This window comes from Variovorax sp. Sphag1AA (assembly GCF_014192575.1).
Classification (GTDB): domain Bacteria; phylum Pseudomonadota; class Gammaproteobacteria; order Burkholderiales; family Burkholderiaceae_C; genus Variovorax.
Genome location: NZ_JACHYC010000013.1, coordinates 1 through 54793 on the forward strand (window position 1 = coordinate 1; position 54793 = coordinate 54793).

The following is a 54793-nucleotide window of genomic DNA, read 5'->3' on the forward strand; positions in this document are numbered from 1 at the left end:
GACATGGATGCGGACTACTACCTGGAGACCATCCGCACGGTGTTCCAGGAGTTCGACCTGGTCAACGGCACCTGGGAGGTGAAGAGTCCCGAGGGTGCTCAGGAGCTGGTGCGTCCGCAGGACATCCGCTCGACCGGGCTGCTCACCATCGAAGGCGAGCTTGACGACATCTCGGGGGCCGGCCAGACGCGCGCCGCGCACGACCTGTGCACCGGCATCGTCTCGGAGGAACAGCGTCATCTCGAGGTCAAGGGCGCTGGGCACTACGGCATCTTCAGCGGCCGCCGGTGGCGCGAGAAGGTGTATCCGCAGGTGACGGCATTCATCCTCGAGCACGACCAGCCGCAAACCCGCGCGCCGCAGTCGGTGCTGGCGCAGGAAGACGCGACGCCTGCGCCTTCGAGGACGAAGAAGCGTGCGACGTCGGCCGCCGCACGCAAGACCGCGTCCCGCCCCCGCACATCCGCGCGCAAGTCGTCGTGATGTCGTGAACCCGCTGGCCACGCACCTTCTCGAGGTGCTGCCGCAAACGCAATGCACCCGTTGCGGCTATCCGGACTGTGCGGGATATGCCAAGGCAATCGAAGCCGGTGAGGCCGGCATCAATCAATGCCCCCCTGGTGGGGCTGAAGGCGTCATTCGTCTCTCTCGATTGACCGGCAAGCCTGCCGGCCCGGTTGATCCACAGTTCGGCGTCGAAGGACCGCGCATGCTTGCGGTCATCGATGAAGCCTGGTGCATCGGATGCACGCTTTGCCTCGACGCCTGTCCGACGGATGCAATCGTCGGAATCAACAAACGCATGCACACGGTGATTGAACCGCACTGCACCGGTTGCGAGCTCTGCATCCCCGTGTGTCCCGTCGACTGCATCTCGCTCGAAACCGTCACACCCGGCAAGAGCGGCTGGCAGGCATGGTCCCAGACGCTCGCAGACCATGCTCGGCAGCGCTACGAGGCCCGCCAGCAACGCCTCGGCAAACGCGCCCCCGCAGAGGAAGCGGCGCCGCCCGCCGCCCCGGCAGACCGGAAACGCGCGATCATCGAGGCCGCGCTGGCGCGCGCACGCGCCGGCAAATCCAGCCCGGAGTCCGGAAAACTATGAGCATCGACACCCTCCTCCTCTTCGTCATTGCCTCGCTTGCGTTGGCGATCACGCCCGGCCCGACGATGTTGCTTGCGATGTCCAACGGCATTGCAGGAGGGATGCGCGCGGCGTCCTGGGGAATTGCGGGCGCATCGCTGGGCAGCACGATCGTGATCAGCACAGTCGCCCTCGGACTGGGCTCGATCCTGGCCGCGTCCGAGTACCTCTTCAATGCGATCCGTATCTTCGGCGTCGTCTACCTCGTATGGCTCGGCGTCAAGCTCTGGAGGGCTCAACCGACGGATGTCGCCTCCGAACTGACGGCTGCTGCTGCCAAACCGCTGCGCGGACGGCTCGCGCTGGCGCGCAGCCTGGCCGTCGCGTTGTCCAACCCGAAATCCCTGCTCTTCTTCGCGGCCTTCCTGCCCCAATTCGTGGACACGACCCGGCCTCAGGGCATGCAGTACCTGATTCTCGGCGCCGTCTTCGTATCCATCGACACCTGCGTGATGCTCGGCTACGCGATGGCCGGCACGCAGGCGGTGAGATGGCTGTCGCAGCGCAGCCTGCGCGCGCTCAACCGCGGTTGCGCGGCGGGGATGTGGCTGCTGGCCGCCACGCTGGCGGTCTGGCGCCGCCCTGGCGCTTGACCGCACTCCTCATCAGGCTGCGGCCAGCGCCGAGAAGGCCTTGACGACCTCAGGCGGCGCCTGAACCAGTTCAACCAGCACGCCCTCGCCGGCAATCGGAAACTCCTCATTGCCCTTCGGATGGAGGAAGCAGATGTCGAAGCCGGCCGCGCCCTTGCGAATGCCGCCCGGCGCAAAGCGCACGCCCTGTGCCGTGAGCCATTCGACCGCACGAGGCAGATCGTCGATCCACAAGCCCACGTGATTCAGCGGCGTCGTGTGGACGGCGGGCTTCTTCTCCGGGTCGAGCGGTTGCATCAGATCGACCTCGACCTTGAAAGGCCCGCTGCCCATCGCGCAGATGTCTTCATCGACGTTCTCGCGTTCGCTCTTGAACGTGCCGGTGACTTCGAGCCCCAGCATCTCGACCCAGAGCTTGCGCAAACGCAGCTTGTCGGGCCCGCCGATCGCGATCTGCTGGACGCCCAGCACCTTGAACGGCCGTTCCATCACGCGAACTCCAGAATCACCTGATCGACCGAGAGCGATTCGCCCTTGGCGGCCGCGATATTGCCGACCACACCGTCGTGCGCCGCGAACAGCACGTTTTCCATCTTCATGGCCTCGATCACCGCAAGCTTCTCGCCCGCCTGCACCCGCTGACCCGGCTGCACGGCCACCTCGACGAGCAACCCCGGCATCGGCGACATCAGGAACTTGCTGAGATCCGGCGGCGCCTTGTAGGGCATCAACTCGAGCAGGCGCGCGCCAAGCGGCGACAGCACCATCGCCTCGATCTGCGTCCCGTTGTGGGAGATGCGAAGCGCCAGCGGATTCTTGCCCGCGCCGCGCTCGACCTGCGCCGTGAAGACGCGCCCGTTGACCGAGCCCTCGACGCGGATGCTGCCGAGCGGCGCCTTGCTGTCGATCTTGTAGCTGTTCGAACCCACGGTGATAGCGCTCGAGCCCGTCTGACCGTGGAAGTCGGTGACCGACACCGGCTTGTGAATATGCTTCCCGCTCTCGTCCAGCACGACCACCACGAACTGCTCGCCGACCTTCACGCCGTGGCCTTCGAGTTGACCGCTGATGCCGGAAGCGCGAGCCCGGTAACGGCGATTCATGTACGCGGCAAGCGCGACCAGGAAATCCGGATCGTCATGCGGCACGTCTTCCGCATGGAAGCCCTTGCCGTAGTGCTCTGCGATGAAGCCGGTGTTGAAGTCCCCGCTCACGAATTTCGGATGCGCCAGCAGCGCCGCCTGGAACGGGATGTTGCTATTGATGCCGCGGATCACGAACCCGTTGAGCGCCTCGCGCATCATCGAGATCGCATGGGCGCGGTCACGCCCGTGCACGATCAGCTTGGCGATCATCGAGTCGTAGAACATCGGGATCTCACCGCCGTCGTACACGCCGGTGTCGACCCGCACGCCGTAGAGATGCTCGGTGTCAGCCGAGAACATCGTCTCCTTCGGCGGCTGGAAGCGCACCAGGCGCCCCGTCGAAGGCAGGAAGTTCCGGAACGGATCTTCAGCGTTGATCCGGCATTCGATCGCCCAGCCGTTGCGCTTCACGTCCTGCTGCGACAGCGGCAGCTTCTCGCCGGCCGCAACGCGGATCATCAGTTCCACCAGATCCAGACCGGTGATGGCCTCGGTCACCGGATGCTCCACCTGCAGCCGGGTGTTCATTTCGAGGAAGTAGAAGCTCTGGTCCTTGCCGACCACGAACTCCACCGTGCCTGCGCTCTGGTACTTCACCGCCTTGGCGAGCGCCACCGCCTGCTCACCCATCGCCTTGCGCGTCGCATCACTGATGAACGGCGAAGGCGCTTCTTCGATTACCTTCTGGTGCCGGCGCTGGATCGAGCATTCGCGCTCGTTCAGGTAGATCACATTGCCCTGCGAATCGCCAAGCACCTGGATCTCGATATGGCGCGGCTCTTCGACGAACTTCTCGATGAAGACGCGGTCGTCGCCGAAGCTGTTGCGCGCTTCATTGCGGCACGAGGTGAAGCCCTCGAACGCATCCTTGTCGTTGAACGCGACACGCAGGCCCTTGCCACCGCCACCAGCCGACGCCTTGATCATCACGGGGTAGCCGATGTCCTTGGCGATCTCGACGGCGCGCTCGGCCGAATCGATTGCGTCGTTCCAGCCGGGAATCGTGTTGACCTTGGCTTCGCCCGCGAGCTTCTTCGAGGCAATCTTGTCGCCCATGGCTGCGATCGAATAGTGCTTGGGGCCGATGAAGACGATGCCCTCTTCTTCCACCTTGCGCGCGAAGGCTTCGTTCTCGGACAGGAAGCCGTAGCCGGGATGCACCGCCTCGGCGCCGGTCTTCTTGCAGGCCGCGATGATGCGGTCGGCCTGCAGATAGCTCTCGCGGCTGGGCGATGCGCCGATGTGCACGGCTTCATCGGCGAGCTCGACGTGGCGCGCTTCCTTGTCGGCATCGGAATAGACGGCCACCGTGAGGATGCCCATCTTCTTTGCCGTCTTGATGACGCGGCAAGCAATCTCTCCGCGATTGGCGATCAAAATTTTCTTGAACATGTTTCTTCTCTCTCGCGCGCTCAGAGGGGGATGTTGCCGTGCTTGCGCCACGGGTTCTCAAGCTTCTTCTCGCGCAGCATGACGAGGCTGCGGCAGATGCGTTTGCGGGTTTCGCTCGGCAGGACCACGTCGTCGATGTAGCCACGCGCGCCAGCCACGAACGGGTTCGCGAAGCGCGCCTTGTATTCGGCTTCGCGCGCAGCGAGCTTCTCGGGGTCGTTCTTGTCTTCGCGGAAGATGATCTCCACCGCGCCCTTCGCGCCCATCACCGCGATCTCGGCGCGCGGCCAGGCGAGGTTGACGTCACCGCGCAGATGCTTCGAAGCCATCACGTCGTACGCACCGCCATAGGCCTTGCGCGTGATGACCGTGATCTTCGGCACCGTGCACTCGGCATACGCATAGAGCAGCTTCGCACCGTGCTTGATGATGCCGCCGTACTCCTGGCTGGTGCCGGGCATGAAGCCGGGCACGTCGACGAAGGTGACGACCGGGATGTTGAACGCATCGCAGAAGCGCACGAAGCGTGCTGCCTTGATCGACGACTTGATGTCCAGGCAACCGGCCAGCACCAGCGGCTGGTTGGCGACGATGCCCACGCTCTGGCCTTCCATGCGCGCGAAGCCGATCACGATGTTCTTCGCGTAGTCGGGCTGCAACTCGAAGAAGTCGCCGTCATCGACCACCTTGAGGATCAGCTCCTTCATGTCGTACGGCTTGTTCGGGTTGTCCGGCACCAGCGTGTCGAGCGACAGGTCGGCGCGGTCGGCCGGATCGCCGCTCGGGCGCACCGGGGGCTTCTCGCGGTTGTTGAGCGGCAGGTAGTTGTAGAGGCGGCGCAGCATCATCAGCGCCTCGACGTCGTTCTCGAACGCCATGTCGGCGACGCCGCTCTTGGTGGTGTGGGTCGACGCGCCGCCGAGTTCCTCGGCCGTCACGTCCTCGTGCGTCACCGTCTTCACGACTTCGGGACCGGTCACGAACATGTACGAGCTGTCCTTCACCATGAAGATGAAGTCGGTCATGGCGGGCGAATACACCGCACCGCCCGCGCACGGGCCCATGATCATGCTGATCTGCGGCACCACGCCAGAGGCCATCACGTTGCGCTGGAACACCTCGGCATAGCCACCGAGCGAGGCCACGCCTTCCTGGATGCGCGCGCCGCCCGAATCGTTGAGGCCGATCACCGGTGCACCGACCTTCATCGCCTGGTCCATCACCTTGCAGATCTTCTCGGCATGCGCCTCGCTCAGCGCACCGCCGAAGACGGTGAAGTCCTGGCTGAAGACGAACACCAGTCGGCCGTTGATCATCCCGTAGCCGGTGACCACACCGTCACCCGGGATCTTGTTGTCGGCCATGCCGAAGTCGCTGGAGCGGTGCTCGACGAACATGTCCCACTCTTCGAAGGTGTTGTCGTCGAGGAGCAGTTCGATGCGCTCGCGCGCCGTCAGCTTGCCCTTGGCATGTTGTGAGTCGATGCGTTTCTGTCCACCGCCGAGGCGCGCCTGATCGCGGCGCTTTTCGAGTTCTTCGAGGATTTCTTTCATGGCTTGCTGGTTGTCGGAGTTGATCTTGTTGGGTGTCGGGTTCTTGGCTTTCGGCATGGGCGGCAGGCTACGCCTGTCCGGCCTGTGACGCCAGAAGATTGCGCGCCGCCGTCGAAGCGGGAAGCGTGCCCGCCGCGACCTGGGCGATGGCTTGCGGCAGCAGTTCTCGCACGGCCGGATGCTGACGGAACGCCTGCTTGAGGCCGGCGTCGATACGCTCCCACATCCATGCGAGCGCCTGCTTTTCGCGGCGCGTGGCGAGACGGCCGTTGGTCGTTTGCAATGACTTGAATTCGAGGACGGCTTCCCAGAAGGCGTCGACGCCGGTGCCGTTCAGCGCGCTGAGCTGGATCACTTTCGGCTGCCACTGCGCCTCAGGCGTTGCCACCCCGTGCGCGGCATGAACAACATGTGCATGCGCCGGGTTGCCGTGATGCCCGAAAAGCCGCAGCGCCGAAGTGATCTGCGCCTGCGCGCGCGTGGCGGCGTCCTTGTCCAGATCCGCCTTGTTGATGACGACCAGGTCGGCAAGCTCCATCACGCCCTTCTTGATGGCCTGCAGGTCGTCACCGGCGTTCGGCAGTTGCAGCAGCACGAACATGTCCGTCATGCCCGAAACCGCGGTTTCGCTCTGGCCGACGCCGACCGTCTCGACGATCACGATGTCGTAGCCCGCGGCTTCGCACACCAGCATCGCCTCGCGCGTCTTCTCGGCGACGCCGCCGAGCGTGCCCGACGAAGGGCTGGGCCGGATGTAGGCACGCTCGTCAACCGAGAGCTTCTCCATGCGCGTCTTGTCGCCGAGGATGGAGCCGCCCGACACCGTCGACGAGGGATCGATGGTCAGCACGGCCACGCGGTGTCCTCGACCGATCAGGTACAGCCCGAGTGCTTCGATGAAGGTCGACTTGCCGACACCCGGCACGCCGGAGATGCCGAGCCTGAACGACTTGCCGGTGTGCGGCAACAAGGCGGTCAGAAGCTCGTCGGCCTGCGCACGATGGTCGGTGCGAGTCGATTCGAGCAGCGTGATCGTCTTCGCGATCGCACGGCGCTGCGCAGGACCTTCCGACGTCACCACGGATTCGACAGTGACGGGTGATCGAACCGGCATGCTCAGGCAGCGACCGCCGCGCGGATCTGCTCCAGCACGTCCTTGGCGCTGGCCGGGATCGGCGTACCAGGACCGTAGATGCCCTTCACGCCCGCGTCGTACAGGAACTCGTAGTCCTGGCGCGGAATAACGCCGCCCACGAACACGATGATGTCGTCGGCGCCCTGCTTCCTCAGCTCTTCGATGATGGCCGGCACCAGCGTCTTGTGGCCTGCCGCCAGCGTGCTGACGCCCACGGCATGCACGTCGTTCTCGATGGCCTGGCGCGCGCATTCCTCGGGCGTCTGGAAGAGTGGGCCCATGTCGACGTCGAAGCCGAGATCGGCGAAGGCAGTGGCAACGACCTTCGCACCGCGGTCATGGCCGTCCTGGCCGAGCTTGGAAATCATCACGCGCGGACGGCGGCCCTGCTCTTCGGCGAAAGCGGTGATCTCCTTCTGGAGCGCTTCCCAACCTTCCGCCGAGTCGTAAGCGGCGGCATAGACGCCGGTGACCTTCTGGGTATCGGCACGATGACGGCCATAGACCTTCTCGAGCGCATCGCTGATCTCGCCGACGGTGGCGCGCAGACGCACCGCCTTGATGCTCAGGTCAAGCAGGTTGCCCTGGCCGCTGTCCGCAGCGGCAGTAAGCGCTTCGAGCGCCGCTTGCACGGTTGCACCATCGCGCTTTGCGCGGATGGCATTGAGCCGAGCGACCTGGCTTTCGCGCACCTTGACGTTGTCGATCTCGAGGATGTCGTGCGTGTCCTCGTCCTTGAGCTTGTACTTGTTGACGCCCACGATCACGTCCTTGCCGGAATCGATGCGCGCCTGCTTGTCCGCGGCGGCGGCTTCGATCTTGAGCTTGGCCCACCCGCTGTCGACCGCGCGGGTCATGCCGCCCATCGCCTCGACCTCTTCGATGATCTTCCAAGCGGCATCGGCCATGTCCTGCGTGAGCTTCTCCATCATGTAGCTGCCGGCCCAGGGGTCGATCACGTTCGTGATGTGCGTCTCTTCCTGGATGATGAGCTGCGTGTTGCGCGCGATGCGGGCGCTGAATTCGGTGGGCAGCGCGATCGCCTCGTCGAGCGCGTTGGTGTGCAGGCTCTGCGTGCCGCCGAAGACCGCAGCCATCGCCTCGATCGTGGTGCGGACCACGTTGTTGTACGGGTCCTGCTCGGTGAGCGACCAGCCAGAGGTCTGACAATGCGTGCGCAACATCAGGCTCTTGGGGTTCTTGGGCTCGAACTCCTTCATGATCCGGCACCACAGAAGACGGCCCGCGCGCATCTTGGCGACTTCGAGATAGAAGTTCATGCCGATGGCCCAGAAGAAGCTGAGCCGGCCAGCGAAGTCGTCCACGTCCAGGCCTTTGGACAGCGCGGTCTTCACGTATTCCTTGCCGTCCGCGAGCGTGAAGGCCAGTTCGAGTGCCTGGTTGGCACCGGCTTCCTGCATGTGATAGCCGCTGATCGAGATCGAGTTGAACTTCGGCATGTTCTTCGACGTGTACTCGATGATGTCGCCGATGATCCGCATCGACGGCTCGGGCGGAAAGATGTAGGTGTTGCGGACCATGAACTCCTTGAGGATGTCGTTCTGGATGGTTCCGCTGAGCTTGTCTTGTGGCACGCCCTGCTCTTCCGCCGCGACCACGTAGCCTGCGAGCACCGGCAGCACCGCGCCATTCATCGTCATCGACACGCTGACCTTGTCGAGCGGGATCTGGTCGAAGAGGATCTTCATGTCTTCGACCGAATCGATCGCCACGCCGGCCTTGCCCACGTCGCCGGTCACGCGCGGATGGTCGCTGTCGTAGCCGCGATGGGTGGCGAGATCGAACGCCACGCTCACGCCCTGGCCGCCGGCTGCGAGCGCCTTGCGGTAGAACGCGTTCGATTCCTCGGCGGTGGAGAAGCCCGCGTACTGGCGGATGGTCCAGGGGCGCACCGCATACATCGTCGCCTGCGGGCCGCGCAGATAAGGCTCGAATCCGGGCAGCGTGTCGGTGTACTTCAGCCCCTGCAGATCGGCGGCCGTGTAGAGCGGCTTGACGGTGATGCCGTCCGGCGTGATCCAGTTCAATGCACTTACGTCGCCACCTGGCGCGGACTTGGCGGCGGCCTTGGCCCAGGCTTCAAGGGTGGCTGAAGAAAATTGCGGTTCGGGTTTGCTCATGGCGCCGTTTTCTGTGGTCGGTCGGGTCTCGGGGATGCGCGCGCTGAGGCGCTGCTCGGAATGTTCGGGAGTCTACTCCATCCGTAATTATTAATTCAAACCAATTTTTTGGGGTACAGTTCTAACCATGTCAGCCGCCACCCTTACCCCCCGTGCGCTCTACGAAGAAGTCGCCGAACTGCTTCGCCAGCGCATCTTCAAGCGCGAGCTCGAACCGGGAAGCTGGATCGACGAGCTCAAGCTGGCCGAGGAATACGGCATCAGCCGCACGCCCCTGCGCGAGGCGCTCAAGGTGCTCGCCGCCGAGGGCCTCGTGACGATGAAGGTGCGTCGTGGCGCCTATGTGACCGAGGTCTCCGAAAAGGATCTGGCCGACGTCTATCACCTGCTGAGCCTGCTGGAGAGCGATGCCGCCGGCGTTGTCGCAGCGCGCGCAACCGACGCCGAGCTCGCCGAGCTCGAAGCACTTCATGCCGAGCTCGAAGCCGCAGCAAGGCCGGGCAAGGTGGATCGGGAAAACTTCTTTGCGATCAACGAGCGTTTTCACATGCGCCTGCTCGCGATCGCCAACAACCGCTGGCGCGATCAGGTCGTGGCCGACCTGCGCAAGGTGATGAAGCTCAATCGCCACAACTCGCTGCTCAAGTCGGGGCGCATCGACGAGTCGCTGAAGGAGCATCGCGCGGTCATGGCCGCCATCAAGGAACGCGATTCAGCCGGCGCGATGGCCCGGATGCAGCAGCACTTCCTCAACGGGCTCGAAGCCGCGGCCTGACGGCGATCAACTGGCTTCGGGCGCAGCGATGCCCATCTCGGCGTTGATCTGCTGCACGGTTTCGAGAAGGCGCGGTGCGATGCGTCCCACCATCGTCTCCCTCGGAAGCAAGTAAGCCGGGCCGCCGCAACTCACCGCATACCGTTCGCCGCGCGGGCCACGCAGCGCGAAACCCAGCGCATGGATGTGCGGATGCCATTCGCCGTACGACGCGCAGTAGCCCAGCCGCGCATGCTCTTCGATGCCGGCCAGGATGCGCGGCTCCAGTTCAGCCCAGTTCTCCCCGCTCGCCAGCTTGATCTGCCCAAGCAACTCGTCGCGCTCCGCCGGCGGCAGCGCTGCGAGATACGCGCGCCCGGCGGCCGACGTCGCGATCGTCATACGCGATCCGACTTCGATGCGCGAGGTGATCAGTGCCGTGCGAGGTCGGATCGAATCGATGATGAGCATGTCCAGTTCATCCCGCACCCCGACATGAACACTGGCGCCCGCGAACTCGGCGAGCTCGTTGAGATGCGGCCGCGCCAATGAGCGCAGATCGAAGTGCCGCAGATAGCGCGTACTCATGTCCAGCAACGCGGGGCCGAGGGTGAATCGCTCCGTATCAGCCGATTGCCTCAGGTAGCCGTTGGCGACCAGTGTGGCGGCCAGACGGGAAACAGTGGCCTTCGGAATCCCGGTTGCATCCGCCAGATCGCGATTGCTGAGCGGACCCGCGGCGTCACCGACCACCTTCAGCACGGCCAAGCCGCGCGCCAGTGCAGTCACCTCGTCCTTTCCGGACCCACCGAGCGGCTCGGTTGTCGATTCGGCCATTTTTTCAAAACGATGTTTCATATTTTCTCAAAAAGTCGTTGACGCGCGTCAAGCGCTCGCTATTATTTCAAAACACTGTTCCATAAAATATTATGACGAGACAATCATTCCACGCATCCCGGCGCAGTTTTCTCCTGACAGGTAGCCTCATGGCCGCGGGCCTCGGCATTGGATTCGACGCTGCGGCCCAGGATTTTCCGAAGGGGCCGGTCAAGATCATCATCCCCTTCGCACCTGGCGGACCGACCGATACAGTGGGTCGGCTCATTGCCCAGAAACTGCAGGAGATGTGGGGCCAGCCCGTTCTCGTCGACTACAAACCCGGCGCCGGCACCGCGATCGGCGTCGACTTCGTCGCCAAGGCGCCGCCCGACGGCCTGACCATCGGGATGGTGAACTCCTCGTTTGCAGTGAATCCGTCGCTGCGCAAGACATTGCCCTACGACACGGTCAAGGACCTGCAGGGCATCACGCAGATCGCGAACCTGCAGCTCGCCATCGTCGCCCGCCCCGATGCGCCCTTCAACACGCTGCCGGAGCTCATCGCCTACGCCAAGAAGAATCCCGGCAAGCTGACCTATGGCACGCCGGGTGCCGGCAGCACGACTCATCTGGGTGCCGAACTGCTCAAGCGTGAAGCGGGCTTCGACATGCTGCACTCGCCCTTCAAGGGAAGCGCTCCCGCGCACACCGAACTCATGGGCGGGCGCATCGACATCGTGGTCGATCCGTTTCTTTCGGTGCTTCCTTTCGTGAAGGCAGGTCGCATGAAGATGATCGCCACGATGGGGCCGAAGCGCGTCGAGGGCTTCAACTACCCGACGGTCGCGGAGACGATCCCCGGCTTCAACGTCAATGCGCTGCTCGGCTTCGTCGCGCCTCACGGTACGCCGCGCGCGATCGTGCAGAAGATCCAGGCTGACACGGCGAAGGTGCTGCGCGATCCCGAAATGCGAAAGCGCATCGAGGAACAAGGCATGGAAGTCGTCGCCTCGACGCCCGAGCAGTTCGACGCCTTCGTGAAATCCGAAATGACCCGTTGGGCGCGCGTCATCAACGAAGCCGGCATCCAGGCCGACTGAGCGCACTTCAACCTATCCCGACAAACCCATGTCCCTCAAACTCAAGCCCCTCCATTCAGTCTTCGTCGCGGAAGCCAGCGGCATCGACATCACGCGCCCCCTCTCCGACAGCGAAGTGCGTCAGATCAACGCAGCCATGAACGAGTACGCCGTGCTCGTCTGGCGCGGCCAGGCCCTCACCGGCCAGCAGCAGCTCGACTTCGCCAAGTCCTTCGGCCCGCTGGACCTCGGCCTCAAGAAAGTGTTCAACCGAAAGGAGCGGCTCGAAGACGAGCGCCTGATCGACATCTCCAATGTCGACGCAGAGGGCAAGGTCGCGCGACGCGATTCGCCGAAGAACCTCTCGAACTTCGCGAACCAGCTCTGGCACAGCGACAGCTCGTTCCAGAACCCGCGCGCTGCCTATTCGATGCTGCATGCGCTGGTGCTTCCAAGCTGGGGCGGGACCACGGAATTCGCCGATCTGCGCGCGGCCTACGACACGCTGCCCGAGCGGACCCGCGCCGAAGTCGAAGGACTGAGCGCCGAGCACTTCGCGCTGCACACCCGCATCCTGCTTGGCGACGATGCCTACACGGACGACCAGAAGAAGGCCATCCCGCCTGCGGTCTGGCCGCTGGTGCAGACGCACCCCGGCTCAGGGCGCAAGCTGCTCTTCGTCGGCGTGCACGCGCGGGAAGTCATCGGATGGCCCATCGCGGAAGGCCGCATGTACCTGCAGGACCTGCTTGAACACGCCACGCAACGCGAACGTGTCTATTGCCACGAATGGCAGGTGCACGACCTCGTGATGTGGGACAACCGCAGCACCTTGCACCGCGGACGGCGCTACGACATCAGCGAGCGACGCGAACTTCGCCGCACCACGATCGAGGACGTGCCCGAGGCGCACCTCATGGCCGCCTGACCAGGGCGGTGCGACTCAGGCAGCCTGCGCGGACGGCTCGCGAGCGATCGCCATGACTTCGTGGGGTGTGCGCGACTTCAGCCGGTGGTCGCTCCACACCTGCCGCCAGCGCCGCGCGCCGGGGAGACCGTTGCGCAGACCGAGCATGTGGCGTGCGATGTTCGACCAAGGGGTGCCATGCTCGGCGGCCTCGCGCGCCATGTAGTCGGACATCTGCTCTTCGACTTCCTCGCGGGAGAGCGTCGAAGGCTCTTCGCCGAAGAAAGCCGCATCCCACTCCGCGAGCCACCAGGGGTTGTGATAGGCCTCGCGCCCGATCATCACGCCGTCGAGAAGCCGCAGGTGCGCATGCATCTCGGCGTTGTCGTTCAGCCCGCCATTGATCGAGATCCGCAGCGTCGGAAACTCATGCTTCAGCCGGTGCACGATCTCGTAGCGAAGCGGCGGCACTTCGCGGTTCTGCTTCGGCGACAGTCCCTTGAGCCACGCATTGCGCGCATGCACGATGAAGGTGTCGCATCCCGCCTCGCTCACCTTGCCGATGAAGTCGCGCACGAATTCGTAGCTCTCGACCTTGTCGATGCCGATGCGGTGCTTGACCGTGACCGGCACGTCCACGACGTCGACCATCGCCTTCACGCAATCGGCGACGAGATCGGGCTCGTTCATCAGACACGCACCGAATGCGCCGCGCTGCACCCGTTCGCTCGGGCAGCCGCAGTTGATGTTGATCTCGTCGTAGCCCCACTCCTCGCCCACCTTCGCGCACTGCGCGAGATCGGCGGGCTCGCTGCCGCCGAGCTGCAAGGCAACCGGGTGTTCTTCGGTGTTGAAACGCAGATGGCGCGGAACGTCGCCATGGATCAGCGCGCCCGTGGTCACCATCTCGGTGTAGAGCAGCGCGCGGCGCGTGAGCAGGCGATGGAAGTAGCGGCAGTGGCGGTCCGTCCAATCCATCATCGGTGCCACGCTCACGCGCATGGCACTAAGTGTTTGATCTTGTTGATCTTTTTCGATCATCAGAAATCCTGATTCGGGCAGTGTGCAAAGGAGAGAAGTGCACACGAAGCGCGCACGAGGTCATCAAAGAAAGCTGCAAAACGTGGCCGCGATTGGACGGACACGGATTGCACATCTGGCCTCATTTTCCCAGCTACCAAGCGCCAGGTGGCGCGTATGGACGGCGCGGCGGCTTCTACCGGTTTCGCCCGAGGCGATCGTCACTCGTGAACAGGAACGGAACCCGAGGCTCGAACGCTTCCAACGGTCTGTTCGATCGCCTTCCGGATCTTCAGGAACACCGTGCGGCTGCTGAACGGCTGCACCGAAGCGCGCACGGCTTCCGGAGACGGCAACAACGATCGATTGACCGCCAGCGCTTGCAGCCGGCTTGCCAGGGCGTCGTTGTCATCCACGGGATAGAGCCACCCGTTGCGCCCGGGCCGGACGATGTCCGACGGGCCGGATACGCAGTCGCTGCTCAGGCACGGAATGCCCCGCGCCATCGCCTCGATCAGCACCATCGGGAACCCCTCGAAAGCCGAGCAGAGAACGAGCAGATCCGCGCTGTTGAGGGCAGCCCAGGGATCCGGCTGCCAGCCGAGCCAGTCGACGCGATCGGCGATGCCCAGATCATCGGCAAGGGTTTCGAGCTTGCCCGCGTCCTCGGAGAGACAGACGCTTCCGACGATCTGCAGCCGCCAATCGCCATCGATCGTGGCGAGGGCCCGCAGGAGATCGTCGGTCCGCTTCTGGCCTCCGACGGTGAGACGGCCGATGTGGACGATCCGCAATGGACCTTGTCCACCACGCGGGACAGGCGCGATCCCATTCATGCGCGTGCCGTTGTGCACCAGGTGGACGTTCTCGGGCCGGACGCCCTCCAGCTTTCGGATCGATTCCGCGATGGGACGGCTGATGCAGATGTGGCCGTGCGCGTAGCGCAGCAGCCTGATCCGCTGATCTAGCGCGTCGGAGAAATGCAGCCACGCCATGACCGGCCGCTTCAGCCCCGCCAGAAAGAGCGCGAGCCTCGCAAGCGGAACGGACGAGCTGTAGATGACGACGACCGCGTCGGGCCGCTGCTGCCGGCACTCGCGAATGATCGAGGGCAGACCCTGCAAGGCCTGCCGCTTCAACGATGTAGACCCGTTCGAGACCTCGGTGTAGTCCAGCCCTTCGTGCCAACTGGGGTCGACTGCGCTGGGGCATAGCGCCAGCACCCTGACGTGATCACCGTTTGCTTTCGCTTCCTGCGCCAGCGATTGCACGCAAGTCTCGATTCCACCCTGACCGCTCAAGGTCCCTACAACAACAAGTATTTCCATACGCCCACCGACCCGCCAACGCACGCCGCCCCTTTTCGGACGGGCCAGACTAGGTTCGGGGTTTCGCCGATCTTGTCGGACAAGAGGCCGTCTTCGCGACGCGAGCCATCCGACCCACGCCGACGTCGGGCCTCAACGCACTGTCGACCAGACGGTGGCGCGGCACCTTGGCTGCTCGTTGGGCGGCAGGAAGTTGCAGTTATCGAGGGCTCGCCGCTGCATGTCGCTCAGCCTTGGCTGATTGCGCCGCGGAGGGGGTGGCTGGTGCCAGTTCGGGGGCGGTGGCTGGTGCCAGTGCGGTGGTGGCTGATGCCAGTTCTGACCCGGCCCGTGGCGCACCCATCGCCTTCCCTGGCCGCGCTGCCAGCCCCGGTCCCACATGCAGCGCTCGAAGTTGTGGCTCCTGCTGCAGAAATGGAGATCGCGATCGAACTGCGGGCTGTTCTGCCACGCCGCCGCTGTTCCGGAACCCGTGAGGCCCGCGAGGGCCAGCAGGGCCGCTGTGATCAGTTTCTTCATGGTCATTGGATTCTGCGCCCCGGCCGTTCAGATCTCGTGAAGTTCGGTGTTGTTGATGATCAGCTTCAAGAAGTAGTAAGCGAAGAACGGTGTGGCGAGCCCGAAGGTGATCACGATCAGGATGGCCCAGAGCAGCGCCTGCACGAAGATGTCGCCAAAACCGAGCTTGTTCACGAACTTGTACTTGGCCATTGGGAGTCCTTCAGGATGGAGGTGCTGAAAGTATGTCAATCAACGCTCCAGGGCGCGAACTCCCGACGGCTTGACAAAACCCCCGATGGGCTGGGCCCTGCAGGCAGGCGGCAGAAGTGCTAAGGTGCCGGACCCCTCGGGTTAACCCCTAAAACAAGCGCCGAAAGTCCGTCTTGCCGCACACCCACGCACCCGCCCCTGCCGGACTTTCCACCGGCCTCACTCTTCTCTTCGCCGTGGCATGCGGCCTCTGCGTCGCCAACATCTACTTCGCGCAGCCGCTGATCGGGCCGATTGCAGCAACGCTGCAGCTCCACGCAGGCCTCGCGGGGTTGATCATGACGCTCACGCAGCTCGGCTACGGAACCGGCCTGCTGCTGCTCGTGCCGCTCGCCGACGTGGTCGAAAACCGCCGGCTGATCATCTTCGCGATGGTTGGTGCGGTGCTGGGGCTGGTGGGGATCGCGCTGTCGAATTCCGCGGCGACCTTCCTCGCCGCATCCTTCCTGGTCGGGACTTGCGCGGTGGCAGCGCAGGTTCTGGTCCCGCTGGCTTCGCATCTGGTGCCCGAAGCAACGCGCGGCAAGGTGGTCGGCAACATCATGGCGGGGCTGCTCGCGGGGATCATGCTCGCGCGACCGTTCTCCAGCGTGGTGGCTTCGGCGCTTGGATGGCGCGCAGTGTTCGCGATCTCCGCAGCGCTGATGGCGGTGCTCGCCGTCGTGCTCTGGCGCGCACTGCCGGTACGGCGGCCACATGCCTCGTTCGGCTATGCGCGCACGATGGCATCGCTTCCGGGCATCGTCTGGAACACACCCTTGCTGCGACGCCGGGCCTTCTACCAGGGAATGATGTTCGCGGGCTTCCAGGCGTTCTGGACTGCGGTGCCACTGGCGCTCGCGCACGAGTTCAACATGGGGCAAGCCGGCATCGCGCTCTTCGCGCTCGCGGGCGCGGCCGGCGCGCTTGCCGCGCCGTGGGCCGGTCGGCTGGCAGATCGAGGACTGACGCGACCTGCGACTGGCTGGGCCATGGCTGCCGCGCTGCTGTCCTTCGCACTGGGTGCCGTCGGGGTGCATTTCAGGTCGCTGACGGCGCTGGTCGCAGCCGGCATCCTGCTCGACGGCGCGGTGCAACTGTGCAACGTGCTCAGCCTGCGCAGCCTCTACGTGCTCGCGCCCGAATTGCGCGGACGACTCAACGGGCTGTTTCTCACCTTCATCTTCCTGTGCGCTGCGGTGGCATCCGGACTGGCGGCGGCCATCTATGCCTTCCACGGCTGGAACGGGCTGAGCCTGCTGGGCGGCGGCTTCGCGGTGGTCGCGCTGTTGTTTTATGCAACAGAGTTCCGCCGGAATGCCCTTCTGCGGGCCACTTCGGAGCGGCTCCCGGGATAATTCAGGGTTTTCCCTAATCACCCGCCGCCCGAATGACCGCCGCCGCCGAGACGCCACCCGCTTCCTCCCGCATGCCCATCGCCCTGCTGGCGCTCGCCGCCGCAGCCTTTGCGATCGGCACCAGCGAATTCGTCGTGATGGGCTTGCTGCCCGACATGGCGCTCGACCTTGGCGTCACCCTGTCGCAGGCGGGCCTCCTGGTCACGGGCTACGCCATGGGCGTGGTCGTCGGCGCACCGGTCTTCGCGGTGGCGACCGCGCGGTTGCCCCGCAAGGCCACGCTCATCGCGCTGGCGTCGCTCTTCGTGCTGGGCAATCTGTTGTGCGCGCTGGCGCCGAACTACGGGCTGCTGATGGCTGCGCGCGTGGTCACCGCTCTGGCGCACGGCACCTTCTTCGGCATCGGATCTGTGGTCGCCGCCGGGCTGGTGGCACCCAACAAGCGCGCACAGGCCATCGCGCTGATGTTCACCGGGCTCACGCTCGCCAACGTGCTGGGCGTACCGCTCGGCCGCATCATCGGCGAGCACTACGGCTGGCGCATGACCTTCGCAGCCATCGTGCTGATCGCACTCGCGGCGGTCGCCTCGCTCGTGGCGCTGCTGCCGCGGCACATCGAAATGCAGAAGGGCAACATCCTGCGTGAGTTCACCGTGCTTGCGGACGGCCGCGTGCTGCTGGCACTCGCGACCAGCGCGCTGGCCTCGGCGAGCCTGTTCGTCGTCTTCACCTACATCGCGCCGCTGCTCACGCAGGTGAGCGGCTTTTCGACCTCGGCGGTCGCGCCGATCCTGCTTCTGCTGGGCGTCGGGCTCACCATTGGCAGTACCGTCGGCGGACGGCTCGGCGACAGGCGACTCGTGCCTTCCTTGCTGCTCGTGCTGGGCCTCAACGCACTGACGCTCGGGTTGATGCACTTCCTGCTGCCGATGCGCGCGCCGACCGTCGCGATGATGCTGCTGTGGACCACGCTGTCCTTCGCGCTCGTACCGCTCCTGCAGACGCTCATCGTCCAGCACGCGAGCGCCGCGCCCAATCTCGCTTCGACGCTGAACCAGGGCGCCTTCAATCTCGGCAATGCGACCGGCGCGTGGATCGGCAGCGGCATGCTTGCCGCCGGTGCGCCGCTGGCGGACCTGCCGTGGGCCGGTGCCGCCATCACTCTCTGCGCGCTCGTTCTGGCCGCATGGAGCAGCCGTCTTGGCGACCGTGCGCCTTCCCTGCAAGCCGCTTGACGCGGCAACTCAGCCGTTGGCACATCCCTGCTTGCTCAGGCTAGGGAAGTCACCAATCAATCAACGCATCTGAGTATCGATAGCGGCAATCCGAGTACCAAACCCGCAATTCGCAGTCTCCAGAATCTGACCACGGCGACCCGCCGTCGTCGATCCCAAGGAGACAAACATGAAGCGTTTTCTGAAGGCGGGCCTTGCGCTCGCGATCGCGGGCACGGGCTTGGCGCATGCCGCCACCGAGCTGGTCATTGCGACCGTGAACAACGGCCACATGATCGAGATGCAGAAGCTCACCAAGTTCTTCGAGCAGGCCAATCCCGACATCAAGCTCAAGTGGGTCACGCTCGAAGAAGGCACGTTGCGCCAGCGCGTGACGACGGACATCGCCACCAAGGGCGGCCAGTTCGACGTGATGACCATCGGCATGTACGAAACGCCGATCTGGGCCAAGAAGGGCTGGCTGATTCCGATCGCCACCGATGCCGCCTATGACGTCGACGACCTGCTGCCGGCGATGCGCAACGGCCTGTCTGCCGACGGCAAGCTCTACGCCGCACCCTTCTATGGCGAGAGTTCGATGCTCATGTACCGCAAGGACCTCGCGGACAAGGTCGGCTTCAAGATGCCCGATCAGCCCACATGGACGCAGGTCAAGGAACTCGCCGGCAAGGTCCACGACCCGAAGAACGGCGTCTACGGCATCTGCCTGCGCGGCAAGCCGGGTTGGGGCGACAACATGGCGCTCCTCACCACCATGGTCAACACCAACGGCGGCCAGTGGTTCGACACGAGCTGGAAGCCGCAGATCGACTCCAAGCCCTGGCATGACGCGATCAGCTTCTACGTGGACCTGATGAAGTCCTACGGCCCGCCCGGTGCATCGGCCAACAGCTTCAACGAGAACCTTGCGCTCTTCAACGAGGGCAAGTGCGGCATGTGGGTGGACGCAACCATTGCGGCGTCGTTCGTGAGCGATCCGAAGCAGTCGAGGGTGGCCGACAAGGTCGCGTTCGCGCAAGCGCCGGTTGCGGTCACGCCGAAGGGCGCGAACTGGCTCTGGGCGTGGGCGCTCGCGATTCCTGCCGGTTCGCAGAAGGTCGACGCCGCGCAGACCTTCATCAAGTGGGCCACGTCGAAGGACTACATCAACCTCGTCGCGAAGGAAGAAGGCTGGGGCTCGGTACCGACCGGCACGCGCAAGTCGACCTACGCCAATCCCGAGTTCGTCAAGGCCGCGCGCTTTGCCGAAGCGGAGAAGAAAGCGATCGACACCGCGAACCCGAACGACAGCACGTTGCCCAAGTCGCCATACGTTGGCGTGCAGTACGCGGCGATTCCGGAGTTCCAGGCGATCGGTGTTGCCGTCGGCCAGCAGATGAGCGCGGCGCTGTCAGGCAAGGTCACGGTCGATCAAGCGTTGAAGACCTCGCAAACGACGGCGGAACGTGAAATGAAAAAGGCTGGGTACTACAAGTAACCCCAGGGCCTGAGGACACTTCGCCGTGTCGCACCTCCCCACTCCCGTGCAGGGGACGCAGCCTGCGGACCAGCAAAGCTGGGTCCGCGGCAGTGCCGGAAGCACCCAGAAGGAGGCTCCCGTGAGCCGCCTGCTGCCCCGCGCATTGATGGCGCCGGCCGTGGCGGTTCTCGTCCTCTGGATGCTGGCGCCGCTGTTGATGACGATCTACTTTTCGTTCGTCAACTACAACCTCATGCAGCCTGGCGAGCGCACGTTCAACGGGCTCGCGAACTTCGAGTACTTCATCACCGACCCGGACTTCTGGCCCGCGGTGTGGAACACGCTGGTGCTGATCGGCAGCGTGATCGTCATCACGGTGGTGCTCGGCGTGGCGCTTGCACTGCTGGTGAACGAGCCATTCCCGGGGCGCGGGATCGTGCGGGTGCTGCTGATCTCGCCCTTCTTCGTGATGCCCACGGTGAACGCGCTGCTGTGGAAGCACATGATGATGAACCCGATCTACGGCATCCTGGCCGACGTGTGGCGCACGTTCGGCGCGGAGCCCGTCGACTGGCTCACCGACCTGCCGCTGTTCTCGGTGATCATCATGGTCGCCTGGCAATGGCTGCCCTTCGCCTGCCTGATCTTCATCACGTCGCTCCAATCGCTCGATCGCGAACAGATGGAAGCCGCGCGCATGGACGGTGCGAGCGCCTTCCAGCGATTCGGGTACCTCACGCTGCCGCACCTCGCGCGACCGATGGCGGTGGTGATCATGATCGAGATGATCTTCCTGCTCTCCGTGTTCGCCGAGATCGCGATCACGACCGCCGGCGGCCCCGGCAACGAGAGCACGAACCTCACGTACATGATCTTCAAGCAGTCGCTGATGAACTTCGACGTGGGCGTGGCCTCTGCGGGCGCGCTGTTCGCGGTGATCCTGGCCAACATCGTTGCGGCCTTCCTGATCCGCATCATCGGCAAGAACCTGGATTGAGGGGAAAGCCATGCCTGACGAAAGCCGCCTCCCCCTGATCCTGCGCACGATCGGCGCGTGGGTCGTCACCCTGCTGCTCTTCTTCCCGCTGGGCTGGCTGGTGCTGACCTCGTTCAAGACCGAACTGCAGGCAATCAAAGTGCCGCCGCTGTTCTTCTTCGAGCCCACGCTGGAGAACTTCACCGAAGTGCAGCGTCGCAGCGACTACCTGCTCTTCGCGAAGAACTCGGTCATCACCAGCATCGGCTCGACCATCATCGGCCTTGCGATTGCCGCTCCAGCGGCGTATTCGATGGCGTTCTTCCGCACGAAGCGCACGCGCGACATCCTGATGTGGATGCTCTCCACCAAGATGATGCCGGCCGTCGGCGCACTGGTGCCGATCTACGTGATCGCGCAGACCGCCGGCCTGCTCGACACGCGCACTGCGCTCACCATCGTCTTCACGTTGTCGAACCTGCCGATCATGGTGTGGATGCTCTACACGAGCTACAAGGACATCCCGCCCGAGATCCTCGAGGCCGCACGCATGGACGGCGCGAACCTGTGGACCGAGTTCCGGCATGTCGTGCTGCCGCTGTCGATCGGCGGCCTCGCCTCCACCGGCCTGCTGTGCCTGATCCTGAGCTGGAACGAAGCCTTCTGGGCACTCAATCTCAGCTCCGCGAAGGCCGGCACGCTGGCGACCATGATCGCGTCGTACTCGAGCCCCGAAGGCCTCTTCTGGGCCAAGCTCTCGGCCGCATCGGTCATGGCGATCGCACCGATCGTCGTCTTCGGCTGGTTCAGCCAGAAGCAGCTCGTCCAAGGTTTGACCTTCGGCGCAGTGAAGTAAACGAATCAGAGAGGACATCCACATGGCCTACCTCCAACTCGACAACATCCAGAAGAGCTTCGGCGAAACACACGTCATCAAGGGCGTGAACCTGGAGATCGACAAGGGCGAGTTCATCGTGTTCGTCGGTCCCTCGGGCTGCGGCAAGTCAACGCTGCTGCGGCTGATCGCGGGGCTCGAATCGATCACCAGCGGCAAGCTCTCGCTCGACGGCAAGGACATCACGCACACAGCTTCGGGCAAGCGCGACCTCGCGATGGTGTTCCAGAGCTATGCGCTCTATCCGCACATGAGCGTGTACGACAACATGTCCTTCGCGCTCAAGCTCGCGAAGGTGTCGAAGGACGTCATCAAGACCAAGGTGGAGTACGCGGCGAAGACGCTGAACCTCACGCAGTACCTCACGCGCACGCCGAAGGAACTCTCCGGCGGCCAGCGTCAGCGCGTCGCGATCGGCCGCGCCATCGTGCGGGCGCCGAAGGTGTTTCTCTTCGACGAACCGCTCTCCAACCTCGACGCCGCCCTGCGCGGCAACACACGGGTGGAGATCCACAAGCTGCACCGCGCATTGGGCGCGACCAGCATCTACGTCACGCACGACCAGGTCGAGGCGATGACGCTCGCGGATCGCGTGGTGGTGCTGCGCGACGGCCTCATCGAGCAGGTCGGCACGCCGATGGAACTCTACGACCACCCCGCGAACCAGTTCGTCGCGCAGTTCATCGGCATGCCGTCGATGAACATGGTGCAGGCGACGGCGATCCCGAGTTTCTCGGCGCTCACCGGCGGGCGGCTGCCTTCTGACGGCTTCCTCGGCGTGCGCCCCGAGCAACTGCACGTTCATCGCAACGGGCATGCAAGGGGCGCGTCGGCGCAGGTCGACCTCATCGAGGCGCTCGGCGCCGACACGCTGATCCACATCAACGTCGATGGTGTGCCGCTCATCGCACGGCAGAACGAGCGCACCGAGCTCCAGCCTGGCGATGCGGTCAGCGTCGAGCTCGATCCGTCGGTGCTTCACTTCTTCAATCGCGACGGTCGCGCCGTCGCCGCCTGAGTCGCTGAAATGGCCAACCCTGCTCCTTCCGGGTCCGTGGTGCTGCACCTCGGACTGGGATCCTTTCATCGCGCGCACCAGGCCGTCTACCTGCAGGCGCTGATCGACGCCGGCGATGCAAGCTGGTCGCTCGTGGGTGCGAACCTTCGGCCCGACATGGCGGAGGTCGAAGCAGCGCTGATCAGGCAAAGCGGCGCGTACACGCTCGAAACCGTGTCGCCGGCCGGCGAGTACCGCTATCAGCGCATCGAATCGATCCGCGAAGTACTGGCCTTCGATCCGTCACTTGCGGCCGTGATCGCGCGCGGCGCTGATCCGCGGACGCGGGTGATCTCGTTCACCGTGACCGAGGCGGGCTACTACCTCGACCCCACGGACCGGCTCGACTTCGGCGTGGCCGACCTCGCCGCCGACCTCGACCGCGCGCGACGTGGCGAAGCCGGGACCACGATCTACGGCGCGATCTGCGCGATCCTGCGCGCGCGTCGAGCCGCCAATGGCGGCGCGGTAACGCTGCTGAACTGCGACAACCTGCGACACAACGGCGAGCGCTTCCGAAAGGGACTGCTCGCCTTCATCGAGAAGGCCGGGGACACGCAACTGCTGGAATGGGTGCGCACGCAAACGACCAGCCCCAACGCAATGGTCGACCGCATCACGCCCAGGCCACCGCCCGAACTGCGGCAGCGCGTGCTGCAGGCCACTGGCTGGGACGACGCCGCGCCCGTCACCGGCGAGAGCTTCATCCAGTGGGTGATCGAGGACGACTTCGCGAATGGCCGGCCGGACTGGGGTCGCGTCGGCGTGCAACTGGTCGAATCGGTCGCGCCGTACGAGGAAGCGAAGATCCGCATCCTCAACGCCAGCCACAGTTGCATCGCATGGGCCGGCACCCTCGCGGGGTTCCAGTACATCCACGAGGGCACGCACGACGCGGAGATCTGCCGCATGGCCTTCGACTACGTGACGGACGACGTGATCCCCTGCCTGGATTCGCCCGGCCGCCCGAGCCCGGTCGACCTGCCTGCGTACCGCGACGTGGTGCTCGAACGCTTCGGCAATCCGGCGATCCGCGACACCAACCAGCGGGTCGCGATGGATGGGTTCTCGAAGATCCCGGGCTTCATCGCACCCACGGTGCGCGAACGACTCGCACGCAACGCGAGCATCGGCAGCGTTGCGATGCTTCCGGCGCTGTTCCTCGCCTTCCTGCAACGCTGGCACCGGGGCGTGCTGCCGTACGTCTACCAGGACCAGGGGATGGACGAAGCGGCAGCCCACGCCATCTGCGACGCGGCCGATCCGGTCGCGGCGCTGGCCGGCAACCGCACCTTGTGGGGCGACGCCGCCAACGATGCGCGGCTGGTCGATGCACTGCGCAAGGCCGATGCGCGGGTGCAGGCCTTCATCAAGGAGCGCGCGCCATGAGCGGCCGTCTCGCACAACGCCATGTGTTGATCACCGGCGCGGGCGGCGGCATCGGCCTTGCGATCGCCTCGGCATGTCTCGCCGAAGGCGCCTGCTGCACGCTGTCGGACCTGTCGGCGAAACCTTCAGAGGGCGTGGAGCAACTTCGTCGCAAGCATCCCGACACGCTCGCGTATGTCGAGACCGATGTGACGCAGGCGCCCTCCGTGGGCGGGATGCTCTACGCAGCACGCGCGGCGCACGGGCCGATCCACACACTGGTCAACAACGCCGCGATCTTCGACATGGCACCGCTGCTGCAGAGCGACGAGGCCTCCTTCGATCGCCTCTTCGCGGTCAACGTCAAGGGCATGTTCTTCGTGATGCAGCGCGTGCTGCAACACATGCTCGACGAAGGGGTGAAGGACGGCTCGGTGATCAACATGGCGTCGCAAGCCGGTCGACGCGGCGAGGCGCTGGTGTCTCACTACTGCGCGACGAAGGCGGCGGTCATCAGCTACACGCAGAGCGCCGCGCTTGCGATGGCGCCGCACGGCATCCGCGTGAACGCGATCTCGCCGGGCGTGGTCGACACGCCGATGTGGAACCACGTCGATTCGCTGTTCGCGAAGTACCAGAACCTCCCGGCGGGCGAGAAGAAGCGGCAGGTCGGCCTCGAAGTCCCTCTCGGTCGCATGGGTGCGCCGGGCGATATCGCCGGTGCCGCCGTATTCCTCGCGAGCGACGAGGCCCGGTACATCACCGCACAGACACTCAATGTCGACGGTGGTAACGTCATGAGCTGATATGAAGCCCACCCCCAGGCTCGCGCACTTCGTGTCACTCTCCACCCCCTCGAGGGGGCGCACCGCTGCGGCCCGGCGGAGCCGGTTCCGCGGGTGCTCCCGCATGGCCTGCTCCGCGGCCTTCGGTGCCGTTCGGGTTCATGGGCGGCAGAGCGTTGAATGAGGCCGAGACATGACAGCGGCGCGCCAACGTCACCTCCCCCGTCATCGCGAGCCAGAGCTGGAGCGCGAGATCACGCGATCGCCGTCGCTCGGCTATGAGGCGCCGGAGGAATCCGGCCTCGTGCGATGCCTCGCGCATGGCTTTCCGAGCCCGCTCGTGCGCTGGCACTTCCACGAAGAGTACGAGCTGCATCTCATCACCGAAACATCGGGCCGCGCTTTCGTCGGCGACTGGATCGGCCCCTTCCAGCCCGGGCATCTGGTGCTGTGTGGACCGCGACTGCCGCACAACTGGCTGTCGCTCGATGTGCCTGAAGGCGGCGTGGCCGAGCGCGATCGCGTGATCCAGTTCCGGCACGAGCCGATCGAGAGCGCAGCATCGGACATCCCCGAACTGCGCGAAGTGCTGCAGTTGCTGGAGCGTTCGCGCCATGGCATCGAGTTCTTCGGCATCGCCGACCGGGCGCTCGAACACTGGGAAGCGGTCAAGGCCACGCATGGCCTGCAAAGGCTCGCGCGCTTCCTCGAATACCTGGCGGAACTCGTCAAGTGCGCCGACTACCGGTTGCTATCCAATGTGCAGATGCAGGGCATGGAAGGCGATGCGGAGGTCGACCAGATCAACGTGATCGTGAACCGCATCACCTCGAATCTGGCCGAGCCGATCGTGATGTCCGACATCGCCACCGAGCTGGGCATGAGCGAAAGCCGCTTCAGCCGATTCTTCAAGCGCTCGACGGGCAACAGCTTTACTGACTTCGTGAACCGTGTGCGCATCAACAGCGCATGCCACTTGCTGATGCAGACCGACCACTACGTGACGGACATCTGCTACCAGGTGGGCTTCAACAACGTCGCCAACTTCAATCGGCGGTTTCTCGAAATCAAGGGCATGACGCCCACCGAGTTCCGCCGCCAAAGCGACAGCCGTTTCGGCACCCTCGCCTGAAGGACCGCCGTGTACCTCGGGCTCGATCTCGGCACCTCGGAGCTGAAGGCGCTGCTGCTGGCCGACGATCACCGCATCGTGGCGCTCGCGCGTGCGCCGCTGACCGTGAGCCGTCCGCATCCGCTGTGGTCGGAGCAATTGCCCTCCCAGTGGTGGGAGGCGCTCGAGACCGCGATGGCCGCGCTGCGCCGAAGCAATGCGGAAGCGCTTTCAGCGGTACGCGCCATCGGCCTTTCCGGGCAGATGCACGGCGCTGTCGCGCTCGATGCGAACGGCCAGGTGCTGCGCCCGGCGATTCTCTGGAACGATGGCCGAAGCGCCGCGCAGTGCGATGAATTGACGGCGCTCGTGCCGCATCTCGGCGACATCACCGGCAATCTCGCGATGCCCGGCTTCACCGCGCCCAAGCTGCTGTGGATGCGTACGCACGAGCCGGAATTGTTCGCGCGCACGGCCTCGGTGCTGCTGCCGAAGGACTGGCTGCGCTTCATGCTCAGCGGCATGCGGGCGAGCGACATGTCCGATGCCTCAGGCACCTTGTGGCTCGACGTCGCGGCACGCGACTGGTCGGATGAGATCCTCGCCGCGTGCGGTCTTAGCCGCAGGAACATGCCGGAACTCGTCGAAGGCAGTGCCGTCGCGGGCAGGCTCAAGCCCGAACTGGCGGCGCGCTGGGGCCTCCCCGCCGGTATCCCGATCGCCGGAGGCGGCGGCGACAACGCCGCGAGCGCGGTGGGGATGGGGCTCGTCTCCGCCGGGCAAGGCTTCGTGTCGCTCGGCACCTCGGGTGTGATCTTCGTCTGCGGCGACCGTTTCGCACCCGATCCGCCGCGCGCGGTGCATGCCTTCTGTCACGCGCTGCCGGGCCGATGGCACCAGATGTCGGTGATGCTCTCGGCGTCCAGCGCCGTGACATGGGCCGCGCGCACTTTCGGGCTCGGCAACGAGGCCGCGCTGTTCGCCGCAGCCGCGACCGTCGACGCGAACGGTCGGCGCCAGGCCCCCTTCTTTCTGCCCTATCTCTCCGGCGAACGCTCGCCGCACAACGACGCGAACGCGCAAGGCGTGTTGTTCGGTCTCACGCACGCGCACGGGCCGGCCGAGATCGCCTATGCGGTTGCCGAGGGTGTGAGCTTCGGGCTTCGGGACGGACTGGACACGCTGGAGAAGCCCTCGGGCGACCTCCTGCTGGTTGGGGGCGGCGCGCGAAGCACCTGGTGGGCCCGCTTGCTCGCGGACATCCTGCAGGTGCCGCTCGCGGCGTGCGAAGGCGGCGAGGCCGGAGGCGCGCTGGGCGCCGCGCGGCTCGCATGGCTGGCGGACGGCGCGTCGGAAGCGGCTGTGTGCCTTCAGCCGCCGGTGCGGCAGCGGTTCGATCCGGATGCGTCGGCGCGAGACGTGTTCACGGTGCGCCACCTGCGCTTCAAGGCGCTGTACGCCGCCTTGCGCAGCAGCTTTGCCGCGGCGTCCGCCTGAGCTTCAGAGATTGCCCATCGGGCCGAACGACGTACGAAGGCCAGCGTAGTCGGTCGGGCCGCTGCTCTCGGGCGGATTGCCGGTCGCCGACAGCCAGGCCGCGATGCTCGGCAGGCGGCGGTCGAAATAGAGCTGCAAGTGCATCCAGTTGCCGGTGTTGGTGTGACCCTCTGTCTTTTCGAGCGCCTCGACCGCGATCGTGCGAAGGCTGCTCACCATCGCCAGCGAGCGGCCGTCCAGCAGTTGCAACGTGACCTCGCGGCCTTGCATGAGAACTTCCTGGAGGATGCGGCGATGCACGCTGTAGTCTTCCCAGCTTCGCTTGATGCAGGCGTCGTTGAGTTCGCGAAAGACCCAGTGCATATGGCTGGCGAACATCGCGGCGACCTGCCCGGCCTGGCGCAAGCCCTGTCGCGATGCCGCGACCTGCAGCCGCGCGGCCCAGAAGATGGCCACCAGCACGCCGAACGTCTGCACCCATGCGGCCCACTCGCCCGAGGTCGCGGGCCGGAAGATCCAGCCGATCACGATCAGGAATCCGACACCGGCGCCGATCGCCACTCCTCCAAGTTTCCGCATGCTTCCCCCCAATATCGACGTCATCCCGCTCAGCTTCGCGGGCCGTCCTTGCCGAACAGTTTCCGGATCGCGGCGACACCCGCGACCAAGGCGTTGGAATAGGTGACATACGGGTCGGTCGCGGCCTCGATCGGCAGATAAGGCAGCGCGTCATCCATCTCGTAGTCGGTGGCTTCCAGGAGCACCCAATAGAACTCGCCCTCTTCGAGTTCTTGAACGGTGAGCGCGATATTTCGCAATTGCGACATGGGGTTAGGCACGGGTCTTCGTAGGAGAACCGATCCTATTCAAACCTTGTAACAAACGCCTACGCACAATTTCACGAATGGACACAAATGTGACCATTAGATTTACTTTTGGCAAGTCCCGGATACCCCGAGCCAGGGGGATGTTCGGCCGCAGGACCCGGTCACCAAACTTTCCTACAGCCCTTGACGCGGGCCGAACCTAAGCTCAGTCTTGTCCAACCCCGCCATTCAGGAGGAGACATGAAGCATTTCAATCTCGATCCTCATATGACCGCCGTCGTCGGAGGCGCCTTCTATCCGAGCGGTCACTCCATGGTGATGTTTCCTGACGCGGCAGACGCCAACCGCATCGGCCACCAGCTCCTGGACAACGGCTTCAGCGGCGACGAGATCTACCTGATCCCGCCGCACGTGATCATTGAGCAGATCACGCCGACCGTCCGCGACACCGACAACCCACTGCCTTCCGCGGGCACCGATGCCGCCACGGTCCGCGCCTACACCAAGCTCGCGCGCGAAGGCCACACCGCCCTGCTCGTGCGGACCCGCAACGAAGAGGCGGCGAACAGGCTCATGGTGTTCGTGCGAACGGTGCCTTACTCGATCGCCCAGCGCTACCGCACGCTCGTGATCGAGGACCTGTAGGAAGGCTCACTTCAAGACGGCCCGGGCCATGGCCTGGGCCAGTTCGTGCTCGCCGAGGAACACGGTGGCCGACACCTCCTGCGCGAGCAGGCGGGCTTCGTCCTCGTTGTGGCTGCGAATGACGGTTTCGATGCCCGGGTTGAGCGTGCGCGCCGCTTCGATCATCTGACGCACGCTGATTGCATCCGCCGTCGCCACCACCAGCATGCGAGCGCGGGCGATGTGCGCCTGGATCAGCACCCCCGGGTCAGCCGCGTCGCCCCACACCGCCGCCATGCCCTGGGCCCGCAGCTTTTCGACCAGCTCGCGGTTCTGCTCGGCAACGACGAAAGGGATGTCATGCGCCGAGAGCGTTGCCGCGATGCGGCGGCCGACCCGGCCATAGCCCACCAGCACCACCTGCTTCGACAGGTACTTCTCAGCCGTGCTCATCGGCAGTTCGGCCAGCGGATCGTCGCGCGCCTCGAGCCCGCGCGCGAACGACGAGTGCGCATGCAGCCATTTCTGGATGGGCGCGATCAGGCTGAACCACAAAGGGTTGGTGGCGATGGAGATCAGCCCCGCCGCGAGCAGCAGACTCTGCCCCTCGACCGGCAGCAGCCCGAGCCGCCCGCCGAGCGAAGCCAGGATGAACGAGAACTCGCCGATCTGCGCGAGGCTCGCGCTCACCGTGAGCGCGGTGCTGAGCGGATAGCGAAACAGCAGCACCAACGCGCACGCCGCCAACGACTTGCCCACCACGATCACCAGCACCACCGCGAGCACCTGCAACGGCCGCTCGACCAGCACCGCCGGGTTGAACAGCATGCCCACCGAGACGAAGAACAGCACCGCGAAGGCATCCCGCAGCGGCAGCGATTCTTGCGCGGCGCGGTGGCTGAACTCCGACTCGCGCATCACCATGCCTGCGAAGAAGGCGCCCAACGCGAAGGACACCCCGAACAGAGCGGCTGCCGAGAACGCGATGCCCACCGCCGCCGCGATGACGCATAGCGTGAAGAGCTCGCGCGACCCGGTGCGTGTGACCTGCCAGAGCACCCACGGAAACAGGCGCCGCCCCACCACCAGCATGAGCGCAACGAAGCCGCCTACCTGCAGCAGCGTGAGCCCCAGCGTCTGCCAGATCGGCGCGGTCCGCTCCCCTGGGTCCGCGCCGACCAGCGCGTTCGCGAGCGGCGGCATCAACACCAGCACGAGAACCATCGCAAGGTCTTCCACCACCAGCCAGCCGACCGCGATGCGACCGGTGAACGAATCGAGGATGCCGAGGTTCTCCAGCGCGCGCAGCAGCACCACCGTGCTCGCCACCGAAAGTGCCAGGCCGAAAACCAGCGCGGCGCCCAGGTTCCAGCCCCACCACGTCGCGAGCGCGCCGCCGAGCATCGTGGCGACCGCGATCTGCACCAGCGCCCCGGGCACCGCGATCTTGCGCACCGCGAGCAGGTCGTCGAGCGAGAAGTGCAGCCCGACACCGAACATCAGCAGCATCACCCCGATCTCGGCGAGTTGCGCAGCGATGCCTGCATCGGCCACGAAGCCGGGCGTGAACGGCCCGATGATGACGCCCGCGAGAAGGTAGCCGACCAGCGCAGGCAACCGCAGACGCGCCGCCAGGAAGCCGAACAACAGCGCCAGCCCCAGGCCGGCGGCAAGTGTGTTGATCAGTGAAACGCTATGAGGCATCGCCCCGCATTCTGCAGAGCGATGCTTTTGCCCCGATTTCAGGTGGCCATTTTTCCGTCGCGCGCGTTGACGAGTTCTTCAGGGTTCTGCGCCTCTTCCCACGTCTCGTTGTTGAGGCCTGCCTGCAGCCGGTCCATGTCGAGCTCGTCGGTCCACTTGGCCACCACGATCGTCGCGACGCCGTTGCCGATGAGATTGGTCAACGCGCGCGCTTCAGACATGAAGCGGTCGATCCCGAGAATGAGCGCCAGCCCCGCGACCGGCACATGCCCCACCGCGGACAACGTCGCCGCAAGCACGATGAAGCCGCTGCCAGTGACGCCGGCTGCGCCCTTCGAGGTCAGCAGCAGCACCGCTAGCAAGGTGATCTCCTGCATCAGCGTCATCGGCGTGTTCGTCGCCTGCGCAATGAAAACTGCCGCCATCGTCAAATAGATCGACGTGCCATCGAGATTGAAGGAGTAGCCCGTCGGGATCACCAGGCCGACAGTCGTCTTGTTTGCACCGAGGTTCTCCATCTTCTCCATCATCCGCGGCAGCACCGACTCGGAAGACGAGGTGCCGAGCACGATCAGCAACTCTTCCTTGATGTACTTGATGAACTTCCAGATGCTGAAGCCATGCAAGCGGGCAATCGTCCCGAGCACCACGAAGATGAACAGCAGGCAGGTCAGGTAGAAGGTACCCATCAGCTTGCCGAGCTGGAACAGCGAGCCGATGCCGTACTTGCCGATCGTGAAGGACATCGCCCCGAAAGCGCCAATGGGCGCCAGTTTCATGATGTAGCCGATGATCGCGAAGAGCACGTGGGAGCCCTTCTCGATCACGTCGAACACCAGGGTGCCGCGCCCACCAAAACGGTGCAGGGCAAAGCCGAAGAGGACAGCGATCAGCAACACCTGCAGGATCTCGCCCTTGGCGAAGGCGTCGACCACGGTGTTCGGGATGATGTTCATCAGGAAGTCGACCGTGCCTTCCATCTTGCCCGGGCCTGTGTAGGCCGCGAGCGCCCGGGTGTCCAGGGAGTTCGGGTCCACGTTCATGCCCGCACCCGGCTTGACCAGGTTCACCAGCACCAGCCCCACGACCAGCGCGATGCTGCTCACGATCTCGAAGTACAGCAGAGCCAGCCCGCCGGTCTTGCCAACCTTCTTCATGTCCTCCATGCCCGCGATGCCGACCACCACGGTGCAGAAGATGATCGGGGCGATCAGCATCTTGATGAGCTTGATGAAGGCGTCGCCCAGCGGCTTCATGGATTCGCCGACCGACGGGAAGAAGTGACCGAGCAGCACGCCGATGATGACGGCCGTGATCACCTGGGCGTAGAGGGACTGATAGATCGGTGGCTTCTTGCGAGCCGGTGCCTGGGGGGTCGGGGTCATGAAGGAACTCCTTGTTTGCTTTTCTTGGGCCGGCGCGACTTCGGCACACCTGACCCAATCTCTGGCTCCTGGTCCCTCCCAACAAAAAAGACCCGCCAAGGCGGGTCTTTGTTCCATCGAGGCTGCGTGCCTCCTTAGTGCATGTGCAATCCGCCGTTCACGGGGAAGTCCGCGCCGGTGGAGTAGCCGCCATCTTCGGAAGCGAGCCACGCGATGATCGAGGCGATCTCACCCGGTTCGCCCAGGCGCTTGACCGGGATGGTGCCGACGATCTTGTCGAGCACTTCCTGGCGGATCGCCTTGACCATGTCGGTGCCGATGTAGCCCGGGCTCACGGTGTTGACCGTCACGCCCTTGCCGGCAAGCTCCTGTGCCAGGGCCATCGTGAAGCCGTGCATGCCGGCCTTGGCGGCCGAGTAGTTGGTCTGCCCCGCCTGGCCCTTCGCGCCGTTGACCGAGCTGATGTTGATGACGCGACCCCAGCCCTTTTCCACCATGTCGCCGACGACCTGCTTGGTCACGTTGAACATGCTGTTGAGGTTGGTCTCGATCACCGCGCTCCAGTCCTCGGGCGTCATCTTGACGAACATGCGATCACGCGTGATGCCCGCGTTGTTGACCAGCACGTCGATGGGCCCGTGCTCTGCCTTGGCTTTGGTGAAGGCTTCGACAGTGGACTGCCAGTCCCCGACGTTGCCGACCGACGCGTGGAACTCGAAGCCTTCGGCTTTCTGTTCTGCGAGCCACTTGGCGTAGTCCCGGGTCGGACCACATCCTGCGATGACGGTGAAACCGTCCTTGTGAAGGCGTTGGCAAATGGCTGTTCCGATGCCTCCCATGCCTCCGGTGACGTATGCGACTTTCTTGCTCATGAGTGTTCCTTATAGGTGAAGCCTGAACAGGCGTTGGTCACTTTATCGAAGTTTCTCACCAACGCCCGATCAGGAAAACACTGACCCCTCTTTGCAACTGGGTGTCACAACCGATCCATATACTGATTCGATGTCTTCCATCGCGTTGATCGATATCGCCAAGTCATGGGGCGACAGCACCGCCTTGCATGCGGTCAACCTCCAGATCGAGCCGGGTTCCTTCTGCGTGCTGCTGGGCCCTTCGGGCTGCGGCAAGTCGACCACCCTTCGCATCGTGGCCGGACTCGAGACGGCCACGGCCGGGCAGGTGCTGATCGATGGGCGTGACGTGACGTCGCTGCCGCCTGCGCAGCGCGGCATTGCGATGGTCTTCCAGAACTATGCGCTGTTCCCGCATCTCAGCGTGGCGGACAACATCACCTTCGGTTTGTCGGTGCGCAAAGTGCCCGCCGCCGAAACCGCGCTTCGCCTGAGAAACGCAGCCGACCTGCTGGGCCTCGGCGCCTTGCTCGAACGCAAGCCCGGACAGCTCTCCGGTGGCCAGCAGCAGCGTGTCGCGCTCGGCCGTGCGCTTGTCGCGCAGGCCAAGGTCTGCCTCATGGATGAGCCGCTTTCCAACCTCGACGCGCAACTGCGCCAGGAGATGCGGCGCGAACTGCGCGAGCTGCAGCGGCAGCTTGGCCTGACCGTCGTCTACGTCACGCACGACCAGGCCGAGGCGATGAGCATGGCCGACCAGGTCGTGCTGCTGCACCAGGGCCGGGTCGAGCAGGCCGGCATGCCGCGTGATTTGTATGCGAAACCATCGACCACTTTCTCAGCGCGCTTCATCGGCACGCCGCCGATGAACCTGGTCTCGCTCGAAGGCGGCCGCATCGCCGGCAGCGACACCGACGCCGGCCTGCAGGCGGCCACGCTCGGCGTTCGGCCCGAAGCAATTGCGCTCGATGCGCAGGGCATCCCTGCCACGGTGCAAAGCGTGGAATACCTCGGTGCGGACCTCGTCCTGAACTGCCGGGTCGGCACGCAGAGCCTGCTGGTGCGGGCGGACGGCCGGCACCACGCCGACGCCGGCGATCACGTGGGCCTGCGCTGGGCCCGGGAAGATGCCCACGGCTTCGATGCCGCGGGGAAGCGCATTCACTGACCGTTCGATTCCAACCAAAGAGGAAGAAGAAGACCATGAAACGCAAGACGTTCGTCCGGGCGCTCGCCGTCCAGTTCATCGCTGCCGGCGGCCTTTTTGCCGGCGCATCCGGCGCGCTCCATGCGCAGACGCCGGTGGAAGTCCAGTTCTACTACCCGGTCGCCGTCGGCGGCCCGATCGCGAAGATCATCGATGGCTTCGCGGCCGGCTTCATGAAAGAGAACCCCGGCATCAAGGTGACGCCGATCTATGCGGGCACCTACCAGGAAACCATCGTCAAGGCTTTGACCGCGCACAAGTCCGGCACGCCACCGGTCACTTCGGTGCTGCTGTCGACCGACATGTTCACGCTGATCGACGAAGACGCGATCGTGCCCTTCGACGACTTCGTGAAGACGCCTGAAGACAAGGCCTGGCTCGGCGGCTTCTACAAGGCCTTCATGATGAACAGCCAGACCGGCGGAAAGACCTGGGGCATTCCGTTCCAGCGCTCCACCGTGGTGATGTACTGGAACAAGGAGCTCTTCAAGGAAGCCGGCCTCGACCCGAACAAGGCGCCGGCCAACTGGGGCGAACTCAAGGACGCCGCGACCAAGCTGACCAAGAAGGACGCGAGCGGCAAGGTCACGCAATGGGGCGTGCAGATTCCGTCTAGCGGCTTCCCGTACTGGCTCTTCCAGACGCTCACCACGCCGAACGACACGATCCTCGCCAACGACGCGGGCACCGCGGTCAAGTTCGACGACCCGAAGGTGGTCGAAGCGCTGCAGTACTGGGTCGACCTCGGCAAGGCCGGCGTGCATCCGCCGGGCGTGGTCGAGTGGGGCACGACGCCGAAGGACTTCTTCGAGAAGAAGGCCGCGATCATCTACACGACGACCGGCAACCTGACCAACATCAAGGCGAACGCCAAGTTCGACTTCGGCGTCGGCATGATCCCGGCCAACAAGCGCAAGGGCTCACCGACCGGCGGCGGCAACTTCTACATCTTCAAGAAGGCGACGCCGGCCCAGCAGGAGGCCTCGTTCAAGTTCATCAAGTGGATCACGCAGCCCGAGCGCGCCGCGCAGTGGAGCATCGACACTGGCTACGTCGGCGTCTCGCCTGCCGCGTATGAGACCGAGGCGCTGCGCAAGTACGGCAGCGAGTTCCCCGCCGCGCTGGTTGCGCGCGACCAGTTGCCCTTCTCTGTCGCCGAGTTCTCGACGCATGACAACCAGCGCGTCACCAAGGCGCTCAATGACGGTCTCCAGGCTGCTCTGACCGGCACGAAGCCGCCCGCGCAGGCGATGCAGGATTCGCAAAAGGAAGCCGACCGCATATTGAAATCTTTCAAATGACCCCCAGGCTACCCTGCTTCGCAGGTTCGCCAACCCCCTTCCAGGGGGCGCACCCAGCGGCCCGGCCAAGCCGGTTCCGCGGGTGCCTTGACACCAGGCATCTCGGATGAGACAGCGCACCGTCCATGCCTGGCTGATGCTGCTGCCCGCGCTGGTGCTGCTGATCGCCTTCACGCACTGGCCGGCCATCTCGACGCTGATTGACAGCTTCTTCTCCACGCCCAAGGGCAAGCGCCCGGGCGTGTGGGTCGGGCTGGAGAACTACGAGGCGATGATCGGCGATCCGGTGTTCTGGAAGGCTGTGCGCAACAACCTCTGGTTCGCGGGCGCGACCATACCCATGTCGATCGCGCTCGCGCTGGTGATGGCCCTGTGGGTCAATGAGCGCATCGCGGGCCGTGCCTTCCTGCGCATGGCCTACTTCACGCCGACGGTGCTGCCGATGATTGCGGTGGCGAACATCTGGCTCTTCTTCTACACGCCGCAGTACGGCCTGCTGGAGCAGATCACCAGCGCGCTCGGCCTGCCCTCGCACAACTGGCTGGGCAGCCCGTCCACTGCACTGGGCGCAGTCACCGTGGTGGCGATCTGGAAGGAAGCCGGCTTCTTCATGATCTTCTATCTCGCCGCGCTGCAGACGCTCAACCCGAGCCTGCGCGAAGCGGCGGCGATCGAGGGCGCATCGCGCTGGTATTTCTTCCGGCGGGTGCAATGGCCGCTGCTGATGCCGACCACGCTGTTCGTGCTGGTCAATGCGTTCATCAATGCCTTCCGCATGGTCGACCACCTCTTCGTGCTCACGCGCGGCGGGCCGGACAACGCATCGATCCTGCTGCTCTACCACCTGTACGAGGTCGGATTCAGCTTCTGGGACACGGCCTATGCGTCGACGATCACCGTGGTGCTGGTGGTGGTGCTCGCGGGCATCGCGCTGTTCCAGTTCTTCGTGCTCGACAAGCGGGTGCACTACAAATGAGCGCCCCGCCTCAAGTACGCAGCGGCTCGTCTTCAACGAGCCCACATGGCTCGACACGCTGGCAGCTTGGCTGCTTGCGCTGCTCTGGATCTTGCCGCTGGCTTACGCGGTGTGGACCGCCTTCCACCCGGCCGAGTACTCGACCCGTTTCGCACTCGCCGCGCCGCTCACGCTCGACAACTTCCGCCGTGCCTGGGAAGCGGCGCCCTTTGCGCGCTATTTCGTCAACACGACGCTGCTGGTCGCGATGGTGCTTGTGGCCCAGTTGGTGCTCGGCACACTCGCGGCCTATGCCTTTGCACGGTACGAGTTCAGGGGCCGCAATGTCGCGTTTGCACTGGTGCTGGTGCAGCTGATGATCATGCCGGACATCCTGCTGGTCGAGAACTACAAGACGATGGCGCGCCTCGGCCTGGTCGACACGCTCGTCTCTATCGGCCTGCCCTACTTCGCCTCGGCTTTCGCGATCTTCCTGCTGCGGCAGACCTTCATGGGCATCCCGAAGGAGCTCGACGAAGCCGCGCGCGTCGAAGGGGCCAGCGCGATGCAGACCCTCTGGCGCGTCTATGTGCCGCTCGCCAAGCCCGTCTACACCGCGTTCGCATTGGTGTCGGTCAGCTTCCACTGGAACAACTTCCTGTGGCCGCTCATCATCACCAACAGCGTGAACGCACGGCCGCTCACGGTGGGCCTGCAGGTGTTCTCATCCGTGGACCAAGGTGTCGACTGGTCGGTGATCACCGCGGCGACGTTGATGACTTCCGCGCCCCTGCTGATTGCCTTCCTGCTGTTTCAGCGCCAGTTCGTGCAGAGCTTCATGCGCGCCGGTATCAAGTGACCTTTCAGTAGGACTTGGGCAGCCCCAGCACCTTCTCGGCAATGAAGCAAAGGATGAGCTGCGGGCTCACCGGCGCGAGGCGCGGAATCCACGCTTCGCGCAGGTAGCGCTCGACGTGGTATTCCTTCGCGTAGCCCATCCCGCCGTGCGTGAAGATCGCGTTCTCGCAAGCCGCATAGCAAGCTTCCGCCGCAAGGTACTTCGCGCTGTTGGCCTCCGCACCGCAGGGCAGGTGCTGGTCGTAGAGCCATGCCGCCTTCTGCACCATCAGGTGGGCCGCTTCCAGTTCCATCCATGACTTCGCCAGCGGATGCTGGATGCCCTGGTTCATGCCGATCGGGCGGCCGAAGACTTCGCGCTCGTTGGCGTAGCCGGCGGCGCGCTTCAGCGCAGCGCGGCCCAGACCGATCGCCTCCGACGCGATCAGGATTCGCTCCGGGTTCAGGCCATGCAGGATGTAGCTGAACCCCTTGCCCTCCTCGCCCACGCGGTCCTCGACCGGGATGCGGAGGCCATCGATGAAGACCTGATTGGAATCGACGCACTTGCGGCCGAGCTTCTCGATCTCGCGCACCTCGACCTTCGAGCGGTCGAGGTCGGTATAGAAAAGACTCAGGCCCTCAGTGCCCTTGCAGTCTTCGATCGGCGTGGTGCGCGCGAGCAGCAGGATCTTGTTGGCGACCTGGGCCGTGCTGATCCAGACCTTCTGCCCGTGCACGACGTAGTGGTCGCCCTCGCGCACCGCTCGCGTCTTGAGCTTCAGCGTGTTGAGCCCGGTATTCGGCTCGGTCACGCCGAAGCAGGCTCGGTCCCTGCCCTGGATGAGCGGCGGCAGCCAGCGGCGTTTCTGCTCATCCGTCCCGAAGACGACCACCGGATGCAGGCCGAAGATGTTCATGTGCACCGCGGACGCGCCCGACAGCCCTGCGCCCGTCGCCGCGATGGTGTGCATCATCAGCGCCGCCTCGCTGATGCCGAGCCCCGCGCCGCCATGCTCTTCGGGCATCGCAATGCCCAGCCAGCCCGATTCCGCGAGCGCATGGTGGAAGTCGTCCGGGAAGCCGCCCTCGCGATCCTTGCGCAGCCAGTAGTCGGCGTCGAAGGGTGTGCAGACCTTTTCGATCGCGTCGCGGATCTGCTCCTGTTCCGGCGTGAGGCTGAAGTTCATGTTCGTCTCCTCTTCAATCGTGCTCAATCGTTCGCGGGCCGGCGAACCTTGTCCGGCGACTCGCCGTAGGGCGGGCTGTAGATCACCAGCAGCTTGACCGGCGTGTCGCTCGTCACCTGAAAGAGGTGCATCGCGTCAGCCGGAAAGAAGCAGGTGTCGCCCGGCACCATCTCGAAGGCTTCGCCGGCGACTTCGACATGCGCGGAGCCTTCCAGCAGATGGCAGGCCTGCTCGATGCCGGGGTGCGCGTGCGGCAATGCGCCACCACCTTTGTGCAGCGTGCCGAGCAGCACTTCCATCTGCCGCGCGCCCACGGTTTCCGGACCGATGAGGCGGCGATTGCTGGTGTGGTGATGGTTGGCCGGCTGGTAGGCAGGAACGTCGTCGCTGCGGATCAGGTATTTGAGTTTCATGGGTCAATGCATCGGTTCGGACGGCGCCGCGGCACAAGCGCCGCTTGCCAGGAGTTCTTCGACAGCCGCCTGCGAATAGCCCGCCTCGCGCAAGAGCGCTACGGTGTGCTCTCCCAGTCGTGGTGCGGGCGTGGATTCACGCGCTGGCGGCGTACCGGACCACTTCGTCGGATGCGCCATCGCATGCATCCGGCCTTCGGTGGGATGCACGGCGTCGCGCAGGAAGCCCGTAGCGCGGAGCTGCGGATTCGAGAGCAGGTCGGCCGGACTGTTCATCGGCATGTTCGGTACGTCGGCCGCATCCAGCAGCGTGCGCCATGCCTCGGTGGTGCGCGTGCGCATGATGCGCGAGACCTCCGCATAGACCGCATCGATGTGCGCGGCACGCGCCCCATGGGCGGCGAAGCGCGGGTCGGCGCCGAGGCCATCCGATTCACCGATGGCCGCGAAGAAGCTCCGCCAGTGCTTGTCGTTGTAGATCAGCACGCAGAGCCAACCGTCGCGCGTCGCGTAGGGCTTGCGGTGCGGCGTCAGCAGACGGGCGTAGCCGGGCGTGCCGAGCGGCGGATCGAAGGTCAGCCCGGCCATGTGGTCGCCGAGGATGAACTGCGACATCGCCTCGAACATCGGTACGACCACCGCCTGCCCTTCGCCCGTGCGGCTGCGCGCAAACAGCGCCGCGGTGACTGCATAGACCGCATGCAGGCCGGTGACCCGGTCCGAGAGCGTCGTCGGCACATAGGTCGGCTCCGGTGCGCCGTACTGCTGCATCAGCCACGGCAATCCCGTCGCACCCTGGACCAGATCGTCGTAGGCTGGTCGCGCCGCATCGGGGCCGTCCTGGTCGAAGCCGCAGCAGCTTACGTAGATGAGCTGCGGATTCCGCGCCTTCACCGCGGCGTAGTCCATTCCGAGGCGTGCCATGGCCTTGGGCCGCACATTGCTGATCAGCACATCGCAACCCTCGGCCAGTTTCAGTGCGGCCTCGCGTCCGCTCTCGTGCTTCAGGTCGAGGACGATGCTTCGCTTCCCGGCGTTGGCGTGCAGGAAGATGTGGCCCATGCCGGGGTTGTTCATCGGCCCGACGTGGCGCATGTTGTCCCCGTCCACGCTTTCGACCTTGATGACGTCCGCACCCAGTTCGGCAAGGATCTGCGTGGCGTAAGGTCCCATGATCACCGAGGTCATATCGAGCACACGCACACCCGAGAGCGGACCGCTTCGCACGGACTTTCCTTCCTGCGTCATGGCTACTCCTGCTTGATGCCGGCCTGTTTGATGAGGGTGGTCCAGTGCGCGAGCTGGTCGGCCACGTACTTCGCGAAGTCGTCCGGACCGCTGCTGGGCCAAACTTCGAAGCCGAGTTGCGCAAGCTGTTCCTGCACTTCCTTGTCCGCCAGCACCTGCCGGATTTCGGCATCCAGCCTGTCCACGATCGGCCTCGGCATGCCGGCCGGACCGAAGACGCCGTTCCAGGAAGTGAGGTCGAAGCCCGGGACCGCATCGGCCACCGGCGGGACGCCAGGCAGCGACTTCAAGGGTCCTTTGGTCGTCACGGCCAAGGCGCGGACACTTCCCGCCTTTATCATCGACATGCTCGACCCGAGATCGGCGACGTACATCTGCACCTGCCCGCCGATGAGGTCGGTCAGCGCCTGCGGACTGGACTTGTAGGGCACGCCGAGCAGGTCGATGCTGGCGATTCGCCGGATGGTCTCTGACGCCACGAGCGAGGTGCTGTTCGGCGTCGCGTAAGAGAGCTTGCCGGGGTTGGCCTTGGCCTGGTCGATCAGGTCCTTCATGCTTTTGGCGGGGGACTTTGCATCCACCACGACCGCGAAAGGCAACTCGCCCAGGCGAGCGATCGGCGTGAAGTCCTTGATCGGGTCGTACTTGAGATTCGCGAAGAGCGCCGGGTTGGCCGAGTGCGAGGTGTTCGTCGTCATGAACAGCGTGTAGCCGTCCGGCTTGGCCTTGGCGACGAACTGAGCGCCGATCTGCGCGCTCGCACCGGCCCGGTTGTCCACCAGCACCGGCTGCTTCAGCCGCTCGCCCAGCCGCTTCGCCACGATGCGCGCCACAGCATCGGTGCCGCTGCCCGCCGCGAATGGCACGACCATCGTGACCGGCATGGTGGGGTAGGCCTGTGCGAAAGCCAAGGGTGCCGCCGTGGCCGCAAGCACCGCCAAGGCACGTCGAAAGAACTGCATGGGTTGTCTCCTGAATATCCGTCGTCTGATCGCGACGGTTCGCATCTTGGAGATAGCGATCATTTGCGTCCAATTCACTTTGTGGCTCGAACGATTCATTTCTAGAATCGTTGGGCATGAAGCTGCACTTCCTTCGGTACTTCACGGTCTTGGCCGAGGAACTCCATTTCGGCCGCGCCGCCGACCGCCTCGCCATCACGCAGCCGCCGCTGAGCCTCGCCATCAAGGCACTGGAAGAAGAGCTGGGTGTGCAGTTGCTCTTACGCAGCAGCAAGCATGTCGAGCTGACACCGGCCGGCTCCGCGTTCCTGGAGGAAGCCCGCCAGATCCTCGATCGCGTGACGCGCGCCTCTTCCATTGCGCTTGCCGTCGCGAGCGGCAGTCGCGGCCGTCTGGAAATCGGGATGACCGGCTCCCTCGTCTATCGCGGCGTGCCCGCCATCGTTCAACGCTTCGACGCCGACGACCATGGCATCGAGCTGATCCTGCGCGAGATGTCGACTGCCGAAGAGCTCCAGGGCCTGCTCCACGGCCAACTGGACGCCGGCTTTCTCAATGCGTTCGTGGTGCCGCCCCAGCTTCGCTCGCTCCCGCTCATCGAGGATGAATTCGTGCTCTGCCTGCCCGCAGGACACCGCCGCGCGAACGCCAAGGCCGTCGAGTTGAGCGAGCTGGCCGACGAGCGCTTCGTGATGTTCTCGCGCGAGGTGTCACCCGCGAACTACGACAACGTCATCGCGATCTTCAGCCGGGCCGGCGTGCATCCGAAGACGGTGCATGCCGCCCGCCAGTGGCTCACCATCGTCGCCATGGTGGCCGAGGGGCTGGGCGTGTCGCTGGTGCCGCGCTCGCTCGCGCGATCGAAGGTCGAGAACGTCCGGTTCGTGCCGTTCACAGGTGCGCCCGCCATCGCACCGGCCCTGCTCGTGTGGAACCCGGCACGGATGAGTCCTGCTCTCGAAAGATTCATCGCGAGCGCCGCCGCCACGATCGAAGAATTGCGGAAGGACTTCCGCCCGAAGCGAAGCCGGATGACGCAGTGCGGTCAACGCGAGCTGATAAAACGACCCGATCAAAGACAGCGTGGATCCCGATGAAACTCGTGACATGGAACACCCAGTGGTGCTGCGGCCTCGACGGCGTCGTGAGCGCGAAGCGAATCATCGAGGACGCGCGCGCTCTGGCCGACTTCGACGTACTCTGCCTGCAGGAGATCGCCTCCGGCTTCGGCGGCATGCCCGGACGCCCCGGCGACCAGCCTGCCGATATGCGAGCCCTGCTGCCGGGCTTTCAGGTCTTCTTCGGCGCGGCCGTAGATGAGTTCGACGCCAACGGCAAGCACCAGCAATTCGGCAACCTGATCGCGACGCGCCTGCCGGTCTGGCGTGTGCAGCATCACCCGTTGCCCTGGCGGCCCGATCCGACCGTGACCAGCATGCCGCGCATGTGCACCACGGTGACGCTGACCAGCCCCGAACTGGGCTCGGTGCGCGTGATGACCACGCACCTCGAGTACTACTCCGCGACTCAGCGTCTCGCACAAGCCAAGGCCTTGCGCGAACTGCATGTGGAGGCTTGCGAACTGGTCGCCGCGCCTCCGGTGCCCGACACCCTCGGCACGCCTTTCCAGGCCAAGGTGCACACCTCGCAGGCCATTCTGTGCGGCGACTTCAACATGCCGGCGTCTGACTCAGGCTACGACGAGATCCAGCGCACCTTCACCGACCCTGCGCTGCCCGTCGGTGGAACGCCCGACTTGCGTCTTCAGGACGCGTGGCCCATCGCACATCCGAACCGGCCGCACGATCCCACCTTTCGCCTTTTCGATCACACCTACGGGCCCGACCCGATCGCCTGCGACTTCATCTTCGTCAGCGACGCGCTCGCGCCGCGCGTGCGCCGCATGGAAGTCGATCTGAAAACGCAGGCGTCGGACCATCAACCGGTCTTCATCGAACTAGGCAACTAGGGTGCCGCGCTGGTTCACTCGCCTTGAATTCCGGCGGCGCGGATCACCTTGCCCCACTTCTCGACTTCGGACGCGAGATGCGTCCGCAGCGCCTCAGGCGTGACCTTGTCCATCGGCACGATCTCGGAACTCAACTCCGCGATGCGCCGCTTGACCATGTCGTCCTGCAATGCCGCGCGCAGTGCGACGTTGAGCTTGTCGATCACGGGCTTGGGCGTTCCCTTGGGCGCATAGACGCCGTGCCACACGCGCACGTCGAAGCCCTTGAGTCCCTGTTCGTCGAGCGTCGGAAGGTCCGGCAGGCTCGGCAGGCGCTTGGGCGTGGTCACGCCGAAGACCTTCACGCGGTTGCCGTCCTTGATGACCGGCACGGTCTGCGTGGTCTGGTCGCACAACAGGTCGACCTGCCCGCCCATCAGGTCGTTCAGCGCGGGCCCAGCGCCCTTGTACGGCACGGTCGTGAGGTCCACGCCGATCTGGCTCGTGAACAGCAGGCCGCACAGTTGCGACACCGCGCCGATGCCGGCGTTGGCGAGCGAGACCTTGTCCTTGTTCGCCTTCACGTAGCTCAGCAACTCCTGCAAGTTGTTCGCGGGGAAGTCCTTGCGCGATAGCAGTGTCATTGGCACGTCGAGCACCTGCCCGATGTATTCGAAGTCCTTGAGCGGGTCGTAGGGCAGCTTCTTGTAGAGCGCCGGCGCGGTCGCCATGCCCATGTGGTGGATCAGGATCGTGTAGCCATTGGGCGCCGCCCTGGCGACGCGCGCGGGCGCGATCGTGCCGCCGGCGCCGACCGTGTTCTCGACCACCACCGGCTGGCCGAGCGACTTGGCCATCGGGATCGCGAGCATGCGCGCGACGACGTCGGTGGGGCCGCCTGCCGAATAGGGAACGACCAGCGTGACTGGTTTCTCTGGCCACGTCTCGGCCGCAGCAGCGGGCGCCTGGATGCCGATCGCGCTGCAAGCAAATGCCGCGATGACGAGCATTTGCAAGACTGATTTCTGTTTCACGGTGTCTCCTCTTTAACTGTGCGAGAGGCAGCCATGGTGGCGATCCGTAGAGCACGGCGCAATCTGCGATTTCGGAAGAGGGGCTTCTGTTTTTCAGAACCGGAAGCCGAAAGGATTCGCTCCGTACCCCACGCTGATTCATTGAAACGAACAAAGGAGACGGGGACCGAGGCGTACCTAGAATGCGCAAAAAATTTCAGCGCACGGGAGGAAAAGAAGTGACTCAACACGTCGCGATGGGTCATCCATTGGCTCGCTTTCTAACTCGCGGACTTCTCTGCCTGTCGATGGGATCGGCTCTCGGCGCTTGTTCCACGAGCAACACCCCAGCAGTTCCTTCGGAGAAAAAAACCATGTCCGCTTCCGTGCTGGCCGACGCCTCACTTCCCGACGCACCTGAAGTCTTGCGTCGACTGCTTGCGCTCATCGACACATTGCACCAACCCCAGGATCTGACCACCGACCGGGTAGCGCGATTCACCGGATTCACCATGAGGCCGTTCTCCGAAAAGCCTACCAATGACGCGTACCAGATATTCCAGCCGCTTACCGATGCATGGCGATATCTGTACATCTGGGGCCTGAATAGCGCGACCCGTCTTCCCGATCTCGGTCTGACATTCATCGAGACCGACAAGCACTCAACTCAGCGCCCTTCGAAGGCAGACATCTGCCAGTTCGACGCAATGCACTTCCACGACGCATTGCTCAAGATGGGCTATCGGCATGTTGGCAATGCGCGCCGCGAAAGTGCAGCCAAGCAATACCGACGCGGACTGGTTGAGGTCGATATCGGAATCGTCGGTGAAAGCAGCGATAGCTTCGAGAAGATCTCCCACGGTTGCGTCAAGCGGGTGTCCATCGGTTTCCTTGAGAACGAGACATTGGCGGTGTCGCAATGAGCGCCGTCGGCACTCGGCTCGAACAGGTGATCCTTGAGCTTGGCGACCCGACTTCACCTGCTTATCGAAACATCCGAGCCGTCCTCGAACAGTCCCCGGCGCTGATGCAGCAGATGAACGACGCGCTCGCACAGGGTCACCTGAAGCACTTCGCGTTGATGCCCGAAACCGAGAACGCCGGAGCCAGCTACGACCCTGAGACAAGAACGATCAACCTGAAGCGCAGCAATCTTTTGGATGCGAAGCAGCGGGATGCTCTCACCTTCCTCATCGGCCATGAAATCCAGCATGGAATCAACAGCGGGCGGACCCGACAAGGCCTCGAACAATTCGACAAGAACGTCCGAGGCGTGCTGGAAAGCGGTCAACCCGTACACGACTACAGCTCGGCGCTGGATCAGATGCTGGCGATCAATCGAAGCGACGAGGCCAATGCGCATATTGCGGGCTGGAATGCGCTGGTCAGCCGCGTCAAGCAAGGCAATCCAGACGCTGATTTGTCGGACCTTGGGAAACTGACAAGAGATGTCGGCTACGTCTTCGACTTCGTCGAAGTCAAGGAAGTCGACGGGCGTCCGCAATTCACGGCGAAGGAAGGCTTTACCCTCAACGCCGACCTTTCCCTCACACCCCACTCTCGCAACACCGAGGCCGCCGCAAAGCACTATTTCGACAAGAAGCCGGACAACGCTCAACTGGGGCACCACGGCAACTCCGACTACACCAACTACCACGCAGCCGGACTCGTAGGCTCGGTGTGCCAATATGAGTTGCTCAATACCTCTCCTGTCGGTGAGGTGCGCCTGGACATGCCGGACTCGGGCTGCAAGAGGCGCTCCTGGAGCAGAACGGTATTTCGCTCGGAATGCTGGATGCGGAAGTCGGCCGCACGCCCGATCAGTCGAGTGTCCAATTGGCGTGCGCCCTCGTCGTCATTGCCCGTTCAAATGGATTGGACCGCATCGACCAAGTGGCGCTGGGCACGGACGCCTCGAGGGTCTTCATCGTCCAAGGCGCCTCCGACTCACCGCGCAAGCGAATCGCCAACGTCCCGACGATCGAAGCCCTCAATACGCCCATTGAGCAAAGCAGTCATGCCTGGACGCAGACATTCGAACAGAGCCAGCAACAGGACCACGAACGGGCGATAGCGCAACAGCACACCGCCATCCAGCGACAAGGACCTGTGATGGGGCTTTAGGTACGACTACATCACGCCGAAGGTCTGGAACGCCTCGCACGCGCCCATGCCATTGCGAATAGCGTCGGCGACCTTGTTCTCGGTGCGCACCTTCTCGAGCGCCTTCTGCACCGCCTCGGCCTCGACCGCGCGAGGAATGACCAGCACGCCCTCGCGATCGCCGAAGAGCAGGTCGCCCGGCGCAATGCGGACACCATCGATCTCGATGGTGCAGCGGTAGTCGATCACCTGCCCGCGCACGCCCTGGTCCTGCGCGTAGGTGCCGCGGCAGAACACGGTGAAGCCGAGGTGCTCGATCTCGTTCGCGTCGCGCACATAGCCGTCGAGGATCGCGCCTGCGGCCTTCAAGTGCTGAGCTCGCGTCGACATCAGCCCACCCCAGAGTGCATAGCGAAGCGAAGCCCCCGTGGCGATGTAGATCTCGCCGGGCTTGAGATCGTCGAGCGCCTCCAGCATCAGGCCGAACGGCTTGCCCGACAGCGGCCCCGCCGACTTCTGCCCGTCATTGATGACATCGGCCTCCAGCACCGGCATCGCGCGCCCGACGATGCGCATCGTCTTCTCCAGCGGCGCAATGCCGGCGGGGAGGAACTGATGGTGATAGCCCATCGTGTCGAGCACGTCGCCCACTGCGGCAACGAAGAGTTCGTCGCGGATCTGCTGGAACAGGGTGCTGTCGTTGTCGTTCATCCTTCTTGTCTCCTTCTTGGTTGTGATGTCGATCCGGAAAGAAAAAAGCCGCGCCCAAGGACGCGGCTCTTGTCGTGCACTACAGCGCTCAGCGCTCGATCGTCAGCGCCACGCCCATGCCGCCGCCGATGCACAGAGACGCAATGCCCTTCTTGGCGTTCTGCCGCTGCATTTCGTGCAGCAGCGTGACCAGGATGCGGCAGCCGGAGGCACCGATCGGGTGGCCGATGGCGATCGCGCCGCCGTTCACGTTGACCTTGTTCACGTCCCAGCCCATTTCGCGATTCACCGCGCAGGCCTGCGCCGCGAAGGCTTCGTTGATCTCGAGCAGGTCGAGGTCCTGCGGCTTCCAGCCCGCGCGCTGCAGCGCCTTCTGCGAAGCCGGCACCGGGCCCATGCCCATGAAGGCCGGATCGAGACCGGTGCTCGCGTAGCTCGCGATGCGGCCGAGCGGCTTGAGGCCGAGTGCGGCCGCCTTCTTGGCGGTCATCACCATCACGGCGGCGGCGCCGTCGTTCAGGCCCGAGGCATTGCCTGCAGTCACGCCGCCGGCCTTGTCGAAGGCGGGACGCAGGCCTGCGAGGCCTTCGGCATTGGTCTTGCGGTTGATGAACTCATCCTTGTCGAAGACGACCGGGTCGCCCTTCTTCTGCGGGATGTTGACCGCGACGATCTCGTCCTTGAACTTGCCGGCGTCCTGCGCTGCAGCGGCCTTGGTCTGGCTGCCGAGTGCGAGTTCGTCCTGAGCGGCACGGCTGATGTCGTACTTCTTGGCGACGTTCTCGGCAGTGATGCCCATGTGGTACTGGTTGTACACATCCCACAGGCCGTCGACGATCATCGTGTCCTGCAGCTTCCAGTCGCCCATGCGCTGGCCGTTGCGCGAGTTGGGCAGCACGTGCGGCGCGAGGCTCATGCTTTCCTGGCCGCCGGCCACGACGATCTCGCTGTCGCCGGTCGCCACTGCTTGCGCTGCAAGCATCACGGCCTTGAGGCCCGACCCGCACACCGCGTTGATGGTGAGCGCGGGCGTCTCCTTGACGACGCCGCTCTTCAGCAGCGCCTGGCGCGCCGGGTTCTGGCCGCTACCGGCCGTCAGCACCTGGCCCATGATGACTTCGCCGATCTGGTCGGGTGCGACCTTGGCGCGCGCGAGCACCTCCTTGATCACGATCGCGCCCAACTCGGTCGCGGGAATGCCGGCCAGCGATCCGCCGAATTTGCCGACGGCGGTGCGCGCAGCTGAAACGATGACGATGTCTTCCATGGTGTGCTCTCCGATGCGTTGATTGAGAAGTGAATTGACGGGAACAGGGATCAGGCTTTCGCCTTGACGTATCGGCCGGGCGCAGGTTCGGTCGCCTTGTAGGCGCTCCCCTTGCCGTAGGACTTGGGGGCAGGGATCTGCTTGCCCGCGTGGGTCTTGAGCCAGTCGGACCAGTCGGTCCACCAACTGCCGGGATGCTCGGTGGCACCGCTCAGCCACTCGGCCTGCGACTTCGGCAGCTTGCCGTCGGCGCGGATCCAGTGGCTTCGCTTCTTGCTCGCGGGCGGATTGATCACGCCGGCGATATGGCCCGAAGCGCCCATCACGAAGCGCTTCTTGCCTGAGAGGAGTTGCGTCGATGCATAGGCACCGCCGATGGGCACGATGTGGTCTTCGCGCGAGCCGTAGATGTAGACCGGCGCCTCGATCTTGCCGAGGTCGACCGTCTCGCCGCACACGGTCAGCACGCCGGGCTGCGCCAGCTTGTTCTCGTGGTAGGTGTTGCGCAGGTACCAGCAGTACATCGGCCCCGGCAGGTTGGTTGCGTCGCTGTTCCAGTAGAGCAGGTCGAAGGGCGGCGGTGTCTCGCCCTTCAGATAGTTGCCGACCACGTAGTTCCACACGAGATCGTTCGGCCGCAGGAAGCTGAAGGTGGATGCCAGTTCGCCACCGGCCAGCAGCCCGCCGTTGCCCATCTGCATCTCACGGAACTGCACGAAGCCTTCGTCGATGAAGATGTCGAGCACGCCGGTGTCGGTGAAGTCGAGCAAGGTGGTGAGCAGCGTGACCGACGCGGCCGGCTGCTCGCCGCGTGCCGCCAGCACGGCCAGCGCAGTGCTGAGGATGGTGCCGCCGACGCAGAAGCCGAGCGTGTCGATCTTGCCGCCGGCCTTGTCTTGCCCGGTGATTTCGCGCGTGACCTGGATCGCCTTGATCGCGGCATCCTCGATGTACTGGTCCCAGGTGTACTGGGCCATCGACGAATCCGGATTGCGCCAGCTCACCACGAAGACCCGATGCCCCTGCTCCACCGCATAGCGGATCAGCGAGTTCGTGGGCTGCAGATCGAGGATGTAGAACTTGTTGATGCAAGGCGGCACCAGCAGCAGCGGACGTTCGTAGACCTTGGCAGTCAGCGGCTTGTATTCGAGAAGCTGGAACAGGTCGTTCTCGAAGACGACCGCGCCTTCGGTCGAGCCGACGTTGCGGCCCACTTCGAAGGCGCTCTCGTCGGTCATGCTCATGTGACCCTGCTGCACGTCGTGCATCAGGTTCTGGATGCCCTTGGCGATGCTCTCGCCCTGCGTGTCGATCGCCTTCTTCTGCGCTTCAGCGTTGAACGCGAGATAGTTGCTTGGCGATGAAGCGGCCATCCATTGTTCAACTGCAAAACGCACGCGGGCGCGAGTTTTGTCGTCAGCCTCGACGGCTTCCGCCATGCTCATCAAGGTGCGTGCGTTGAGGAGATAGACCGCAGCTGCGAAGGAAGACAGCGGGTTGTGACTCCACGCTTCGCCGGCGAAACGCTTGTCGCCGCTCATGCGGGCCGCGACATCCTGCTGCCAGAGCGCTGCGGCCTCGCTCAGGTACTGTTGCTGAAGCGCCTGGAGCCTTTCGGGGTCGAGCGAGAACTTGGGCAATTCAAGGCGGGGGGTGATTCCGTTGCCGTGTGCACCGATCGACTGGAACGCTTCGAGTGCCTTGCTCCATCCCTGCGAGAGCGCCTGTTGAAACGGCGCAAACGTATCTGCGGCCGAGGCGTGTTCTTGTTTCATGGTGTCTCCTGCTTCCTCACCTGTTCTGAATGGCTTTTGAGTATGCTGCATTCACGAATGCCCGACCAGCGTAGCGTTCGATACCTTCCTGAAAACATCACCTATGCACCTCGTCGTGATTGCCTGGCTGTATGTTGCCTTGATGATGGCGGTCGCAGAGGCCACCAACACCAACGGCACGGTCCTGGGCGCGGTCTTCACCTTTCTACTCTACGGCCTGATTCCGGTGGCACTGGTGGTTTACCTGATGAGCTCACCCGCACGCCGACGCCTCTTGAAGGAACGCGAAGCCACCGAAAGGGAAGCCGCCATTCGTGCGCATGCAGCAGCATCAATCGCGCCAGACACAGGCGGCGAAGCGCCCGCCGATGCGATCGCGCCGGTGCGAGAAAAATCGTAACGGGTTGTGCACCGTACACCACGCGTCGGTGCTGTCGTTGCCGTAGAGCCGGGTGACCCCGGCAGCATGCAGCCGCTGGCGCGCGAGCCCTGCGAGATCGGCCATCCACTTGCCGTTTGCCTGCGCGGGTCTGAAGTACTGCCTCGCATCCGGTGATGCGCTTTCGAAAGCGGCGCGGACTTCATCGCCAACCTCGAACGCATCGGGGCCGATGCACGGGCCGAGCCATGCGATCACGCGCTGCGCACCGCCGTCTGCGCCGAAGCCATCGAGTGTGCGTTCGAGGACGCCGGCGGCAAGCCCGCGCCAGCCCGCGTGCGCCGCTGCGACGCAGTGACCGGTTTCGTCCGTGAACAACACCGGCAGGCAGTCGGCCACCATGATCGTGCAGGCGATGCCTCTCTGGACCGTGATGCAGCCGTCGGCGACCCTGCCGTCGCTCGCACCGCTGCCCAGAACGGCAACGTCCGTCGCGTGCACCTGCTGGAGAAAAACCGGCCGCGCACCGATCGCATCGGCGAGGACCTGTCGATTCGAGCGCACCGAAGCCGGGTCATCGCCGACGTGGTCCCCGAGATTCAGACTCTGGTAGTTGCCGCTCGAGACGCCGCCGGCGCGCGTGGTACATACCGCACGCACACCAGGCGGCGCCGGCCAGTCGGGGACGATCCAGTCAGCAGGTATCACGCTTCGGCGTCTGGCGACTGTGAAGGCTGCGCACGCTGGAAGGCCTCGAGCTGCATGCAGGCCTCGAACGCCGCCATGGTGCGCGGCAGTCCGCTGAAGTCGCAATCGAAGCGCTGCCCATTGAAGATCTGCGGCACGAGGCAGCAGTCCGCCATGGTGGGCGTGTTGCCGTAGCAGTAGGTGCTGGCGGGCAACAGGGCCAACTGGCGCTCGAATGCCAGCAAGCCCTCGCGCACCCAGTGGCGATACCAGGTGTTCTTGGCGTCGTCGTCGACCTTGAGGTCGCGCACGAGGTACTTCAAGACGCGAAGGTTGTTCAGCGGATGAATCTCGCACGCAATCGTCTGCGACAACGCGCGCACCTTCGCGCGGCCCACTGGATCGTTCGGCAGCAGCGCCGGCTCGGGGTACACCTCGTCGAGGTATTCGATGATCGCCATGGACTGGGTGAGGCGTTCGCCATCGTCCTCGAGCAGTGGCACGAGCATGTCGGGCGAAATCGCGGAGAACGGGCCGGTCTTGTGGTCGCCGCGGGCGATGTGCACCGGGATGTAATCGAAGTCGAGGCCCTTCAGGTTCAGCGCGATGCGTACGCGGAACGAAGCGGAGGAACGAAAGTAGTTGTGCAGCTTCATCATCCGGCAAGCATATCCCCGCCGGATGTCACCGGCCAGCCACGTGGGCAGGGCAAGGCCCGAGAACGGCCCGCCGCGCGCTCTGGCACACTGCCGTTTTCGCAAGAAAGCGCAAAAAGGACTCTATTTCCCATGGCCTCCGAGTACGTATTCACCCCCCAGCCCCTCGTCTCGATCCCCGTCGTCGGAGAAGCCGCCCGCTTCCCGGTGCACCGCATCTATTGCGTCGGCCGCAACTACGAAGAACACGCCAAGGAAATGGGCTTCACCGGCCGCGAACCGCCCTTCTTCTTCATGAAGCCGGCCGACGCGGTCGTGGTGGTCGATGCCGGCGCCACCGGCACCATGGCCTACCCGACGCTCACCAAGAACCTGCACCACGAAATCGAGCTCGTCGCAGCCATTGGCACCGGCGGCAAGAACATCAAGGCAGCAGACGCCTACAAGCACATCTTCGGCTACGCCGTCGGCCTCGACATGACCCGCCGCGACCTGCAGAACGACATGAAGAAGCAGGGCCGCCCCTGGGACATCGGCAAGAGCTTCGAGCAAAGCGCGCCGATCGGGCCGATCGTGCCGGTCGCCAAGGCGGGCGACGTCGAGAAGGCGGAGATCTCCCTCAAGGTCGCTGGTGCAGACCGTCAGCGCAGCAACGTGAGCAAGCTGATCTGGAACATCGCGGAAACCATCGAGCACCTGTCGGCTGCATGGGAGCTGCAGCCGGGCGACCTGATCTTCACGGGCACGCCTGAAGGCGTGGCGGCGGTGGTCACCGGCGACACGCTGGTCGGCGAGATCACCGGCCTGCCGACCCTGACGGTCAAGGTGGTCTGAGCCAGGCTCCGATGTTTCTGCGCGTTCCCATCAAGCACTGCAAGAACTGCGGCACCGCGGTGGTCTACCGTGTCCCCGACGACGGGGACACGAAAGAGCGCGCGGTCTGCCCGGCATGCAACACGATCCACTACGAGAACCCGCTGAACGTGGTGGGCACGATCCCGGTCCTGGGCGACCGCGTGCTGCTGTGCAAGCGCAACATCGAGCCGCGCTGGGGCAAGTGGACACTGCCCGCGGGCTTCATGGAGCTCAACGAGACCACCGAACAGGGCGCGGCACGAGAAACCGATGAGGAGGCCGGCGCCGAGTACGAGATGGAAGGCCTCTTCGCCGTCATGAGCGTCGTGCGGGTCGGGCAGGTCCATCTGTTCTATCGCGCCCGTCTGCTCAGCGATCGTTTCGATCCGGGCCACGAGACGCTTGAAGCGAAGCTCTTCACCGAGGAAGAAATTCCCTGGGACGAGATCGCGTTCCGCACCGTCAAGGCGGCGCTCGAACGCTACTTCGAAGACCGGCGGCGCGGCAGCTTCGATCGCGTCCACACGCTGGACATCGTATGAGCCCTCTCGCGCGAGGCACTGCCGTCCTGGCGCTGACGGCTCTTTCGCTCTTCGCGAGAGCCGAACAGGTCGGCGACGTCGACACCGCCTTCAAGCTCATCGGCCCCGACCACAAGATCGTGGTCGATGCCTACGACGACCCGAAGGTGAGTGGTGTGACCTGCTATGTCTCGCGCGCGAAGACCGGCGGCGTCTCGGGCGCGCTGGGCTTGGCCGAGGACAAGGCCGAGGCCTCGATTGCCTGTCGGCAGGTGGGCCCGGTCAGCATCACGCAACCGCTGCCTAAGCGCGAAGAGGTGTACAGCGAGCGCCAGTCGATTCTCTTCAAGCGACTTCGCGTCGTCCGCATGGTCGACGTAAAGCGCAACACGCTCGTCTACCTGACCTATTCCGATCTCCTCATCGACGGCTCACCGAAGAACAGCGTCACCGCGGTGCCCATCGATCGCGCGGCGCCAATACCCGTCAAGTAGAAGCGTTCGTCTGATCCCAATGACGGCCGCGCCATGCTAAAAATGGCGTTCTGTTGTGAGGTCGGGAACCCCCTGGCGTCCATCGCGTTCGAAAGAGCCGCCATGAAAGTACACAACCACTTTTTTCGTGCCGCTGCCGCCATGGCGGCGGCTGTCTCACTGGTCGCCTGCACGTCGACGCCCCTGAACCAGAGCCAGGGGCCGGCACCCGGCTTCTATCCATTGCCACCCGCCACGGCACGCCCAGCGCCTCCGCCTGCACCCGCGAAGACAGCGACCTTCCTGCGCCCCGCGCCCGGTCGGACCATCTCGACGTTCGACGGTACGCGCAACAAGGGCATCGACATCGCGGGCAACATGGGCGACCCCATCGTCGCATCCGCCGACGGGCGCGTGGTCTATGTCGGCGGCGAACTGCGCGGCTACGGCAACATGGTGATCGTCAAGCACAACGACACCTATCTCACCGCCTACGCACACGCACAGACGATCCTCGTGAAGGAAAACGAGGTGGTGCGGCAAGGTCAGAAGATTGCCGAGATCGGCAACAGCGGCGCTGATCGCGTGAAGCTTCACTTCGAGATCCGCAAGCAGGGCCAGGCCGTCGACCCCGAGCCGTACCTCAACGGCGACCTGCACTAGGCCCGCTGGGCCGTCAAGGCGTGGTGCCCTGCAGGAGCAGCAGGGTGCCGCGATCCGAACTCCCGCCAAAGTACTTCTGCAGGCATGAGCGGAACACCGTCGTCGTCGAATCGGCCGTGATCGAGAAGAGCGTCATCGAAGACCAGAACTTCTGATCGTCCGGCGAGCCGAAGATGTCGCCGACGCTGCGATCCTGCACGTCCAGCACGATCTCGCTGCACTGCCGAAGACGCGGGCCGAGCACAGGATGTGCGAGATAGGCGCGCGACTCCTCGAGCGAGGAAATGGCGTAGTGCTGAGCCATCGTGCTGCGCCCCAGCCCGGCCAGTTGCGGAAAGACGAACCACATCCAGTGGCTGCGCTTCCTGCCAGCGCGCAACTCATCCATCGCAGTGTCGATCACGTCGGCCTGGGCATCGACGAAGCGTTGCAAGGCGAAGGGGTCGTTCATGGGACCAACTCCTCCTGTAGGCGGCATCTGTCCGCGGTTGACGAAGTATGCCGCGTTCATCTTGCTTCATGAAAGCGTGAAATCCATGAGCTTGAGAAAAGGAGATCACCATGTTCAGCGAAGCGATCCATTGCAGCGATACGGAGACGGTCAGATTCGCGATCTACCCGGACGGCTTCGATGGACCCCGCATCATCGCCCGCATCTCCGACGACGCGCTGCACGACATCTTCGAGGCACCTCGCGACGACGAGTGCTTTGCCGCTGCCTGCCAGTCGCACTTCGA

At 64.5% G+C, this 54793-nt stretch carries 57 protein-coding genes and 1 pseudogene (1 of these 58 cut by a window edge); 31 read left to right on the forward strand and 27 right to left on the reverse strand.

Going from position 1 to position 54793, the window contains the following annotated elements:
- From FHW64_RS32615 to FHW64_RS32625, 3 genes and pseudogenes are all read left to right on the forward strand, one after another.
- Positions 1-483: pseudogene (locus FHW64_RS32615) on the forward strand (polyhydroxyalkanoate depolymerase); the annotation flags it as partial.
- A 4-nt stretch (positions 484-487) separates the two neighbouring features.
- Complete coding sequence (locus tag FHW64_RS32620) at positions 488-1105, forward strand: electron transport complex subunit RsxB (protein ID WP_184533367.1); 618 nt, start codon at positions 488-490, stop codon at positions 1103-1105.
- Positions 1102-1737 carry a LysE family translocator gene (locus FHW64_RS32625; RefSeq protein WP_184533368.1) on the forward strand — a complete coding sequence of 212 codons (636 nt, stop codon included), beginning with the start codon at positions 1102-1104 and terminating at the stop codon, positions 1735-1737. The genes FHW64_RS32620 and FHW64_RS32625 overlap by 4 nt, the downstream gene beginning before the upstream one ends.
- Before the next feature lie 12 nt (positions 1738-1749).
- Here the strand turns inward: FHW64_RS32625 and FHW64_RS32630 are convergent, their stop codons facing one another.
- The 5 genes from FHW64_RS32630 to scpA form a co-directional block, all read right to left on the reverse strand.
- Positions 1750-2226 (reverse strand): VOC family protein, encoded by a 477-nt coding sequence (locus tag FHW64_RS32630; RefSeq protein WP_184533370.1) that lies wholly within the window; start codon positions 2224-2226, stop codon positions 1750-1752.
- Positions 2226-4274 (reverse strand): acetyl/propionyl/methylcrotonyl-CoA carboxylase subunit alpha, encoded by a 2049-nt coding sequence (locus FHW64_RS32635; protein ID WP_184533372.1) that lies wholly within the window; start codon positions 4272-4274, stop codon positions 2226-2228. Before FHW64_RS32635 ends, FHW64_RS32630 begins: the two co-directional genes overlap by 1 nt.
- A gap of 20 nt (positions 4275-4294) precedes the next feature.
- Positions 4295-5827, reverse strand: a complete 1533-nt coding sequence (locus FHW64_RS32640; protein ID WP_184533508.1) for an acyl-CoA carboxylase subunit beta — start codon at positions 5825-5827, stop codon at positions 4295-4297.
- Positions 5828-5894: 67 nt separating this feature from the next.
- Positions 5895-6941 carry a methylmalonyl Co-A mutase-associated GTPase MeaB gene (meaB, locus tag FHW64_RS32645; RefSeq protein ID WP_184533374.1) on the reverse strand — a complete coding sequence of 349 codons (1047 nt, stop codon included), beginning with the start codon at positions 6939-6941 and terminating at the stop codon, positions 5895-5897.
- Positions 6942-6943: 2 nt separating this feature from the next.
- Positions 6944-9103 carry a methylmalonyl-CoA mutase gene (gene scpA, locus FHW64_RS32650; protein WP_184533376.1) on the reverse strand — a complete coding sequence of 720 codons (2160 nt, stop codon included), beginning with the start codon at positions 9101-9103 and terminating at the stop codon, positions 6944-6946.
- A 127-nt stretch (positions 9104-9230) separates the two neighbouring features.
- On the opposite strand from scpA, the gene FHW64_RS32655 reads away from it, so the two are divergent.
- Entirely contained in the window at positions 9231-9878 is a 648-nt protein-coding gene (locus FHW64_RS32655; protein WP_184533378.1) for a GntR family transcriptional regulator, read from the forward strand.
- A 6-nt stretch (positions 9879-9884) separates the two neighbouring features.
- Here the strand turns inward: FHW64_RS32655 and FHW64_RS32660 are convergent, their stop codons facing one another.
- Positions 9885-10715: an IclR family transcriptional regulator gene (locus tag FHW64_RS32660; protein WP_260306544.1), complete on the reverse strand. Its 831-nt coding sequence runs from the start codon at positions 10713-10715 to the stop codon at positions 9885-9887.
- Between the two features lie 128 nt (positions 10716-10843).
- Here FHW64_RS32660 and FHW64_RS32665 point away from each other — a divergent pair, with 128 nt between their 5' ends.
- Both FHW64_RS32665 and FHW64_RS32670 read left to right on the forward strand, forming a co-directional pair.
- On the forward strand, positions 10844-11776 hold the full coding sequence (locus tag FHW64_RS32665) for a tripartite tricarboxylate transporter substrate binding protein (RefSeq protein ID WP_184533380.1): 933 nt from the start codon (positions 10844-10846) through the stop codon (positions 11774-11776).
- Positions 11777-11804: 28 nt separating this feature from the next.
- Positions 11805-12683, forward strand: coding sequence for a TauD/TfdA family dioxygenase (locus FHW64_RS32670; protein WP_184533382.1), 879 nt, complete (start codon positions 11805-11807; stop codon positions 12681-12683).
- 15 nt (positions 12684-12698) lie between these two features.
- Here the strand turns inward: FHW64_RS32670 and dusA are convergent, their stop codons facing one another.
- From dusA to FHW64_RS32690, 4 genes are all read right to left on the reverse strand, one after another.
- A complete protein-coding gene (gene dusA / locus FHW64_RS32675) occupies positions 12699-13703 on the reverse strand; it encodes a tRNA dihydrouridine(20/20a) synthase DusA (protein WP_184533384.1) in 1005 nt (334 codons plus the stop codon).
- Between the two features lie 200 nt (positions 13704-13903).
- A complete protein-coding gene (locus FHW64_RS32680; RefSeq protein WP_260306545.1) occupies positions 13904-15010 on the reverse strand; it encodes a glycosyltransferase in 1107 nt (368 codons plus the stop codon).
- A gap of 132 nt (positions 15011-15142) precedes the next feature.
- A complete protein-coding gene (locus FHW64_RS32685) occupies positions 15143-15529 on the reverse strand; it encodes a hypothetical protein (protein ID WP_184533388.1) in 387 nt (128 codons plus the stop codon).
- 27 nt (positions 15530-15556) lie between these two features.
- The gene (locus FHW64_RS32690; protein ID WP_184533390.1) at positions 15557-15721 is read right to left on the reverse strand and encodes a hypothetical protein; all 165 of its coding nucleotides are present in this window, start codon (positions 15719-15721) and stop codon (positions 15557-15559) included.
- 173 nt (positions 15722-15894) lie between these two features.
- Between FHW64_RS32690 and FHW64_RS32695 the strand changes: the two genes are divergently transcribed.
- From FHW64_RS32695 to xylB, 10 genes are all read left to right on the forward strand, one after another.
- Positions 15895-17118, forward strand: coding sequence for an MFS transporter (locus tag FHW64_RS32695; protein WP_184533392.1), 1224 nt, complete (start codon positions 15895-15897; stop codon positions 17116-17118).
- 71 nt (positions 17119-17189) lie between these two features.
- Positions 17190-18353 (forward strand): MFS transporter, encoded by a 1164-nt coding sequence (locus FHW64_RS32700; RefSeq protein ID WP_184533511.1) that lies wholly within the window; start codon positions 17190-17192, stop codon positions 18351-18353.
- A 169-nt stretch (positions 18354-18522) separates the two neighbouring features.
- Positions 18523-19830 carry a sugar ABC transporter substrate-binding protein gene (locus tag FHW64_RS32705; RefSeq protein WP_184533394.1) on the forward strand — a complete coding sequence of 436 codons (1308 nt, stop codon included), beginning with the start codon at positions 18523-18525 and terminating at the stop codon, positions 19828-19830.
- A gap of 121 nt (positions 19831-19951) precedes the next feature.
- On the forward strand, positions 19952-20809 hold the full coding sequence (locus FHW64_RS32710; protein WP_184533396.1) for a carbohydrate ABC transporter permease: 858 nt from the start codon (positions 19952-19954) through the stop codon (positions 20807-20809).
- 10 nt (positions 20810-20819) lie between these two features.
- Complete coding sequence (locus FHW64_RS32715; RefSeq protein WP_184533398.1) at positions 20820-21644, forward strand: carbohydrate ABC transporter permease; 825 nt, start codon at positions 20820-20822, stop codon at positions 21642-21644.
- Positions 21645-21666: 22 nt separating this feature from the next.
- A complete protein-coding gene (locus FHW64_RS32720; RefSeq protein ID WP_184533400.1) occupies positions 21667-22701 on the forward strand; it encodes an ABC transporter ATP-binding protein in 1035 nt (344 codons plus the stop codon).
- Between the two features lie 9 nt (positions 22702-22710).
- Positions 22711-24129 (forward strand): D-arabinitol 4-dehydrogenase, encoded by a 1419-nt coding sequence (gene dalD / locus FHW64_RS32725; protein ID WP_184533402.1) that lies wholly within the window; start codon positions 22711-22713, stop codon positions 24127-24129.
- Positions 24126-24914 carry an L-iditol 2-dehydrogenase gene (locus tag FHW64_RS32730; protein ID WP_184533404.1) on the forward strand — a complete coding sequence of 263 codons (789 nt, stop codon included), beginning with the start codon at positions 24126-24128 and terminating at the stop codon, positions 24912-24914. The genes dalD and FHW64_RS32730 overlap by 4 nt, the downstream gene beginning before the upstream one ends.
- 172 nt (positions 24915-25086) lie before the next feature.
- Positions 25087-26025, forward strand: a complete 939-nt coding sequence (locus FHW64_RS32735; RefSeq protein ID WP_184533406.1) for an AraC family transcriptional regulator — start codon at positions 25087-25089, stop codon at positions 26023-26025.
- 9 nt (positions 26026-26034) lie between these two features.
- Positions 26035-27501 carry a xylulokinase gene (xylB, locus tag FHW64_RS32740; protein WP_184533408.1) on the forward strand — a complete coding sequence of 489 codons (1467 nt, stop codon included), beginning with the start codon at positions 26035-26037 and terminating at the stop codon, positions 27499-27501.
- 3 nt (positions 27502-27504) lie between these two features.
- Here the strand turns inward: xylB and FHW64_RS32745 are convergent, their stop codons facing one another.
- The gene (locus tag FHW64_RS32745) at positions 27505-28080 is read right to left on the reverse strand and encodes a hypothetical protein (protein WP_184533410.1); all 576 of its coding nucleotides are present in this window, start codon (positions 28078-28080) and stop codon (positions 27505-27507) included.
- A gap of 29 nt (positions 28081-28109) precedes the next feature.
- Entirely contained in the window at positions 28110-28340 is a 231-nt protein-coding gene (locus FHW64_RS32750; RefSeq protein WP_256330113.1) for a hypothetical protein, read from the reverse strand.
- 228 nt (positions 28341-28568) lie between these two features.
- Here FHW64_RS32750 and FHW64_RS32755 point away from each other — a divergent pair, with 228 nt between their 5' ends.
- Positions 28569-28973: a hypothetical protein gene (locus FHW64_RS32755; RefSeq protein WP_184533412.1), complete on the forward strand. Its 405-nt coding sequence runs from the start codon at positions 28569-28571 to the stop codon at positions 28971-28973.
- Positions 28974-28979: 6 nt separating this feature from the next.
- Here the strand turns inward: FHW64_RS32755 and ybaL are convergent, their stop codons facing one another.
- The 3 genes from ybaL to phbB all read right to left on the reverse strand — a co-directional run bounded on the left by ybaL (position 28980) and on the right by phbB (position 32913).
- Entirely contained in the window at positions 28980-30656 is a 1677-nt protein-coding gene (gene ybaL, locus FHW64_RS32760; RefSeq protein ID WP_184533414.1) for a YbaL family putative K(+) efflux transporter, read from the reverse strand.
- A gap of 38 nt (positions 30657-30694) precedes the next feature.
- Positions 30695-32041 carry a dicarboxylate/amino acid:cation symporter gene (locus FHW64_RS32765; protein WP_184533417.1) on the reverse strand — a complete coding sequence of 449 codons (1347 nt, stop codon included), beginning with the start codon at positions 32039-32041 and terminating at the stop codon, positions 30695-30697.
- A 134-nt stretch (positions 32042-32175) separates the two neighbouring features.
- Entirely contained in the window at positions 32176-32913 is a 738-nt protein-coding gene (gene phbB, locus FHW64_RS32770) for an acetoacetyl-CoA reductase (RefSeq protein ID WP_184533419.1), read from the reverse strand.
- 130 nt (positions 32914-33043) lie between these two features.
- Here phbB and FHW64_RS32775 point away from each other — a divergent pair, with 130 nt between their 5' ends.
- The 4 genes from FHW64_RS32775 (at position 33044) to FHW64_RS32790 (ending at position 37214) form a co-directional block, all read left to right on the forward strand.
- The gene (locus FHW64_RS32775; protein WP_184533421.1) at positions 33044-34060 is read left to right on the forward strand and encodes an ABC transporter ATP-binding protein; all 1017 of its coding nucleotides are present in this window, start codon (positions 33044-33046) and stop codon (positions 34058-34060) included.
- A 35-nt stretch (positions 34061-34095) separates the two neighbouring features.
- The gene (locus tag FHW64_RS32780) at positions 34096-35400 is read left to right on the forward strand and encodes an ABC transporter substrate-binding protein (protein ID WP_184533423.1); all 1305 of its coding nucleotides are present in this window, start codon (positions 34096-34098) and stop codon (positions 35398-35400) included.
- A 106-nt stretch (positions 35401-35506) separates the two neighbouring features.
- Positions 35507-36376 carry a carbohydrate ABC transporter permease gene (locus tag FHW64_RS32785; RefSeq protein WP_184533425.1) on the forward strand — a complete coding sequence of 290 codons (870 nt, stop codon included), beginning with the start codon at positions 35507-35509 and terminating at the stop codon, positions 36374-36376.
- 58 nt (positions 36377-36434) lie between these two features.
- Positions 36435-37214: a carbohydrate ABC transporter permease gene (locus FHW64_RS32790; RefSeq protein WP_260306550.1), complete on the forward strand. Its 780-nt coding sequence runs from the start codon at positions 36435-36437 to the stop codon at positions 37212-37214.
- Positions 37215-37218: 4 nt separating this feature from the next.
- Here FHW64_RS32790 and FHW64_RS32795 read toward each other — a convergent pair whose 3' ends face one another.
- From FHW64_RS32795 to FHW64_RS32810, 4 genes are read right to left on the reverse strand one after another with little or no spacing between them, the layout of a single operon-like run.
- A complete protein-coding gene (locus FHW64_RS32795; RefSeq protein ID WP_184533429.1) occupies positions 37219-38382 on the reverse strand; it encodes an acyl-CoA dehydrogenase family protein in 1164 nt (387 codons plus the stop codon).
- A gap of 23 nt (positions 38383-38405) precedes the next feature.
- Complete coding sequence (locus tag FHW64_RS32800; protein WP_184533431.1) at positions 38406-38795, reverse strand: cupin domain-containing protein; 390 nt, start codon at positions 38793-38795, stop codon at positions 38406-38408.
- A 3-nt stretch (positions 38796-38798) separates the two neighbouring features.
- Positions 38799-40043 (reverse strand): CaiB/BaiF CoA-transferase family protein, encoded by a 1245-nt coding sequence (locus tag FHW64_RS32805; protein ID WP_184533433.1) that lies wholly within the window; start codon positions 40041-40043, stop codon positions 38799-38801.
- A gap of 2 nt (positions 40044-40045) precedes the next feature.
- Positions 40046-41005, reverse strand: a complete 960-nt coding sequence (locus FHW64_RS32810) for a tripartite tricarboxylate transporter substrate binding protein (RefSeq protein ID WP_260306546.1) — start codon at positions 41003-41005, stop codon at positions 40046-40048.
- A gap of 116 nt (positions 41006-41121) precedes the next feature.
- Here FHW64_RS32810 and FHW64_RS32815 point away from each other — a divergent pair, with 116 nt between their 5' ends.
- Positions 41122-42102, forward strand: coding sequence for a LysR family transcriptional regulator (locus FHW64_RS32815; protein ID WP_184533435.1), 981 nt, complete (start codon positions 41122-41124; stop codon positions 42100-42102).
- Entirely contained in the window at positions 42099-42974 is an 876-nt protein-coding gene (locus FHW64_RS32820) for an endonuclease/exonuclease/phosphatase family protein (RefSeq protein WP_184533437.1), read from the forward strand. Before FHW64_RS32815 ends, FHW64_RS32820 begins: the two co-directional genes overlap by 4 nt.
- Positions 42975-42988: 14 nt before the next feature.
- Here the strand turns inward: FHW64_RS32820 and FHW64_RS32825 are convergent, their stop codons facing one another.
- Positions 42989-43963 carry a tripartite tricarboxylate transporter substrate-binding protein gene (locus tag FHW64_RS32825; RefSeq protein ID WP_184533515.1) on the reverse strand — a complete coding sequence of 325 codons (975 nt, stop codon included), beginning with the start codon at positions 43961-43963 and terminating at the stop codon, positions 42989-42991.
- A 377-nt stretch (positions 43964-44340) separates the two neighbouring features.
- Here FHW64_RS32825 and FHW64_RS32830 point away from each other — a divergent pair, with 377 nt between their 5' ends.
- Positions 44341-44889 (forward strand): hypothetical protein, encoded by a 549-nt coding sequence (locus tag FHW64_RS32830; protein WP_184533439.1) that lies wholly within the window; start codon positions 44341-44343, stop codon positions 44887-44889.
- A gap of 53 nt (positions 44890-44942) precedes the next feature.
- On the opposite strand, the gene FHW64_RS34945 is transcribed toward FHW64_RS32830, so the two are convergent.
- Positions 44943-45593, reverse strand: a complete 651-nt coding sequence (locus FHW64_RS34945) for a hypothetical protein (protein WP_409350668.1) — start codon at positions 45591-45593, stop codon at positions 44943-44945.
- 161 nt (positions 45594-45754) lie between these two features.
- Here FHW64_RS34945 and FHW64_RS34950 point away from each other — a divergent pair, with 161 nt between their 5' ends.
- Positions 45755-46090, forward strand: coding sequence for an XVIPCD domain-containing protein (locus FHW64_RS34950; protein ID WP_409350669.1), 336 nt, complete (start codon positions 45755-45757; stop codon positions 46088-46090).
- Between the two features lie 6 nt (positions 46091-46096).
- On the opposite strand, the gene FHW64_RS32840 is transcribed toward FHW64_RS34950, so the two are convergent.
- The 3 genes from FHW64_RS32840 to phaC all read right to left on the reverse strand — a co-directional run bounded on the left by FHW64_RS32840 (position 46097) and on the right by phaC (position 49822).
- Positions 46097-46780 (reverse strand): RraA family protein, encoded by a 684-nt coding sequence (locus tag FHW64_RS32840; protein WP_184533443.1) that lies wholly within the window; start codon positions 46778-46780, stop codon positions 46097-46099.
- 88 nt (positions 46781-46868) lie between these two features.
- Positions 46869-48047: an acetyl-CoA C-acetyltransferase gene (locus FHW64_RS32845; protein WP_184533445.1), complete on the reverse strand. Its 1179-nt coding sequence runs from the start codon at positions 48045-48047 to the stop codon at positions 46869-46871.
- 50 nt (positions 48048-48097) lie between these two features.
- On the reverse strand, positions 48098-49822 hold the full coding sequence (phaC, locus tag FHW64_RS32850) for a class I poly(R)-hydroxyalkanoic acid synthase (protein WP_184533447.1): 1725 nt from the start codon (positions 49820-49822) through the stop codon (positions 48098-48100).
- A 103-nt stretch (positions 49823-49925) separates the two neighbouring features.
- Between phaC and FHW64_RS32855 the strand changes: the two genes are divergently transcribed.
- Positions 49926-50222, forward strand: coding sequence for a hypothetical protein (locus tag FHW64_RS32855; RefSeq protein ID WP_184533449.1), 297 nt, complete (start codon positions 49926-49928; stop codon positions 50220-50222).
- Here FHW64_RS32855 and pgeF read toward each other — a convergent pair.
- Together pgeF and maiA are read right to left on the reverse strand one after the other, a co-directional pair.
- Positions 50154-50906 (reverse strand): peptidoglycan editing factor PgeF, encoded by a 753-nt coding sequence (pgeF, locus tag FHW64_RS32860; RefSeq protein ID WP_184533518.1) that lies wholly within the window; start codon positions 50904-50906, stop codon positions 50154-50156. The two genes, FHW64_RS32855 and pgeF, sit on opposite strands and share 69 nt — an antisense overlap.
- The gene (gene maiA / locus FHW64_RS32865) at positions 50906-51544 is read right to left on the reverse strand and encodes a maleylacetoacetate isomerase (protein ID WP_184533516.1); all 639 of its coding nucleotides are present in this window, start codon (positions 51542-51544) and stop codon (positions 50906-50908) included. The genes pgeF and maiA overlap by 1 nt, the downstream gene beginning before the upstream one ends.
- Positions 51545-51676: 132 nt before the next feature.
- Here maiA and FHW64_RS32870 point away from each other — a divergent pair, with 132 nt between their 5' ends.
- The 4 genes from FHW64_RS32870 to FHW64_RS32885 all read left to right on the forward strand — a co-directional run bounded on the left by FHW64_RS32870 (position 51677) and on the right by FHW64_RS32885 (position 54056).
- Complete coding sequence (locus tag FHW64_RS32870) at positions 51677-52378, forward strand: fumarylacetoacetate hydrolase family protein (RefSeq protein ID WP_184533451.1); 702 nt, start codon at positions 51677-51679, stop codon at positions 52376-52378.
- Positions 52379-52389: 11 nt separating this feature from the next.
- Positions 52390-52941: an NUDIX hydrolase gene (locus FHW64_RS32875; RefSeq protein ID WP_184533453.1), complete on the forward strand. Its 552-nt coding sequence runs from the start codon at positions 52390-52392 to the stop codon at positions 52939-52941.
- On the forward strand, positions 52938-53414 hold the full coding sequence (locus FHW64_RS32880; protein ID WP_184533455.1) for a CreA family protein: 477 nt from the start codon (positions 52938-52940) through the stop codon (positions 53412-53414). Before FHW64_RS32875 ends, FHW64_RS32880 begins: the two co-directional genes overlap by 4 nt.
- Positions 53415-53516: 102 nt before the next feature.
- Entirely contained in the window at positions 53517-54056 is a 540-nt protein-coding gene (locus FHW64_RS32885) for a murein hydrolase activator EnvC (protein WP_260306547.1), read from the forward strand.
- A 13-nt stretch (positions 54057-54069) separates the two neighbouring features.
- Here FHW64_RS32885 and FHW64_RS32890 read toward each other — a convergent pair whose 3' ends face one another.
- Positions 54070-54507, reverse strand: a complete 438-nt coding sequence (locus FHW64_RS32890; protein ID WP_184533457.1) for a DUF1810 domain-containing protein — start codon at positions 54505-54507, stop codon at positions 54070-54072.
- A 110-nt stretch (positions 54508-54617) separates the two neighbouring features.
- On the opposite strand from FHW64_RS32890, the gene FHW64_RS32895 reads away from it, so the two are divergent.
- Positions 54618-54793, forward strand: the 5' portion of a protein-coding gene (locus FHW64_RS32895; protein WP_184533459.1) for a hypothetical protein. 112 nt of this gene lie beyond the right edge of the window; only the first 176 of its 288 coding nucleotides appear in the window; it begins with the start codon at positions 54618-54620; the stop codon falls past the right edge of the window.

Excerpts from the sequence above, each read along its gene's own strand:
- FHW64_RS32855 (WP_184533449.1), top strand. The coding sequence starts at position 49,926 with ATGCACCTCGTCGTGATTGCCTGGCTGTATGTTGCCTTGATGATGGCG.
- FHW64_RS32830 (WP_184533439.1), top strand. The coding sequence starts at position 44,341 with ATGTCCGCTTCCGTGCTGGCCGACGCCTCACTTCCCGACGCACCTGAA.
- ybaL (WP_184533414.1), bottom strand. The coding sequence starts at position 30,656 with ATGCCTCATAGCGTTTCACTGATCAACACACTTGCCGCCGGCCTGGGG.
- FHW64_RS32870 (WP_184533451.1), top strand. The coding sequence starts at position 51,677 with ATGGCCTCCGAGTACGTATTCACCCCCCAGCCCCTCGTCTCGATCCCC.
- phbB (WP_184533419.1), bottom strand. The coding sequence starts at position 32,913 with ATGAGCAAGAAAGTCGCATACGTCACCGGAGGCATGGGAGGCATCGGA.
- FHW64_RS32745 (WP_184533410.1), bottom strand. The coding sequence starts at position 28,080 with ATGCGGAAACTTGGAGGAGTGGCGATCGGCGCCGGTGTCGGATTCCTG.
- FHW64_RS32735 (WP_184533406.1), top strand. The coding sequence starts at position 25,087 with ATGACAGCGGCGCGCCAACGTCACCTCCCCCGTCATCGCGAGCCAGAG.
- FHW64_RS32730 (WP_184533404.1), top strand. The coding sequence starts at position 24,126 with ATGAGCGGCCGTCTCGCACAACGCCATGTGTTGATCACCGGCGCGGGC.
- FHW64_RS32775 (WP_184533421.1), top strand. The coding sequence starts at position 33,044 with ATGTCTTCCATCGCGTTGATCGATATCGCCAAGTCATGGGGCGACAGC.
- FHW64_RS32800 (WP_184533431.1), bottom strand. The coding sequence starts at position 38,795 with ATGAAACTCAAATACCTGATCCGCAGCGACGACGTTCCTGCCTACCAG.
- FHW64_RS32755 (WP_184533412.1), top strand. The coding sequence starts at position 28,569 with ATGAAGCATTTCAATCTCGATCCTCATATGACCGCCGTCGTCGGAGGC.
- scpA (WP_184533376.1), bottom strand. The coding sequence starts at position 9,103 with ATGAGCAAACCCGAACCGCAATTTTCTTCAGCCACCCTTGAAGCCTGG.
- FHW64_RS32810 (WP_260306546.1), bottom strand. The coding sequence starts at position 41,005 with ATGCAGTTCTTTCGACGTGCCTTGGCGGTGCTTGCGGCCACGGCGGCA.
- meaB (WP_184533374.1), bottom strand. The coding sequence starts at position 6,941 with ATGCCGGTTCGATCACCCGTCACTGTCGAATCCGTGGTGACGTCGGAA.
- FHW64_RS32785 (WP_184533425.1), top strand. The coding sequence starts at position 35,507 with ATGAGACAGCGCACCGTCCATGCCTGGCTGATGCTGCTGCCCGCGCTG.
- FHW64_RS32665 (WP_184533380.1), top strand. The coding sequence starts at position 10,844 with ATGGCCGCGGGCCTCGGCATTGGATTCGACGCTGCGGCCCAGGATTTT.
- phaC (WP_184533447.1), bottom strand. The coding sequence starts at position 49,822 with ATGAAACAAGAACACGCCTCGGCCGCAGATACGTTTGCGCCGTTTCAA.
- FHW64_RS32700 (WP_184533511.1), top strand. The coding sequence starts at position 17,190 with ATGCCCATCGCCCTGCTGGCGCTCGCCGCCGCAGCCTTTGCGATCGGC.
- FHW64_RS32660 (WP_260306544.1), bottom strand. The coding sequence starts at position 10,715 with ATGAAACATCGTTTTGAAAAAATGGCCGAATCGACAACCGAGCCGCTC.
- FHW64_RS32805 (WP_184533433.1), bottom strand. The coding sequence starts at position 40,043 with ATGACGCAGGAAGGAAAGTCCGTGCGAAGCGGTCCGCTCTCGGGTGTG.
- FHW64_RS32635 (WP_184533372.1), bottom strand. The coding sequence starts at position 4,274 with ATGTTCAAGAAAATTTTGATCGCCAATCGCGGAGAGATTGCTTGCCGC.
- FHW64_RS32890 (WP_184533457.1), bottom strand. The coding sequence starts at position 54,507 with ATGAACGACCCCTTCGCCTTGCAACGCTTCGTCGATGCCCAGGCCGAC.
- FHW64_RS32720 (WP_184533400.1), top strand. The coding sequence starts at position 21,667 with ATGGCCTACCTCCAACTCGACAACATCCAGAAGAGCTTCGGCGAAACA.
- FHW64_RS32640 (WP_184533508.1), bottom strand. The coding sequence starts at position 5,827 with ATGAAAGAAATCCTCGAAGAACTCGAAAAGCGCCGCGATCAGGCGCGC.
- FHW64_RS32815 (WP_184533435.1), top strand. The coding sequence starts at position 41,122 with ATGAAGCTGCACTTCCTTCGGTACTTCACGGTCTTGGCCGAGGAACTC.
- FHW64_RS32630 (WP_184533370.1), bottom strand. The coding sequence starts at position 2,226 with ATGGAACGGCCGTTCAAGGTGCTGGGCGTCCAGCAGATCGCGATCGGC.
- maiA (WP_184533516.1), bottom strand. The coding sequence starts at position 51,544 with ATGAAGCTGCACAACTACTTTCGTTCCTCCGCTTCGTTCCGCGTACGC.
- FHW64_RS32680 (WP_260306545.1), bottom strand. The coding sequence starts at position 15,010 with ATGGAAATACTTGTTGTTGTAGGGACCTTGAGCGGTCAGGGTGGAATC.
- FHW64_RS32655 (WP_184533378.1), top strand. The coding sequence starts at position 9,231 with ATGTCAGCCGCCACCCTTACCCCCCGTGCGCTCTACGAAGAAGTCGCC.
- FHW64_RS32670 (WP_184533382.1), top strand. The coding sequence starts at position 11,805 with ATGTCCCTCAAACTCAAGCCCCTCCATTCAGTCTTCGTCGCGGAAGCC.
- FHW64_RS32765 (WP_184533417.1), bottom strand. The coding sequence starts at position 32,041 with ATGACCCCGACCCCCCAGGCACCGGCTCGCAAGAAGCCACCGATCTAT.
- FHW64_RS32820 (WP_184533437.1), top strand. The coding sequence starts at position 42,099 with ATGAAACTCGTGACATGGAACACCCAGTGGTGCTGCGGCCTCGACGGC.
- FHW64_RS34950 (WP_409350669.1), top strand. The coding sequence starts at position 45,755 with ATGCTGGATGCGGAAGTCGGCCGCACGCCCGATCAGTCGAGTGTCCAA.
- FHW64_RS32840 (WP_184533443.1), bottom strand. The coding sequence starts at position 46,780 with ATGAACGACAACGACAGCACCCTGTTCCAGCAGATCCGCGACGAACTC.
- dusA (WP_184533384.1), bottom strand. The coding sequence starts at position 13,703 with ATGATCGAAAAAGATCAACAAGATCAAACACTTAGTGCCATGCGCGTG.
- FHW64_RS32690 (WP_184533390.1), bottom strand. The coding sequence starts at position 15,721 with ATGGCCAAGTACAAGTTCGTGAACAAGCTCGGTTTTGGCGACATCTTC.
- FHW64_RS32825 (WP_184533515.1), bottom strand. The coding sequence starts at position 43,963 with ATGCTCGTCATCGCGGCATTTGCTTGCAGCGCGATCGGCATCCAGGCG.
- FHW64_RS32795 (WP_184533429.1), bottom strand. The coding sequence starts at position 38,382 with ATGAACTTCAGCCTCACGCCGGAACAGGAGCAGATCCGCGACGCGATC.
- FHW64_RS32885 (WP_260306547.1), top strand. The coding sequence starts at position 53,517 with ATGAAAGTACACAACCACTTTTTTCGTGCCGCTGCCGCCATGGCGGCG.
- FHW64_RS32705 (WP_184533394.1), top strand. The coding sequence starts at position 18,523 with ATGAAGCGTTTTCTGAAGGCGGGCCTTGCGCTCGCGATCGCGGGCACG.
- FHW64_RS32625 (WP_184533368.1), top strand. The coding sequence starts at position 1,102 with ATGAGCATCGACACCCTCCTCCTCTTCGTCATTGCCTCGCTTGCGTTG.
- FHW64_RS32685 (WP_184533388.1), bottom strand. The coding sequence starts at position 15,529 with ATGAAGAAACTGATCACAGCGGCCCTGCTGGCCCTCGCGGGCCTCACG.
- FHW64_RS32845 (WP_184533445.1), bottom strand. The coding sequence starts at position 48,047 with ATGGAAGACATCGTCATCGTTTCAGCTGCGCGCACCGCCGTCGGCAAA.
- FHW64_RS32780 (WP_184533423.1), top strand. The coding sequence starts at position 34,096 with ATGAAACGCAAGACGTTCGTCCGGGCGCTCGCCGTCCAGTTCATCGCT.
- FHW64_RS32875 (WP_184533453.1), top strand. The coding sequence starts at position 52,390 with ATGTTTCTGCGCGTTCCCATCAAGCACTGCAAGAACTGCGGCACCGCG.
- dalD (WP_184533402.1), top strand. The coding sequence starts at position 22,711 with ATGGCCAACCCTGCTCCTTCCGGGTCCGTGGTGCTGCACCTCGGACTG.
- FHW64_RS32880 (WP_184533455.1), top strand. The coding sequence starts at position 52,938 with ATGAGCCCTCTCGCGCGAGGCACTGCCGTCCTGGCGCTGACGGCTCTT.
- FHW64_RS32715 (WP_184533398.1), top strand. The coding sequence starts at position 20,820 with ATGCCTGACGAAAGCCGCCTCCCCCTGATCCTGCGCACGATCGGCGCG.